Annotated in this window: 50 protein-coding genes and 4 pseudogenes; 31 read left to right on the top strand and 23 right to left on the bottom strand. The window is 60.9% G+C overall.

Going from position 1 to position 53,196, the window contains the following annotated elements:
* Nucleotides 1-269, top strand: a pseudogene (locus A3A9_RS43190) (IS3 family transposase); the annotation flags it as partial.
* Here A3A9_RS43190 and A3A9_RS43185 read toward each other — a convergent pair.
* Nucleotides 264-443: pseudogene (locus A3A9_RS43185) on the bottom strand (protease); the annotation flags it as partial. The pseudogenes A3A9_RS43190 and A3A9_RS43185 overlap by 6 nt on opposite strands.
* A 443-nt stretch (nt 444-886) precedes the next feature.
* Nucleotides 887-1,879, bottom strand: coding sequence for a dihydrodipicolinate synthase family protein (locus A3A9_RS0132590; protein WP_027062346.1), 993 nt, complete (start codon nt 1,877-1,879; stop codon nt 887-889).
* 174 nt (nt 1,880-2,053) lie between these two features.
* Here A3A9_RS0132590 and A3A9_RS0132585 point away from each other — a divergent pair, with 174 nt between their 5' ends.
* The 5 genes from A3A9_RS0132585 to A3A9_RS0132565 all read left to right on the top strand — a co-directional run bounded on the left by A3A9_RS0132585 (nt 2,054) and on the right by A3A9_RS0132565 (nt 7,508).
* A complete protein-coding gene (locus A3A9_RS0132585) occupies nt 2,054-3,079 on the top strand; it encodes a DctP family TRAP transporter solute-binding subunit (protein ID WP_027062345.1) in 1,026 nt (341 codons plus the stop codon).
* 9 nt (nt 3,080-3,088) lie between these two features.
* Nucleotides 3,089-3,568 carry a TRAP transporter small permease gene (locus A3A9_RS0132580; protein ID WP_033838950.1) on the top strand — a complete coding sequence of 160 codons (480 nt, stop codon included), beginning with the start codon at nt 3,089-3,091 and terminating at the stop codon, nt 3,566-3,568.
* A 9-nt stretch (nt 3,569-3,577) separates the two neighbouring features.
* Nucleotides 3,578-4,885, top strand: coding sequence for a TRAP transporter large permease (locus A3A9_RS0132575; protein ID WP_027062343.1), 1,308 nt, complete (start codon nt 3,578-3,580; stop codon nt 4,883-4,885).
* A 19-nt stretch (nt 4,886-4,904) separates the two neighbouring features.
* Nucleotides 4,905-6,374: an aldehyde dehydrogenase gene (gene aldA / locus A3A9_RS0132570; RefSeq protein ID WP_202596427.1), complete on the top strand. Its 1,470-nt coding sequence runs from the start codon at nt 4,905-4,907 to the stop codon at nt 6,372-6,374.
* 90 nt (nt 6,375-6,464) lie between these two features.
* Entirely contained in the window at nt 6,465-7,508 is a 1,044-nt protein-coding gene (locus A3A9_RS0132565) for a hypothetical protein (protein ID WP_152536223.1), read from the top strand.
* A gap of 29 nt (nt 7,509-7,537) precedes the next feature.
* Here the strand turns inward: A3A9_RS0132565 and A3A9_RS40040 are convergent, their stop codons facing one another.
* Nucleotides 7,538-8,239 (bottom strand): GntR family transcriptional regulator, encoded by a 702-nt coding sequence (locus A3A9_RS40040; protein ID WP_051371357.1) that lies wholly within the window; start codon nt 8,237-8,239, stop codon nt 7,538-7,540.
* Nucleotides 8,240-8,464: 225 nt separating this feature from the next.
* Between A3A9_RS40040 and A3A9_RS0132555 the strand changes: the two genes are divergently transcribed.
* From A3A9_RS0132555 to A3A9_RS0132535, 5 genes are read left to right on the top strand one after another with little or no spacing between them, the layout of a single operon-like run.
* The gene (locus A3A9_RS0132555; RefSeq protein WP_027062340.1) at nt 8,465-9,997 is read left to right on the top strand and encodes a UxaA family hydrolase; all 1,533 of its coding nucleotides are present in this window, start codon (nt 8,465-8,467) and stop codon (nt 9,995-9,997) included.
* A gap of 22 nt (nt 9,998-10,019) precedes the next feature.
* A complete protein-coding gene (locus tag A3A9_RS0132550) occupies nt 10,020-10,205 on the top strand; it encodes a 4-oxalocrotonate tautomerase (protein WP_023775024.1) in 186 nt (61 codons plus the stop codon).
* A gap of 7 nt (nt 10,206-10,212) precedes the next feature.
* Complete coding sequence (locus A3A9_RS0132545; protein WP_245279177.1) at nt 10,213-12,288, top strand: hydantoinase/oxoprolinase family protein; 2,076 nt, start codon at nt 10,213-10,215, stop codon at nt 12,286-12,288.
* Complete coding sequence (locus tag A3A9_RS40035; protein ID WP_051371353.1) at nt 12,288-13,979, top strand: hydantoinase B/oxoprolinase family protein; 1,692 nt, start codon at nt 12,288-12,290, stop codon at nt 13,977-13,979. Before A3A9_RS0132545 ends, A3A9_RS40035 begins: the two co-directional genes overlap by 1 nt.
* A 51-nt stretch (nt 13,980-14,030) precedes the next feature.
* Nucleotides 14,031-14,945 carry a dihydrodipicolinate synthase family protein gene (locus tag A3A9_RS0132535; protein WP_027062338.1) on the top strand — a complete coding sequence of 305 codons (915 nt, stop codon included), beginning with the start codon at nt 14,031-14,033 and terminating at the stop codon, nt 14,943-14,945.
* A gap of 834 nt (nt 14,946-15,779) precedes the next feature.
* Here the strand turns inward: A3A9_RS0132535 and A3A9_RS0132530 are convergent.
* Nucleotides 15,780-17,333 carry a winged helix-turn-helix domain-containing tetratricopeptide repeat protein gene (locus tag A3A9_RS0132530; RefSeq protein WP_027062337.1) on the bottom strand — a complete coding sequence of 518 codons (1,554 nt, stop codon included), beginning with the start codon at nt 17,331-17,333 and terminating at the stop codon, nt 15,780-15,782.
* Nucleotides 17,334-17,459: 126 nt separating this feature from the next.
* On the opposite strand from A3A9_RS0132530, the gene A3A9_RS0132525 reads away from it, so the two are divergent.
* From A3A9_RS0132525 to A3A9_RS0132510, 4 genes are all read left to right on the top strand, one after another.
* Nucleotides 17,460-17,921 carry a cupin domain-containing protein gene (locus A3A9_RS0132525; protein WP_027062336.1) on the top strand — a complete coding sequence of 154 codons (462 nt, stop codon included), beginning with the start codon at nt 17,460-17,462 and terminating at the stop codon, nt 17,919-17,921.
* A 337-nt stretch (nt 17,922-18,258) separates the two neighbouring features.
* Nucleotides 18,259-19,836 (top strand): HD domain-containing phosphohydrolase, encoded by a 1,578-nt coding sequence (locus A3A9_RS0132520; protein WP_027062335.1) that lies wholly within the window; start codon nt 18,259-18,261, stop codon nt 19,834-19,836.
* 90 nt (nt 19,837-19,926) lie between these two features.
* Nucleotides 19,927-20,199 (top strand): hypothetical protein, encoded by a 273-nt coding sequence (locus A3A9_RS0132515; RefSeq protein WP_027062334.1) that lies wholly within the window; start codon nt 19,927-19,929, stop codon nt 20,197-20,199.
* Nucleotides 20,200-20,267: 68 nt separating this feature from the next.
* On the top strand, nt 20,268-21,401 hold the full coding sequence (locus A3A9_RS0132510; RefSeq protein WP_027062333.1) for a substrate-binding protein: 1,134 nt from the start codon (nt 20,268-20,270) through the stop codon (nt 21,399-21,401).
* 434 nt (nt 21,402-21,835) lie between these two features.
* On the opposite strand, the gene A3A9_RS0132505 is transcribed toward A3A9_RS0132510, so the two are convergent.
* Nucleotides 21,836-22,708, bottom strand: coding sequence for an NmrA family NAD(P)-binding protein (locus tag A3A9_RS0132505; RefSeq protein WP_027062332.1), 873 nt, complete (start codon nt 22,706-22,708; stop codon nt 21,836-21,838).
* Nucleotides 22,709-22,752: 44 nt separating this feature from the next.
* On the bottom strand, nt 22,753-23,175 hold the full coding sequence (locus tag A3A9_RS0132500; protein ID WP_027062331.1) for a DoxX family protein: 423 nt from the start codon (nt 23,173-23,175) through the stop codon (nt 22,753-22,755).
* Nucleotides 23,176-23,292: 117 nt separating this feature from the next.
* Between A3A9_RS0132500 and A3A9_RS0132495 the strand changes: the two genes are divergently transcribed.
* From A3A9_RS0132495 to A3A9_RS40015, 8 genes are all read left to right on the top strand, one after another.
* Nucleotides 23,293-24,198: a LysR family transcriptional regulator gene (locus tag A3A9_RS0132495; RefSeq protein ID WP_027062330.1), complete on the top strand. Its 906-nt coding sequence runs from the start codon at nt 23,293-23,295 to the stop codon at nt 24,196-24,198.
* 527 nt (nt 24,199-24,725) lie between these two features.
* A complete protein-coding gene (locus tag A3A9_RS41435; protein WP_245279176.1) occupies nt 24,726-25,403 on the top strand; it encodes a site-specific integrase in 678 nt (225 codons plus the stop codon).
* A 158-nt stretch (nt 25,404-25,561) separates the two neighbouring features.
* Nucleotides 25,562-25,948, top strand: coding sequence for a hypothetical protein (locus A3A9_RS0132485; RefSeq protein ID WP_027062329.1), 387 nt, complete (start codon nt 25,562-25,564; stop codon nt 25,946-25,948).
* Nucleotides 25,949-26,126: 178 nt separating this feature from the next.
* Nucleotides 26,127-27,050: a nucleotidyltransferase and HEPN domain-containing protein gene (locus tag A3A9_RS0132480; RefSeq protein WP_027062328.1), complete on the top strand. Its 924-nt coding sequence runs from the start codon at nt 26,127-26,129 to the stop codon at nt 27,048-27,050.
* A 426-nt stretch (nt 27,051-27,476) separates the two neighbouring features.
* Complete coding sequence (locus A3A9_RS0132470; protein WP_027062327.1) at nt 27,477-27,818, top strand: hypothetical protein; 342 nt, start codon at nt 27,477-27,479, stop codon at nt 27,816-27,818.
* A gap of 132 nt (nt 27,819-27,950) precedes the next feature.
* A complete protein-coding gene (locus A3A9_RS45935; protein ID WP_245279175.1) occupies nt 27,951-28,802 on the top strand; it encodes a UvrD-helicase domain-containing protein in 852 nt (283 codons plus the stop codon).
* Nucleotides 28,775-30,091, top strand: a complete 1,317-nt coding sequence (locus A3A9_RS40020; RefSeq protein WP_245279174.1) for a 3'-5' exonuclease — start codon at nt 28,775-28,777, stop codon at nt 30,089-30,091. Before A3A9_RS45935 ends, A3A9_RS40020 begins: the two co-directional genes overlap by 28 nt.
* 57 nt (nt 30,092-30,148) lie before the next feature.
* Nucleotides 30,149-31,417, top strand: coding sequence for a hypothetical protein (locus tag A3A9_RS40015; RefSeq protein WP_051371351.1), 1,269 nt, complete (start codon nt 30,149-30,151; stop codon nt 31,415-31,417).
* A gap of 218 nt (nt 31,418-31,635) precedes the next feature.
* Here the strand turns inward: A3A9_RS40015 and scpB are convergent, their stop codons facing one another.
* The 4 genes from scpB to A3A9_RS0132440 form a co-directional block, all read right to left on the bottom strand.
* A complete protein-coding gene (gene scpB, locus A3A9_RS0132455; RefSeq protein ID WP_027062326.1) occupies nt 31,636-32,334 on the bottom strand; it encodes an SMC-Scp complex subunit ScpB in 699 nt (232 codons plus the stop codon).
* Between the two features lie 2 nt (nt 32,335-32,336).
* On the bottom strand, nt 32,337-33,287 hold the full coding sequence (locus A3A9_RS0132450) for a DUF1403 family protein (RefSeq protein ID WP_027062325.1): 951 nt from the start codon (nt 33,285-33,287) through the stop codon (nt 32,337-32,339).
* A gap of 242 nt (nt 33,288-33,529) precedes the next feature.
* The gene (locus A3A9_RS0132445) at nt 33,530-34,123 is read right to left on the bottom strand and encodes a type II toxin-antitoxin system VapC family toxin (protein ID WP_027062324.1); all 594 of its coding nucleotides are present in this window, start codon (nt 34,121-34,123) and stop codon (nt 33,530-33,532) included.
* Entirely contained in the window at nt 34,113-34,409 is a 297-nt protein-coding gene (locus tag A3A9_RS0132440) for a hypothetical protein (protein WP_027062323.1), read from the bottom strand. The genes A3A9_RS0132445 and A3A9_RS0132440 overlap by 11 nt, the downstream gene beginning before the upstream one ends.
* Before the next feature lie 194 nt (nt 34,410-34,603).
* Between A3A9_RS0132440 and A3A9_RS0132435 the strand changes: the two genes are divergently transcribed.
* Nucleotides 34,604-35,731 carry a site-specific integrase gene (locus A3A9_RS0132435; protein WP_051371349.1) on the top strand — a complete coding sequence of 376 codons (1,128 nt, stop codon included), beginning with the start codon at nt 34,604-34,606 and terminating at the stop codon, nt 35,729-35,731.
* A 40-nt stretch (nt 35,732-35,771) separates the two neighbouring features.
* Here the strand turns inward: A3A9_RS0132435 and A3A9_RS41430 are convergent.
* The 5 genes and pseudogenes from A3A9_RS41430 to repA form a co-directional block, all read right to left on the bottom strand.
* Nucleotides 35,772-36,253, bottom strand: a pseudogene (locus A3A9_RS41430) (RES family NAD+ phosphorylase).
* A complete protein-coding gene (locus tag A3A9_RS0132425) occupies nt 36,250-36,681 on the bottom strand; it encodes an antitoxin Xre-like helix-turn-helix domain-containing protein (protein WP_027062321.1) in 432 nt (143 codons plus the stop codon). The pseudogene A3A9_RS41430 and the gene A3A9_RS0132425 overlap by 4 nt, the downstream one beginning before the upstream one ends.
* A gap of 138 nt (nt 36,682-36,819) precedes the next feature.
* Nucleotides 36,820-38,025 carry a plasmid replication protein RepC gene (repC, locus tag A3A9_RS0132420; RefSeq protein ID WP_027062320.1) on the bottom strand — a complete coding sequence of 402 codons (1,206 nt, stop codon included), beginning with the start codon at nt 38,023-38,025 and terminating at the stop codon, nt 36,820-36,822.
* A gap of 154 nt (nt 38,026-38,179) precedes the next feature.
* A complete protein-coding gene (gene repB / locus A3A9_RS0132415; RefSeq protein ID WP_027062319.1) occupies nt 38,180-39,145 on the bottom strand; it encodes a plasmid partitioning protein RepB in 966 nt (321 codons plus the stop codon).
* A 76-nt stretch (nt 39,146-39,221) separates the two neighbouring features.
* A complete protein-coding gene (gene repA, locus A3A9_RS0132410; RefSeq protein ID WP_027062318.1) occupies nt 39,222-40,424 on the bottom strand; it encodes a plasmid partitioning protein RepA in 1,203 nt (400 codons plus the stop codon).
* 518 nt (nt 40,425-40,942) lie between these two features.
* Here repA and A3A9_RS0132405 point away from each other — a divergent pair.
* Entirely contained in the window at nt 40,943-41,989 is a 1,047-nt protein-coding gene (locus A3A9_RS0132405) for a magnesium transporter CorA family protein (protein WP_245279173.1), read from the top strand.
* 424 nt (nt 41,990-42,413) lie between these two features.
* Here the strand turns inward: A3A9_RS0132405 and A3A9_RS40005 are convergent, their stop codons facing one another.
* The 3 genes from A3A9_RS40005 to A3A9_RS0132390 form a co-directional block, all read right to left on the bottom strand.
* Nucleotides 42,414-42,692, bottom strand: coding sequence for a hypothetical protein (locus tag A3A9_RS40005; protein WP_051371348.1), 279 nt, complete (start codon nt 42,690-42,692; stop codon nt 42,414-42,416).
* A gap of 244 nt (nt 42,693-42,936) precedes the next feature.
* Nucleotides 42,937-44,262, bottom strand: coding sequence for a type II toxin-antitoxin system HipA family toxin (locus A3A9_RS0132395; RefSeq protein ID WP_027062316.1), 1,326 nt, complete (start codon nt 44,260-44,262; stop codon nt 42,937-42,939).
* The gene (locus A3A9_RS0132390; RefSeq protein WP_027062315.1) at nt 44,262-44,516 is read right to left on the bottom strand and encodes a helix-turn-helix domain-containing protein; all 255 of its coding nucleotides are present in this window, start codon (nt 44,514-44,516) and stop codon (nt 44,262-44,264) included. Before A3A9_RS0132390 ends, A3A9_RS0132395 begins: the two co-directional genes overlap by 1 nt.
* A 207-nt stretch (nt 44,517-44,723) precedes the next feature.
* On the opposite strand from A3A9_RS0132390, the gene A3A9_RS44380 reads away from it, so the two are divergent.
* Nucleotides 44,724-44,921, top strand: a complete 198-nt coding sequence (locus tag A3A9_RS44380; RefSeq protein WP_027062314.1) for a hypothetical protein — start codon at nt 44,724-44,726, stop codon at nt 44,919-44,921.
* A 333-nt stretch (nt 44,922-45,254) separates the two neighbouring features.
* Here A3A9_RS44380 and A3A9_RS45415 read toward each other — a convergent pair whose 3' ends face one another.
* The gene (locus tag A3A9_RS45415) at nt 45,255-45,749 is read right to left on the bottom strand and encodes a hypothetical protein (RefSeq protein WP_202596426.1); all 495 of its coding nucleotides are present in this window, start codon (nt 45,747-45,749) and stop codon (nt 45,255-45,257) included.
* A 50-nt stretch (nt 45,750-45,799) separates the two neighbouring features.
* On the opposite strand from A3A9_RS45415, the pseudogene A3A9_RS46580 reads away from it, so the two are divergent.
* Nucleotides 45,800-46,171: pseudogene (locus A3A9_RS46580) on the top strand (CapA family protein); the annotation flags it as partial.
* Nucleotides 46,172-46,479: 308 nt separating this feature from the next.
* Nucleotides 46,480-47,016 carry a CapA family protein gene (locus tag A3A9_RS41975; RefSeq protein ID WP_051371344.1) on the top strand — a complete coding sequence of 179 codons (537 nt, stop codon included), beginning with the start codon at nt 46,480-46,482 and terminating at the stop codon, nt 47,014-47,016.
* Nucleotides 47,017-47,113: 97 nt separating this feature from the next.
* Here A3A9_RS41975 and A3A9_RS0132365 read toward each other — a convergent pair whose 3' ends face one another.
* Both A3A9_RS0132365 and A3A9_RS44945 read right to left on the bottom strand, forming a co-directional pair.
* Nucleotides 47,114-47,308 (bottom strand): hypothetical protein, encoded by a 195-nt coding sequence (locus A3A9_RS0132365; protein ID WP_027062312.1) that lies wholly within the window; start codon nt 47,306-47,308, stop codon nt 47,114-47,116.
* 82 nt (nt 47,309-47,390) lie between these two features.
* Nucleotides 47,391-47,657, bottom strand: a complete 267-nt coding sequence (locus tag A3A9_RS44945; protein WP_161634565.1) for a hypothetical protein — start codon at nt 47,655-47,657, stop codon at nt 47,391-47,393.
* A gap of 81 nt (nt 47,658-47,738) precedes the next feature.
* On the opposite strand from A3A9_RS44945, the gene A3A9_RS0132360 reads away from it, so the two are divergent.
* On the top strand, nt 47,739-48,104 hold the full coding sequence (locus A3A9_RS0132360; protein ID WP_027062311.1) for a hypothetical protein: 366 nt from the start codon (nt 47,739-47,741) through the stop codon (nt 48,102-48,104).
* A gap of 1,585 nt (nt 48,105-49,689) precedes the next feature.
* On the opposite strand, the gene A3A9_RS0132350 is transcribed toward A3A9_RS0132360, so the two are convergent.
* Nucleotides 49,690-50,145 carry a MucR family transcriptional regulator gene (locus A3A9_RS0132350; protein WP_027062309.1) on the bottom strand — a complete coding sequence of 152 codons (456 nt, stop codon included), beginning with the start codon at nt 50,143-50,145 and terminating at the stop codon, nt 49,690-49,692.
* 547 nt (nt 50,146-50,692) lie between these two features.
* A complete protein-coding gene (locus A3A9_RS39990) occupies nt 50,693-51,016 on the bottom strand; it encodes a DUF982 domain-containing protein (protein WP_063827810.1) in 324 nt (107 codons plus the stop codon).
* A gap of 1,706 nt (nt 51,017-52,722) precedes the next feature.
* On the opposite strand from A3A9_RS39990, the gene A3A9_RS44370 reads away from it, so the two are divergent.
* Together A3A9_RS44370 and A3A9_RS0132325 are read left to right on the top strand one after the other, a co-directional pair.
* A complete protein-coding gene (locus A3A9_RS44370; protein WP_152536222.1) occupies nt 52,723-52,950 on the top strand; it encodes a hypothetical protein in 228 nt (75 codons plus the stop codon).
* Between the two features lie 28 nt (nt 52,951-52,978).
* Nucleotides 52,979-53,196 (top strand): transposase (locus A3A9_RS0132325; protein ID WP_027058726.1); only part of this gene is annotated, 218 nt, incomplete at its 3' end.

Raw genomic sequence — 53,196 nt, 5'->3', positions numbered from 1 at the left:
CAGGACGTTATCCGCCGAAAAATCTAAGGCCTGCTTGGAAGCGCAAGCTGGTCGACGGGATGCTGGCGGATTGGGGGATATCGATCAGGCGGGCATGCAAGGCGCTAACGTTTGACACCTCGACCTACCATTACAAATCTCGCCGCACCGGGCAGGCCGCGCTCGAACGACGGATTCGGGAGATTTGCGAGACGCGGGTGCGCTACGGCTACCGTCGCGTCCATGTGTTGTTGCGCCGGGAGGGATGGATCGTCAACATGAAGAAGACATGTCCAACCCTTGGCCGATACCATAGTTCCATCGACATAGGCATCCTTCCGCGAGAGGTCGATATAAGTGCCGCCAGCGAGTGTCACCTCCGGTTCGCAAGCTCCAAGCGCGGCGACCTTCTTGCCTCGGACGACTCCATCGACCGCAATCAGGATCTGGACACCGTGGCAGAGGCGCAAGCAGACCCGCCCTTCTGCACGGCATTCTAGGCCAAACACTCTCGCTCTTCAGACCCACTTTACAACAATCCTGAAAGTTAGTGCAGATGGGACCTGTAGGCAGAGATGGAAGGACGCTAGATAAAGGAGAATGAGAAACGATCTGGGACGACAACTGCGGAGCGAGGAAAATCGCCGCCGGAATTATGCTATTGCCTCCGTTTTTACCCTCTCGTAATCGATTGTTTCAGAGACATACACCAATTGAAATCACTAGAAAATTCCTTTCGAGCAACTGTAAGTGCCGTCACCAGAACGGTCAAAAAGTTACGCTATTGATTTTAAGAGAAGAATCGTCGCGAATTTTTTTCGACGTTTTGACAAGTATCGAACACAATACGTCGGCTTTCTGCATCACATGTACCAACGCGGCTGCCAGCGGCAGCAAGAAGAACCGCTCAGGCACGCTTCATCTTGACAACTTGCGAGCGGTCTTCCTGTTCGCTAGGCTGAAAAGTCCGCCAAGCCGGCGGCAGGTTCTGCTCCCAACTGAAGAAATCCCGCAGCAACCAGTCTCTTTCGGGCATGGCTATTTCCGACATCGGCGGTAGAACCCGGTTCCAACCCGGCTCGCCACTGGCCGACGCGAGCACCGCCTTCACCGAGGCCGGGAACGGTTTCCTCGAAAGGATGGAGTCGCCGCCCAACAAGGCCGGCACGAGCTTGCGGCGATCGAAGGCGGTCGGCGCGTCGAACATCGCCCGCATCAGACGCGGCATGGCGTTGCCGAGGCCGCATATGGTGCCGCGCGCGCCCGCCGCGAGCGCTTGCGGTAGATGGGTCTCAGAGCCCGTGTAGATGGACAAGTGCGAGAAGCGGCGGATCAAGGCCTCGGTGAAATCCAGGTCCCCGCCGCTGTCCTTCACGCCACTGATGATCCCCGGATAGGCCTCGTCCAGCCGCCGGATGACGCGCGGCGTCAGTGGGACGCCGCAAATATCCGGGAAATGATAGAGGCACAGTTTCAGATCGACACGCGAGATACGGTCGATGACAGTCGCGTAGAAGCGGAAGGTGCCGTCCTCGGTGATGCCGCCGCGATAGACGCAAGGCGGCATCAGCAGCAGGCTGTCAACGCCACGGTCGAGCGCATGATGAGCCAGCCGTGCAATATCCGGGATCGACAGTGCGCCGACCGAGACAATGAGCCGACTTGGCGCGATACCGCCGGCAATGACGCCATCGAGTGCTTGTGTCCTGTCCTCCACCGAGAACTCGGTGCCCTCGCCCGTCGTGCCAAAGAGCGCGATGCCGTCGCAACCGGCACCGAACAGCATCTCGATGTGACGGACGAGCAGTTTGATGTCGGGGTGCAGGTCGGCCGTCAGCGGTGTCGCCGCCGCGACCATGAAGCAATCGATCCTCGGCAGGGCTGGCGTCTGGATCTTCATAGGTGGGCTCGCTCGTCTGTTTGAGAGCACTTTGTGCCCTCCGGTCCAACAAATGATGATTGATTGCCTATTGTCAACATTCAGCTTGACGATTTGTAGCTGTGGTGAAACCATCCGTTCGTCAGGTCGCGCGCCATCGAAGGCGCCCCAACAGCTACGCAGGAGGGGAAGAGCATGAGCAAACAGGAATCTTCATTTCTTAATCGTGCCGTTGGCCGCCGCACGGTAGTTGCCGGCGCCTTGGGCGTCCTGGCGGCGCCCTTCGTCTCGCGGCTCGCTTTCGCGGCAGGCAAGGTAATCCGTGCCTCGACGCCCGGTCCGGACACAGAATGGCAATCCAAGGCACTGCAAGCGTTCAAGGCGCAACTCGACAAGTCGATGCCGGGTGCTTTCGACGTACAGTTGCACTACAACGGCACGCTGTTCGCGCAGGGCACGGAAATCGAGGCGATGCAGCGCGGCAATCTCGAAATCGCTCTCACCTCGCCTTCGGATATTTCGGAACTGGTCCCGGAATTCTCGATCTTCACCACCGGCTATCTGTTCCGCGATGCCAAACACCTGGATGCGGTGTACGGCGGCGACGTCGGCAAGGAATTCAAGGACAAGGTGGCGAGCGATCTGAAATTGCAGATCCTTAGGAGCCAGTATCTCGGCACGCGGCATGTCATCCTGCGGACACCCCGCACCGTCAATGTGCCGGCGGATCTCAAGGGCGTGAAGCTGCGCATGCCGGGTTCGGCTGCCTGGCAATTCCTCGGCAACGCGCTTGGCGCCAGCGCCACGCCGCTGGCCTTCGAGGAAGTCTATCTTGCCATGCAGACCGGCACGATCGACGGCCTCGAAAACCCGCTGCCGGACGCCATCGCGTCAAAGTTCTACGAGGTGTCGAAACAGGTCGTGCTGACCGGCCACCAGGTTGCGAATGTCTTCTTCACAATGCCGACCGCGTTCTGGGACGGGCTCAGTGACGACGAGAAGAAGGCGATCCTCGCGGCCGAGGAAGTGGCCAAGAAGGTCAACGACGACGGCGTGATCGCCACCGAAAACGATGGCAAGGCGTTCCTTGAGGCACACGGCAACACGGTGACGACCCCCGACGTCGCGGCTTTCCAAAAACATGTGCTCGATGCTTTCGTCAATTCGGACTTTTCGAAGAACTGGCCCAAGGGCATGCTTGATCGTATCGGCGCTGCATAAGCTCGGTTGATGCAGTCCTTGGCCATCGTCTGGAAGCGACTGGCGGAGTCGGTGAGCGTCGTGGCTTTTGCCGTGATGTTCGCCGGCTTCGTCATAGGCATCGTCGCCCGCTACGTCTTCAACGCGCCGATATCGTGGACGAACGAGCTTTGCGTGGTCGCTTATGTGTGGATCGTGTTCTGGACGAGCGACATACTGATCAAAGAGCGGCAGCACATTGTCTTCGACGTTATCTACGGCCTGTTTCCACCCCGGTCGCGACGGGTCGTGGCGATCTTCGTGACTCTTTCCCTGGCGGTGGTGTTCCTTGCCGCCCTTCCCGGCACTTTCGACTACATCCTGTTCCTTCGCAATCGTCACTCGACCTTGCTGCATCTGCCCATGCAGTTCGTGTTCGGAAGTTTCCTGATCTTTCTCGTCGCCGTAATCGTCAGCGCGCTTCGGCGCCTCTGGCAATTGTTACGACCCGGTTGGGAACAGCATATCTAGGAATTTTTCATGTCCTTCGCCGTTGAGGTGATGTTCGTTCTGTTCTTCGTCTGGATGTTCGCAGGCATGCCGCTCGGCCACGCCATGCTGGCCTCCGGCATCGTGTACTTCGTCATCACCGGCCGCGACATGGGCCTGGTCGCCAGCCAGAGCCTCAATGGGATCTACGGCAACTTCGTCATGCTCGCGGTGCCATTGTTCATTTTTGCCGCGGAGTTGATGAATGCCGGCAAGATGACCGACAAGATGTTCGGCTTCGCCAACCTCCTCGTCGGCCGGTTTCGGGGCGGGCTCGCCCATGTCAACATCGTCGCTAGCGTGATCTTTGCCGGTATGAGCGGCAGTGCGCTGGCGGACGCGGCAGGCCCCGGCAAGATCTCCATCGACATGATGATCAAGGCCGGCTACCGCCCCGGTTTTGCAGCGGCGCTGACGTCGGCATCCTCGATCCTGGGGCCGATCATTCCACCCTCGATCCCGATGGTGCTCTACGGTGTCGTTTCCAACACGTCGATCGGCTATCTTTTCATGGGGGGCGTCGGCCCCGGCATCTTTCTGGCGCTGGTCATGATGGCCGTGGTGGCGGTACAGGCGCGGCTGCAGAATTTTCCGACACAGCCGAAGCCAACCCGGCAAGAAGCGATTGCCGTGACACGCGACGCGGCACCGACCCTGGTGTTGCCCGTCATCCTGCTCGGCGGCATCTACTCGGGCGCGGTCACTCCGACCGAAGCGGCGGCGGTGGCGGCTTTCTGTGCCTTGCTGCTGGCGCTGTTCTGGTACCGGACCCTGTCGCCAAAGGTCCTGTTCAACGTGTTGATGGAATCGTCGCGCTCGACCGCCATCGTGGCAATCACCATCGCCGGTGCCGTGCTGATGAACTACGTCGTCGCGGCGGAGCAGATACCGGATCAGCTCGGAAGCTGGATTGCCTCGCTGGATCTCAGCCCATTGATGTTCATGCTGCTGGTGACCGTTCTGTTCCTGATCCTCGGCGCGCTGCTCGACACGCTGCTGATGCTGCTGATCGTCATACCGATCCTGATGCCGACCGTACGGGAGCTTGGAATCGATCCCGTCTATTTCGGCGTCGTCTCCACGGTGAATATGATGATCGGGCTGATTACACCGCCGATGGGACAGCTGGTTTTCCTCATATCGGGCATTACCGGCATCAAGGTCGCGACAATTCTTGGCGAAGTCTGGTTGCTGCTTTTCATCTTGATCCTGGCGCTCTTCGTCCTCGTCTTCGTGCCCCAGATTACGCTCTGGCTGCCGGAGATGGCGGGCTACGTGCCGGTAGGAACATTCCACTGAAATACCTCGAGGACTTGACATGCCCGCAATGAAGGAACTGGTCAAAGGCACCGATCGCTACCGCCACTATATCAATGGCGAGTGGGTCGATTCCACCATCAAGGAATGGATCGAGGTCGAAAACCCGGCAACGCAGGCGGTGATCGCCTCGGTGCCGAAAGGCGGCGCGGACGACGCCGACCGGGCGCTGGTCGCCGCTCGCGCCGCCCAACCTGGTTGGGAAGCGCTACCGCCGGCGGCGCGTGGGCAATTGCTAAAGGATCTGGCGCGGCTGATTCTCGAAAACCGCGAGCGGCTGGCGCGCATCGTCGTTGCCGAACAAGGCAAGCCGATCCACGAGGCGCGCGGCGAGATCGAGGGGGCGGCGCTCTATCTCACCTACGCCGCCGAGGAAGCGCGCCGCATCACCGGTGACATCATCCCGTCCGATGTGCCGGACGAGCAGATCTGGATCCAGCGTGTCGCCCATGGCGTCGTCATCGCCCTAACGGCCTGGAACTATCCGGCGGCGCTAATGTGCCGCAAGATGGGGCCGGCGCTGCTCGCCGGAAACACCATCGTCATCAAGTCACATGAGGGCACGCCGATCTCGGCGCTGGAGATCGCGCAGCTCTCCTCGCAGCTCGACTTCCCGCCAGGCGTCATCAATGTCGTCAGCGGCACCGGTGAGGGCATCGGTGCCGCGCTGGTGCGCCATCCTATCCCGCGTCTCATCACGCTCACCGGCAGCGTGCGCGCCGGCAAGGAGATCTTCCGTGCCGCCGCCGAGGACCTCAAACTGCTGCGGCTCGAGCTCGGCGGCAAGGCGCCCTTCGTCGTCGCCGAGGATGCCGACATCGGTGCTGCGGTTCGCGCGGCCGTGCTGTCGCGGTTCGAGAATTGCGGCCAGATCTGCATCTGCAATGAGCGCATGTATGTGCATAGGCGCGTCGCCGACGAATTTCTGGAGAAGTTCACCCGCGCGGTGAAGGCACTAAAGGTCGGCGACCCCACCACATTGGTCGATGTCGGGCCGAAATTCAGCGGTATGGAGCTCGACAAGGTCGAGCGCATGGTCGAGACGGCACGCTCGGCGGGTGCTGAAGTGTTGACCGGCGGTCGCCGCCTGACGGAGGGCGAATTTGCGCGCGGACACTGGTACGAGCCGACGGTGATGACCGTCACCGACAACCAGATGCGCATCATGCAGGATGAGGTGTTCGGCCCGGTCGTGCCTGTGATGACAGTGGGCGATTTCGATGAAGGGCTGCGGCTTGCCAATGAATCGAACTACGGCCTGTCGGCCTACGTCTTCACCAAGGATATGCGCCGGGTGATGCGGCTGGTGCGAGAGCTGAAGTTCGGCGAGATCTATGTCAATCGGCCCGGCGGCGACGCCGTGCATGCCCACCACGCCGGCATCCGCGACAGCGGCATCGGAGGCGAGGACGGCAAGTACGGGCTCGACGCCTATTTCCAGAAGAAGACTATCTACGTCAATTACGCTTGAGTCGTTTCGTCGGGGCGCGATCCAATAGGCAAGGCATTGCGCCTTCGCCGCCGGGACCGTAAGGCTGGCCGCAACGGCACGGGCGGTGCGATGAGTTTTGCCGATCAACTACAGCGCTTCGGGCTGCTTCTGCCGCGAGGCCGCGCGACAGTGGTGCTGGCAGGCACGCCGGACGAGATCGGCCGGGTCTATGAGACGGCCGATGCAGCGCTCCGGCAGCGACCCGGCTATCGGCTTGTGCTGGCAGCGGCGGCCGAAGACCTCTCGGAACTGCGCCGGCGATATCCTCATGAACTGGTGCTGCCCTTGCCCTATCCAGCGGGCGCCGGGCTTTGGCGGCGTCGTCTGGAAGCGATCCTGGTCATCGGTCCGGCGAGACTGAACGCGGAATTTGGGAAGGCCGGCGTCCTCGACAGCAACGAGCCCATGACAGCCGGGACGGTCGCGACAATACTGCCGCCCCGCGACTTGCCGGCTCGTCCGGTTTCCACCAGCACATTCCTGATCGACCTGCTGGGTGGAAGTCGTATCGCTTCGCTGGCCGACCTCAAGACGCGGCTCGGCAATCCACGAACGATAGTCTGTCTTGGCAACGGTCCATCATCTGAGGATCCGAGACTTTCGCACCATCGCGATGCCGCGCTGTTTCGCGTCAACTGGAACTGGCGCGGGCGCGGCTGGATGACGGAGCCCGCTGTCGTCTTCACCGCCGATCCCGACCTTCCCGGTTCTGGCCGGCGGCCGATCATCACCTTTCCGACCGCTGCGATCGGCCGGCCAATCCTGATGCGCCATACGATGGCGATGCGTCCTCCTTCGGCTGGCTATATTTTACTTGATGCCTTCGATCCGACGCTCGCAGATCTTTCCGGACCAATGATCCCGACCAACGGTGCGCTGATGATTGCCGTTGCCGCGGCAGTTGGAGCCGAACGGATCGTGATAGCCGGAATGGACCTCTACCAGCACCCGGACGGACGCTATCCCGGCGATGCCACGGCGTTTGACGGCTACTCGCGCGAACACAGCGCCGAGATCGACCTGGCGTTGATGCGCACCGCTTTGGGCGGTTTCAAAGGCGAAAAGATTATCCTTAGCGACAATCTGCGCGCCGCGCTCCAAACGCCTGGATAGCCGGCCTTGTCATACTGCAGGTGGCGCCCTCAGGACGCCTTTTCGCGGATGGGCTTGGCGCTGCCGCCTTGCTTTAACAGTTTCGCCAGCAGCTTGACCTCGGCATCGTTATGATTGCGCGCCAGCTTCTCGGCCCGGTCAGCATCGCCGGCGATCACCGCCTCGATCAACGCCTTGTGCTCGGCAATCAGCTCTTCATAGTCGTTGGGCAGAAAGCCCGATTGCACCATGTGGAAGCGCACCTGCTGGACGATGAAGCGGTGTTGTTCGGCCAGGCGCTCATGCCTGGCCAGCTCTATAATCGCCGCATGCAGGTCGAAATCGATCCCTGTGGCATCCTGGAAGCGGCCCTCGCGAATGGCGTGCAGCAGGTCGTCGGCAATGGCACGCAGGCGCATTCCATCTGTTTCGCTAACGTTGGCCGCGGCAAGGCGCGCGCCCAACCCTTCCAGCGCGCCGCGCAGCGTGTAGATTTCCCAGGCATCGACGGTAGAGGTGCCCGAAACTTCCCAGCGGGTGAAGGCCACCTGCTGGACAAGACCTTCATTGGCCAGTTGCGCCAGTGCCGAACGCACTGTGCCGCGGCTGACTTCAAGTTCCTCGGACAGTTGGGTCTCAAGCAGCCGTTCGCCGGCCGGCAGCACGCCTTCGAGTATATGCGAGCGTATCTGGTCGGCAGCCCTGCGGTCGAGCAGACGCTTTTCAGACTTAAGACTTGTGAGCTTCGTCATCAATCGACTCATGGCCAACGGTGCCAACTACATATTCCGGCGCCTTGGCCCACGCAACCGGCATTGCTGACAATTAACGATAGCTCATCGCCATTGAGGAAATGCTGTTTGGCACCCAAAGCCGCCGGGGGATGAGAGAGCCCTGAAGGTGGCACACAGATTTATGTTTGCTGATTGCTGACAATCAAGCAAAACTATGTTTGAGTGCTTCCCTAGGAGTGGGCAATGGCCGAAGTGAAAAGCGTGGTTCTGCAGCTGAAGCCCGACGACGAGGTGGCCGTGGCGCTTCGCGACATCCATGCCGGCGAGACCCTGGTGCCGTTTGGCCTGCTTGCAACCACCGCTATCCCCTTCGGCCATAAGGTAGCGCTGCGACCGCTGGAACAGGGAGAGGTGATCCACCGCCTCGGCCAGCCGATCGGTCTGGCGACGGCCCCTATCCCCGCTGGGGCGCATGTCCACCTTCACAATATGGGTTTCGAGGCATCGATGGCAGGGCGTGCGATCGGCACACGGCTATCCAATGCGCCAGTCCGGTTGCCATCGGATATCCCGACCTTCGACGGCTATCTTCGCGCGGATGGCAAGGTTGGAACACGCAACTATGTCGGCGTCCTGACCTCGGTGAATTGCTCGGCGCTGGTCGCGCGCATGATCGCCGATCATTTCCGTGATCCGAGGCGGTTGCTGCGCTACCCGGGCGTCGACGGGGTGGTCGCGTTGACCCACAAGTCAGGTTGCAGCGTCGCCGATGGCTCTATGTCGATGAAGATGCTTCGGCGGACGCTCGCCGGCTACGCGCGGCACCCGAACTTTTCTGGCGCGCTGCTTATCGGGCTTGGCTGCGAGGACAATCAGATCGACCAGTTGATCGACGAAGAGCAACTCGAACTCGGTGATGACCTGGCCAAGCTGGTGATGCAGGAGACCGGCGGAACCCGTTCGAGCATTTCGCGCGGCATCGAGATGGTCGAAGCCATGCTGGAAAAGGCGGCAAAGAAGCAACGACAGAGGGTTCCTGCGAGCGAGATCATGGTCGGGTTGCAATGTGGCGGCTCCGACAGCTTCTCGGGAATTTCCGCCAATCCCGCACTCGGTGCCGCGGTGGACCGTCTCGTTGCCTGCGGCGGTACGGCGATCCTGGCGGAGACACCGGAAATTTACGGTGCTGAAAACCTCTTGCTCGAACGCGCCGTGAGCAGGGAAGTCGGCGAGCGGCTGATCGGGCTGCTCGAATGGTGGGACGACTACACCAGCCGCGAACCGCAAGGTTTCGACAATAACCCTTCGCCAGGCAACAAGGCAGGCGGATTGACCACCATCCTCGAGAAATCGCTGGGCGCGGTGGCCAAGGGCGGCACCAGCAACCTCGTCGAGGTCTACGGTTATGGACGTCCAATAGACAAGCGCGGCCTGGTGTTCATGGACTCGCCCGGTTTCGATCCGATGTCGGCGACCGGTCAGGTCGCGTGCGGCGCCAATTTGATCGCATTCACCACCGGGCGCGGCTCCTGCTTCGGCTGCCGGCCGGCACCCTCGATCAAGCTCGCGACCAACTCCGAAATGTATGCCCGCATGGAAGAGGACATGGACATCAATTGCGGATCGATCCTCGATGGGGACAGGTCGATCGACGAGATGGGCGAAGCGATCTTTCGCGAGATGATCGCCACCGCCTCGGGCAAAGCCACCAAGAGCGAACTGCTCGGCTACGGCGACGACGAGTTCGCGCCATGGCATGTCAACGCGTGGCTATAGGCCAGGAATTCGGAGGGACATCATGCCGACAATCAGCGTTAGGCTGCTCAAGGGACGCAGCATCGATCAGAAACGCGAATTCGTCGAGGTCGTGACGCGCGAAGCGGCGAGCATCCTCAAATGCGGACCTGACGTGATCGACATCATTTTCGAGGATGTCGAGAAGCATGATTGGGCGGTGGGCGGCAAGCTCGCGTCCGACAAATAGCGTGCCAATGATGCAGTCGGCACGGCTCAGCGTCGATATCGGTGGCACGTTCACCGATCTGGTGCTGCTCAGAAATGACGGCCTCACCTTCTCGGCCAAGGTCAGCTCAACGCCGGCTGCACCCGAGGACGCCGTCATATCGGGCATGGCCGAAGTGCTGGCTGCCGCCGACATCCCTGCCGCCGCCCTCACTGAGATTTTGCACGGGACGACGGTCGGTTCGAACACGCTGCTGCAGAAACTTGGCGCCCGCACGGGGCTGATCACGACCAAGGGGTTTCGCGACGTGCTGGAGATCGGCCGGCTGCGCACGCCCGGCATGTTCGACCTGACCTGGGACAAGCCGGAACCGCTGGTTGCCAGGCGATACCGGCTGGAAGTGGCCGAGAGGACGCTGGCGGACGGCACCATCCAAACACCGGTCGTCGCCGAGGACGTGCTCAGGGCAGGCGCCTTCTTTCGTGACGAAGGCATCCAGTCCGTCGCCATCTGCTTCCTCAATTCCTACAAGAACCCAGAGAATGAACGCAGCGCGGCGCAAATCTTCTCGCAGGCTTTCGCCGAGATCGCGGTGACGGCCTCCGTCGACGTGCTGCCCGAAGCGGGCGAATACGAACGTACCTCGACGGTGGCTGTGAATGCCTACGTGCTGCCGCCGCTTAAGGGGTATCTGGAGCGTCTCGAGCATAAATTGCGGTCGGCGGGTGTCACCGCGCCGCTGTTGATCGGCAATTCCAATGGCGGCCTGTCTGCGTCCACCACTGCGCAGAGCAAGCCGGTTTTCTTCATATCGTCGGGCCGTTCTTCAGGCGCCGTCGGTGCCGCACGCCTCGGCGCGGCTCTGGGCGAACCCAATCTCGTTGCCTTCGACATGGGCGGAACGACGGCATCGGCGGCACTCATCCACCGGGGCGTGCTGAGCCGCACGCATGAATACGAGTTCCGCGCCGGAATGTCGGTGCCATCGCGCTTCATCAAGGCCGGCGGCTACATGATGCGGGTGCCGACGGTGGATGTGGCCGAGGTCGGCAACGGCGCCGGTTCCATCGCCGCGATCGACGCCGCCGGCCTGCTCACTGTCGGTCCAATTTCGGCGGGCGCCGATCCCGGTCCCGTCTGCTATGGGCTGGGTGGCGCACGGCCGACGGTAACGGATGCCAATGTCGTGCTTGGCTACCTGCCGCCGCGACTGGCTGGCGGCACGCTGAGGCTGGACGTCGAGGCAGCGCGCATGGCGATCGACAAGACGCTGGGAAGCCCACTCGGGCTCTCCGCGGCAGCGGCGGCCTGCGGGATCCGGGAGATCGCCAACGCCAACATGGTTCGCGCCATCCGTGCCGTGACGGTAGAGCGGGGTCTCGATCCGCGCGACCTCACGCTGCTTGCCTTCGGTGGCTCGGGTCCGGTGCATGCCTGCGATCTCGCCAGAACGCTCGGCATCACACGGGTTGTGTTTCCGCCGTCGCCAGGGGTGTTCACGGCAATGGGCATGCTGGCCGGCAGCATCGAACATCACGAGTTGCGGTCGGCGCAAGCGAGGCTCGATCTGCTGGGGTTTGAAGTGGTTGAAAGGTTGCGGCGCGAGATGCGCGCGGCCGCTACCATGGCGCTGACAAGACAGGGCTATGCGGCCGAGACGGTGGGCTTCAGCGAGGCGATCGATCTGCGCCTCGAGGGACAGGACGCGTCGCTGTCCATACCGTTCTCCGGTGCGTTCGACGCAGCTTCCCTGCGGCCGGCGTTCATCGCTGCCTATCGCGACACCTACGGCTACACGCCAAACGACGCGGTGGAAGCGGTGGCGCTGCGGCTGCATGCCCACGCGCGGATATCGGAGCCGCTCGATTTCACCGCGCTCAAGGCCGCACCGAACGATGTCGGTGCGCGCGAGGAGAGGCGCATGGTGCACTTCACCCGCGCCGCGGCGATCGAGACGACGATCGTACCACGTGCGTCAGTGGTATCGGCGCTCTCCGGACCGGTGATCATCGAGGGCGCGGACACCACTATTGTCATCCCGCCCGGAATGCGGGTCGAACCAAATGCGACCGGCAGCCTGATCGCGACGCTGGAGGCTGCTTGATGACCGCCATCGATCCCATCACGTTCGCGGTCATCAAGTCGGGGCTCGACACCATCGTCGACGACATGGCCTACGCGGTGATGCGCACCGCCCGCTCGCCGATCGTGCGCGATGTTCTCGATTATTCGGTGACGCTCTGCGATGCCAAGGGGCGGATCCTCAGCCAGGCAAAGACCGTCGCCCTGCACTTGGGCGCCGTCCCGGACGCGATAGACGTGATCGTCGAGCGCTTCCGCGACGACATGTTCCGGGGCGATGTGATCGTGCTCAACGATCCCTATGACGGCGGCATGCACCTGCCCGACATCTTCATGTTCAAGCCGATCTTTTCCAGCAAACGATTGCTCGGATTTTCCGTCGTGATCGCCCATCATTGCGATGTCGGTGGCCGGGTGCCGGGCTCGAATGCGTCGGATTCGACCGAGATTTTCCAGGAAGGCCTGCGCATCGCGCCGATGAAGCTCTATGAGCGCGGCCTGCCCAACAGGACGTTGTTCAAGATCATCGAGAAGAACGTGCGGCTGCCGGCCATGGTGCTCGGCGATCTCGATGCGCAATACGCCACCTGCAACATCGGCGAGCGCGAGATGTTGCGGCTGTTCGAGCGGTACGGCGAAGAGCTGGAAGCCTATTTCGACCGGCTGATCGACTACGGCGAGGAACTGACGCGCAAGGCGATCGCCGGCTGGCCGGATGGCGAGTACGCCTTCACCGATTACATCGACGGCGATGGCTTCTCGCCCGCGCCGATCCCGATCGTCTGTCGGATCACGGTGAAGGGCGACCATCTGTGGGTCGACTTCGCCGGCTCATCGCCACAGGTGAAGGGTGCGATCAATGCCACGCTCTCTTTCGTCAAGTCCTCGACCTATCTGACCATACGCTGCGCCCTCGACCACGACGTTCCCAACAATGCCGGCGTCTATCGCTGCATCACCGTGACGGCGCCGGAGGGATCGATCCTCAATCCGAACATGCCGGCTCCGGTGGCGGCGCGGGCGCTGACTGGCTACCGCGTCGTCGACACGGTGATGGGGGCTCTGGCACAGATCGCGCCGAAGCGGCTGATGGCGGCAGGCGAAGGCGGCAACACAGTAGTCGCCATCGGCGGCTATCACGGGCCTGAGTGCAAACCTTTTATCCTGGTGGATATGATCAACGGTGCCTGGGGCGGTCGGTCCGACAAGGACGGCATCGAAGGTATCACCAATCCCAGCCAGAACATGTCGAACCTGCCTATCGAGACGATCGAGGCGCGCTACCCCGTGATGATGGAGGAGTATGCGCTGCGAGAAGATTCCGGTGGCGCCGGGCAATTTCGTGGCGGGCTAGGACTGGTGCGGCAATATCGCCTGCAGGCGGACACCGCGGTCCTGCAATTGCGCGCCGACCGTCACGAGCATTCGCCCTATGGGCTGTTCGGCGGCCAGGCGGCGGCGAGTTCAAGGAATCTGCTGAAACAAGACGGCGAATGGCGCGTGCTGCCGGCAAAGGTGACGCTGGAGATCGGCAAGGACACCGTGATCCGCCATGAACAGGCTGGCGGCGGTGGTTGGGGCGACCCGGCAAGTCGCGGCCGAGACTCCATCGCGACCGACTTGGCCAACGGAAAGATCTCACCGGCGCGCGCCATGGCCGACTATGGTTTTGAGGCAGAGCCAAAGGCAGACGGCGACGACACTTCAACCTGACGTCCAACACACAATGCCGGCTAAGGTGCCTGCAAAAACTGGAGATCTGATATGACTTGGACAGGCGTATTTCCCGCTGTCACCACGAAGATGCAGGCATCTGGAGCGATCGATATCGAAGCTACCCAGAACAGCATCGATAGGCTCATTGAAAATGGCATCTCCGGCGTGATCGTGCTGCCGATGCTTGGCGAAAATGCCACGCTCACTCAGTCGGAACGCGACACTGTCGTTCGCGCCGCGAAAGAAGTCGTCGCGGGACGGGTGCCGCTGCTGTCGGGCCTTGCGGAGCTGTCCACCGACAATGCATCGGCTGCGGCTCGCAACTACCAGAAGCTTGGAGCCGAAGGCCTGATGACCTTCCCTAGCCTCGCCTATCGCACCGACCGCCAGGAGACCGTCGCCTGGTACAAAACGGTGGCCGAGGCGAGCGATCTGCCGGTCATGATCTACAACAACCCCATTGCCTACAAAGTTGACGTTGATGTCGAAACGCTGAAGGCACTGGTCGACGTACCCGGCATCGTTGCCGTCAAGGAAGAAACCGGTGACATCCGCAGGGTCACCGACCTGTTTAACGCCTTCGGCGATCGCTTCGATATCTTTTGCGGCGTGGACGATCTGATCCTTGAAAGCCTGGCGCTGGGTGCCATTGGCTGGGTCTCTGGCATGACGAATGCATGGCCAGCCGAGTGCGTATCCCTGTTCAAAACGGCACGCGGCGGTGACTTCGCGACGGCACTTCCTTTGTACCGGCTGCTGACGCCGGCGTTTCATCTCGATACCGACGTCAAGTTGGTCCAGTACATAAAACTTGCCGAGCATCTGGTGTACGGCGCCCCAGAGCATGTCCGAAAGCCACGCCTCCCGATCACTGGTGAGGAACGAGCGAACGTCGAGGAGATCATCATGCAGGCGATTTCAGATCTATCATGCTTGGCCGGTCGCAGAGTTGGAAAGGGCTGATGTGGCCGCCAGTGATGTCTGTGGCGAAGTGCAAAGCAAAAGCTAGCCGTTGAATGCCGGCAGTGAGAGGCCATTGACGCCAACGTCGAGCGCGAACAATCCACCGGAATTATTCTGTCCGACAAAGTGGCAGGCCGGACGTCTGAGTACGGCTGAGGTGACACACAGGATGGCCCTGCATTAATGCGGGCGTTTGCGGCACAAATGCAGGCGTTTATCGCCGGTACGGAAACCTCCCAGGAACCAAGGTGCGTGCGGCGCTAACGGTGATTAGAGATCGCGATTACGCGTTCGACAATGGTCAACTGGTCGCTGGCATTTCGGCGCTCGCGGTTCCCATTTTGCCTCGCGGAAGAGATGCAATCGCTGCTTTTGCAATTAACATGACGAGTGCGTGATTGGCTCCGGACCGTTTGGTATCGCTGGTTGGATTGCTGCATCGAGAGACCCGCCAAATTGAAGAGGCGCTAAATGCCCTCGAAGGTTCTCACATCGCCCCAACCAGCTAAATGCGACCAGGAGGCGTGAACTGCTTTGGACGCAGACAATACGCTTTGCGTACCAAATGTCTGCTCACCGACTAGACACCAAACAGCCCGGCCGCCGACTTGAGGCGCAAAGCTGCCATTTTCATAATGGCAGACGCAAGCCGGCTTCGAGTCAACGACCGTTATTGTTGAACCTGAGTCCTGCCCCGTCCTGTCGTTCGAGTCCTTAACCTGCGCGACGTGGTTTGACCTGCAAGCGGCCTTCTCCTAGGCGCCAAGGCCCCGCCTGCATCACGCACGGACCCTCTTAGATCCGTGTCGAACAGATTCATGAGGGCATCTCGCGCTACTCTGGCAGCCCGGCAGCATGAAGCGCATCACCAAGGCATTCCGCGAGCGCTGGAGCACAGTTCACGCCCGCAAACTGACGGCTGTAACGGAACGTTGGTTGCAGTTCGAGCACCCGCGCGGCAGCTGCCCTCGCTTCTTCCGACCGGCCGAGTTTGGCAAGGGCAGCGGCCAATTGCACATAAGTGATGCTGTGTGCGGGATTGGCCTGAACGGACTTGTAAGCGGCGCGACAGGCTTCGTTGTAGCGGCCGCGCAGTAAATGACTCATCGCCTGCGCATCGAAAGCGGCGAAGGCCCAAGGGTCAAATGGGCTTAGCCGCATGCCTCGTTCGCTCCACTCGATGGCTCGCTCTGCTTCTCCGCTCCATCCGAGGACGACGCTGCCGAGAATGTAGGTCAGCGCCGATGACGGACTAATGGCGAGCGCGGCTTCCAAAGCGGTGAAAGCAGCGCCGCGATCATGTCCATCCATGCCGATCGAAAATCCCGCGAGAGCCAATGCGGACGCATCGTCCTGGCCGTGGAGGATCGCGGAACGGGCATGGCGGATCGAAGCGGCGCGGTTGGCTTCCAGCATGCCGCTGCGGAGGAAGAGGCAATGGTGGCACATCGCCGCGTTGCCGTGCGCCAGCGCATAGGCCGGATCGAGTTCGATGGCACGTTCGAGCAGCACGAGCGCTCGCGTCACCCGATCAGGCATTCCGGAATCCACGTCGAGCTGGGCCCGAAGCACAAGGTCATAAGCATCCAGGTTATCGGGACGCCTGCGCTTCACCCTGTCGATTTCGGCACGCCGCAGGCTCGGTAAGATTGCGCCTACAGCCGATATGGCGATCTCATCCTGAAGCGCGAAGATATCGTCGGAGCTGCGGTCATACCGCTCGGCCCATATGTGAGCGCCGGTCGATGCGTCGATCATCTGCCCGGTCACGCGCACGTGGCCGCCGGCTCTTCGCACGCTGCCTTCGATTACGTACTGGACGCCAAGCTCGCGGCCGACCTGTTTCACGTCCACGGCGCGGCCCTTGTAGGTAAAGGTCGAATTTCGCGCGATGACGAGCAGCCAGTTGATGCGCGCCAGGCCGGTGATGATATCGTCCACCATCCCGTCCGCGAAGTAATCCTGCTCCGGATCGCCGCTTAGGTTCGAGAACGGCAAAACCGCGACGGAGGGTTTGTCCGGCAATGTCAGCGTTGCCCTTGGTTCACCCCCGGCTGACGGATCCCGGCCGCCGACTGTGACCGCCGGCCCGACATAGCGATAGCCGCGTCGCTGCAGCGTTTCGATCCAGCATGCGCCGCCCGCCAATTGCTCAAAGAGCCGCCGCACTGCCGCAATCTGGACCGTCAGGTTGCTGTCCTCAATGGCCTGTCTGGGCCACGCCGCCTCGATCAGCGTTTCCTTCGGAACCGGCGCGCCCGCCTGTTCCACAAGCAGCGCAAGCAGCGCGACCGCCCGCTGGCCGAGTGGCGTCGGCTCGGCGCCGTGGAATAGAATCCCGGTATCGGTGTCGAGGCGAAATGGGCCAAACGCAAGGCTTGTCGGCATTCCGGAAGAAGATACCGTTTGTGATCTTTTCGCAACGATTTCGGAACGGCTTCGCGACTCGCCGAAACGCGGAGCGCATCTTGCGCCTGTGCTTGCGGAAGTAGCACCGAGCCAATGGAGGATCAGATGAGCGTCGCTCCCGTCATTCGCATGCCCGACGAAAACAAGGGGGTCATGTTACGTGGCCATCCGATGGTGTTCCTTGTCACCGGCGAGGATACGAAACACACAAGCATGTTTGACTGGACGATCCCGGCCGGTTTCGCCACCGGCCTCCATGTTCATCGCGTGCAGGAGGAAACCTTCTACGTGCTTGACGGCGAATGCGTCTGGCAGGTTGGTGACAAGGCGATCCACGCGACACCAGGTACCTACCTGTTCATTCCACCGGGCCTGCCGCACAACATCACCAATGTGAGCGAGAAGCCGGCGCGGGTGCTGATGACCGTCTCTCCACCCGGGCATGAGCGCTATTTCGAAGAGCTTGCGAAGCTGGCTGCACACGGCTCTCCGGATCCGAAAGCGCTTGCCGACTTGCGGGACCGTTACGATACTGACCAGCTCTCGACCCTGACAACAAGGGTCTAAGGTCGATTTGCAATGTCGGGTTATGGCGCAACGCCGCTCATGGCGTTGGCACCAGCAATGTCCGCTTTTGGGGGCGTGCAGGGCCGCCGTGAACGACCGAAGTTAGGCGCAAACCTGCCAGACTGCATGGGCCGGAAGTCGTCGGTCCGATATCAGAATGCGTTTGGCGGATAGCTGCTGCTTCTCGGGGGTAATGCGCCGACAGTGAGCTGGAGCCACACCGAATATTGGGCCGGCGTGTAGTTTCGGCCTCCGCTTCGCGGCATAGAGCTTAGGACGTGAAATCCTCCCTAGGTATTTTCGTAACGCGGGACTAGCATGCGCTCGGGAGGGGGCGATGATCAATGTCTCGATCCGCCGGGCGGATTTCATGATGGTCCTCGCCTATGCGTCGGACCTTGCGACAGGCCATTCTCGCGACTTCGCGCTGAAATCATGTGTGCTTGCAATGCGGATCGCCCAGCTTGCCGGCCTTTCCGAACAGGTTCGGCGCAATGCGTATCATCAGTCGATGCTGCGCTATGTCGGCTGCAACGCCGACACGGACCTTCTGGCAGCCACCTTCGGTGACGAAATCGCGCTCCGCCAGGATCTTGTCGGCCTCGACATGGGCAACCGTGCGGAACTGGGCAGGGTCTTCGTGCAGGCCTTCAAGCGGTTATACTACGACCTTGAGCCTGACGTGCAGGCCAAGGCGATCGAGGCCGGGATGTCGCAAGCGCTGGCGGTGGCCCGCCCGGTCCTCACCGCGCATTGCGAAGTCGCGCAGCGAATCGGCGAGCGGCTCGGCCTGTCCGAGGAGATCCGGCGCAACCTTGGACAGATCTACGAACGTTGGGACGGCAAGGGTCTGCCGCGTGGGCTGAGCGGCGAGGATGTTTTGCCGGCCGTGCGCTTGATAACATTGGCGCAGGATGTAGTTGCGCTCAGCGATACCGTCGGTATCGACGCGATGGCCGAAACCATCGCCAGTCGCGGCGACGGCCCATACGAAGCGGATCTGGCCCGGCTCGTTGCCGCCAACGCGGCGGCGCTGATGGAAGGCATCGGCGCGACGGTCGACCGCGAGACGATTTTGGCGCTGGAGCCCGATCCGCCGGTGACGCTGGACGAGGCGGCTTGCGATGCGGCGTTCCTCGCCATCGCCGACATGATCGACATGCGCATGCCGTTTACACAGGGCCATTCGCGGATGGTGTCGGAACTTGCCACGGGCGCGGGGAGACGGAGCGGGCTGCCCGACGCCGACATCCGCGCGCTGCGCTGGTCGGGCTGCATCCATGACATCGGCGAACTCGTGGTGCCGGTGGCGACCTGGATCCGCAACGGTCCGCTGTCGGTGCGCGAGCGCGACGCGGCACAGCTGCACGCCTATTATGGCGAGCGGGCGCTGGCGTCCTTCGGTCGTGACGGCGATGCGATGGGCGCTCTAGTGCTGCGCCATCACGAGCGCCTGGACGGCTCGGGCTACCATCGCAAGGTCGGCGGCTCCGACCTGTCTCCGGCGTCGCGAATCCTGGCGGCAGCCGAAGCCTTCCAGACGTCGCGGGAGGAACGTCCGCACCGCAAGGCGCTGTCCAGCGAGGCGGCGGCGACTCAGCTGCGCGCTGCGGTCCGCGAGGGCTGTATCTGCGCCGATGCCGCCGAGGCGGTGTTGTCCTTCGCCGGGCAGGCCTCACGCCGAGCGCTGCCGCGGGCGCTGGCCGGCATGACGCCGCGCGAGATCGAGGTGTTGCGCCTGATTGCCGGCGGCCTCACCGCGAAGGAGACGGCGCGGAAGCTGGATATCTCACCCAAAACCGCGGATCATCATATCCAGAGCGTCTATTCCAAGATCGGCGTGACCACCCGCGCGGCCGCCGCGCTCTACGCGGTTGAGCACGGCCTTATCCGCCCTGGCGAAACGCAAGCATAGGGAATCCACCCCATGTGCGCCTGCCTCGAGGCGCGCATCCTAATCCTGTCGACGGACCGATGGTGGCCGCGACCGACAGGAGGAAATCAAATGCTTCTCGCAACGACCAAGGTGGCGGACATCGACCACTTCATCCGTATCTTCTCGACCAAGGGCGCCGACAAGCGCCGGCTGCACGGCTCGAACGGCGCGACCGTATTCCGCGACCCCAGCGAGCCTGACCGCGTCTGGGCGATCTTCGACTGGGACGCCGAGGGCTGGAAGAACTTCGTATCGGATCCGGAGGTGCCCGCGATCCTGCAGGAAGCGGGTCATGTCGGCAAACCGCAGGCGGCACTGCTGCTCGGCCATTGCGAGGCCTGACGTCCACATTGCGCGCCGCCTGCCTCGGCGGTGGCGCGCCCGACGAACCCCCGAATTGGAGAATCAAGATGGACCCGAAACCTATCAAGATCGGCCTTATCGCCGAACTCACCGGCCCGTTGTCCTTCATGGGCATCGCCAACGCCAACCTCACCAACATGCTCGTCGACGACATCAACGCCGGGGGCGGCCTCCTCGGTCGGCCGGTGAAGCTCGTCATCGAGGACGGCGAGACCACCGAAAGTGTCGCTAAGGCAAGGACCGCGAAACTGATCGACGTCGACAAGGTCGATTTGGTTGTCGGCGGCATCTACAGCTCGACCCGCCTGGCCATCAAGAGCGAAGCGGTCTCGCGCGGCACGACACTCTATATCTACACCGAGCAATATGAGGGGCAGGAAAACGATCCCCTGATCTTCTGCACCGGCCCTGTCCCGGCGCAGCAGGTCGAGCCATTGATCCCATGGCTGATGAATAGCACCGGGGCGAAGAAGTTCTACCTGCCATCCGCAGACTACATCTGGCCGCATTTGTTGAACAAAGCCGCGAGCCGGGTTGTGCGCGCCAACGGCGGCGAGATCGTCGGCGAGGAGTACTTCCCCCTCGATACCGTCGATTTCCGGCGGACCGTACAGCAAATCATGGCGAGCGGCGCCGACGTGGTTTTCAACACCATCGTTCCGCCGGGCCTGACGCCATTTTTCGACGAACTGCACAAGGCCGGTTTCGGCAAGCGGGGCGGCAAGATCGTCTGCACCTACTTCGACGAGAACTTCTTTAATCTCGTGCCACCCGAGCAGATCGAGGGCCTCTACAGCTGCCTCGACTACTACCAGGAACTCGACGATCCGTTTGGCCGTGCGCTCTTGCGCCGTTACGAGGACCGGTTCCCCGGCAGCGCGATGTTGACCGCGGGCAGCGGCTGCAGCGGCCACTACCGGGCGATCAGGATGTGGGAAGCGGCGGTGAGGGAAGCCGGCACGGTTGAGCGCGACGCGGTCATCCGGGCGCTCGATCATGCCCGCATCAGCGAGGGTCCGGGCGGCCCGGCGGAAATGGTTCCCGGCCAGCACCATGTTCGCATGAACATGTACATAGCGCAGGCTCATGGCGGTCGCTTCCGGGTCGTGAAGAACCTGGGTCCGATCAATCCCAATGAACGCGTGGTTGCCGACGAATTCCAATTGAGCAATGCGGGATGACCGCCGACGCCGATCACTGTTCCTTCAGGTGTCGCGGCGGCTTGATTGCCGCCTCTCCACCACCCTGCCGACAGTTGCCGTTTCGGCCACATACACAGCGATTGGTAAGGTCAAGAGGCGCCACGGTGGCCCCGGTCGAAAGTCGCTGACAGGCAACCATTCAACCTCAGCTCTTGTTACGACCTGTTGTCGCCGGCAATATCTGCTTTCAGGCAGAGACAAAGGTCACCGCAACGACTGCCGTGAGGCGCGTTGCCGACCTGCAGCTTGGGGGGCCGAGAACAGCAAGGCCGCAATGGAATGAATAGACGCGTACAGCGTTCAGGAAGTCAGGCGGGAGTAGAGGCGCTTCGCGTTGCTTTGAACTGTGAGCGCTTCCCCCGCTTCCGACGAGAAGCGGGGAGTATCCGTCTCATCCTTGAACCGTCCAGGACTTACGCTTTGGAGGCGTTCCGGGCAGCCTCGAATACGTCGCGTGCGGACGTCGTACCCGCTACGTGCTCAATACCCTGGACCCCGAGGGCCATCCATCCCGAGTTGACGGCCTCAAACATCGCTTCGGCCGGTCCTGTCTGGCCCTTCGGAATGCCGAACTGCTCGAATGCTGCCGGCCACTCAGCCCGCGGGACGGCAAAGGCTTTGACGTCGAGCTTCATGACTTCACCCAATTGCGCGGCGACCTCATCCGCGCTCACCATCGAACCGAGTTCGATGACCCGATGCCCCGACCACGCCGGCCCGCTCAGAAGCCTTGCAACCTCAGCGCCGATGTCGTTGGTCGCGACCATGGTAGATTTCCGATTTGTCGGGTTGTAGTAGACGGGCAGCGTGCCGCCCTGGGCGACGTGCAAGCCGTAGAGGAAGTTTTCGAAAAACCCGCCGGCTCGTACATATGCGATCGGCAGTGTCAGGTTGCGAAAGCCCTGCTCCAGAAGCGACAGGGCCGTGATCATCCCCAGCCCGCTGGTCCTGTTCGCACCCATCGACGACAGTGCGACCATCCGTGGTGGCGGTGTCTTGGTGAGCGCCTCGACATAGTTCGCGATGACGCCCCTGGCTTCCCTGAAATCCGGCGAGGGGGCCCAGACGGCCGGCAACATGATAAACGCGCCGTCGACGCCCTCGAGCGCTCGCTTGATGGCGGCCGCATCGTTCCAGTCGCCGTCGACCAGTTCGACACCCTGTTCCATCCAGCTTGCCGCCTTCGCGCGGTCACGGACCAGCGCGCGTACCTTCTTGCCTTGCGCCAGCAAATGCCTTGCGGTGGCACCGCCGACGTTTCCTGTAATTCCCGTCACTAAAAACATGTGTTTTCTCCTGATCTTGAGGGACAGAGGACTGCCCTATTGGTTCAACGGATGAGCGGTAGAATGGCCCGGATGCGGGGATGGCGCGCGTAGAGGCCGCCCCATGTCATCGCGCCGAGAAGTAGGGAGACTATTTCCGGCGGCGACCCCAACTCACCGATGCGGACATGGGCGCAGATGGCACCTCCCAAAAAGCCCGTCACCAGGATCGCGCCGAGCACTGTGGTAGCCGGGATGGCGTAAAGGATGGCGCAGGTGAGTATGATCGGGCCGAGGACACGGGTCAGGTCCATCGCGAAGCCGGTTTCCTGCAACACGCTCGCGATCTGTGCCGGCGCGAAAAGCTGAATGGACCCATCTGCCACCAGAGCGATAACGACAATCGCGCTCATTATCCGGCCGGTCCACAGGCTGGGATGCAAAGTCATAGCTTCAGGCACATGATAGAGGTTCATTGTTTTGGACACTTGTCATTCTCCGATACGTTATCTGATTTGGAGACTTACTGTGTCTCTTGGGCATGATAAACATCGGCAGACCGAACGCATTGTTACCTCTGTGATGAACAATACCGAGACGCGAAAATGCAGAATCTCGAGCCCATCCTCATTTTCATAACGGTAGCGGAAATGGGGAGCTTCACCCGCGCGGCCGATAGCCTGGGCATCCAAAAGGGGAGGGCCTCAACGGCGGTCCGGAGGCTGGAAGAAGATGTCGGTGTCAGGCTCCTTCACCGGACGACGCGCAGCGTACAGTTGACGGAGGACGGACGCGCATTTCATGCGCGTGCCCGCGATCTGCTTGCTGAAGTCGATGATCTGCACTCGATGTTCGCAGGCGATCGTGTAGCACTTCGCGGTCGTTTACGGGTCGATCTTCCGACCGAGGTGGCGCGCACAACGATCGTGCCGGCCTTGCCGGATTTCATGGCGATGCACCCCGGCTTGGAGTTGGAGGTGTCGAGCACGGATCGGCAGGTCGATCTGGTTCAAGAGGGGTTCGACTGTGTATTGCGGCTCGGTCCCATAAGGGACGAGACGCTGATTGCCCGGCCACTGGGCATGTTGCGCATGGTCAACGCTGCCAGTCCCGCCTATCTGGCGCGCCATGGCGTCCCTCGATCGCTAGAAGATCTCCAGCGTCAGGAACATCGGACAATTCATTTTTCGACGACGCTGGGCGCAAGACCCCATGGGTGGGAATATCCGGACGGCGACAGCTACGCGACGCTTCAGTTGCCGGGTGCGCTACACGTCAACAGCGCTCAGACCTACGAAGCCGCCGCCCTCGCCGGCCTTGGCCTGATACAAGCGCCCCTCCTGGGGATTGGTCGATACTTGGAGAGTGGCACGCTTGTGGAGATCCTACCCGATTTTCGGCGCCGGGCGCTCGCCGTATCCCTCGTGGTAGCGCATCGGAGCAATCTGTCGCGCCGAGTCCGCGCATTCATGAAATGGATCGAAGGTGTGTTGACACCGTATCTCGAATAGCGAGACGAGCATCTCCGTCCGGCACTCGAAATCAACAATCCGAAATTATGTCTGCCTGTCGGCAGCCCGGCGGTCCAACAGAATGCGACACTGAGATCGCCGACATTTGAAGTCCGACATGAGATATCCTCAAACTTTTCCCCCTTCTGTCTCCCCAACGCCGTGCCCATGCACAGAACCATTCCGTATCAAGTTCGGAGGTATTCGGTTGCTCGCAACCTTATCCGGAGCCGCCGTCGATTTCCATAGGTAGCAAAACGGGCAATCGAAACGAATGGCCGCTTTCAGGACGGCTCACTTTGCCCGGGAACGGCGAGGATGAGGCGCAAAGCTGCCATGCGCTGCAGCTTGATCAGACTGAATGTCAGAAATGCGCCTCGAAGCCGATATCAAGAGTCGGCGTACCGAATGTCCTGTTTGGGGCCGGAGAACGAACGCGCTGCGCGGGAGGGGGTGCCTGCGGTTGAGGTAGAGATCAAGAACCGGTCGTCGCGCTCACGTTGAGCGTCGTTCGGTAGGGGCAGAGCATGACGACCTTCTTCAACAAGGAGCCTGACCATGCACCATCCCATTCTCGAAGCTTCGATCAGCCCGCTGCGGCAGCGTCTGATCGACGACATGAACATGCGGCGCTTCTCACGCGAGACGCAGCGCAACTATCTCCGCTATATCGGACGCCTGCGACATTCCTCGGGCGTTCACCAGACACAGCGACCGCCGATGACCTGCGTCGGTTCCAGATCGAGCAGGAGGAAGACGGCGTTCCCGTGCCGACGATGAACAGCATCGTGTCGGCGCTACGCTTCTTCTTCACCCAAACGCTTGACCGCCCGGACCTGGCGCGCCGGCTTGTCCGGCTGTCGCATCCGCGCAACCTGCCCGTGGTGCTCAGCCGCGACGAGGTCGCTCGGCTGCTCAACGCCACCACGTGTCTCAAGCACCAGGCCGCACTGTCGGTTGCCTATGGCGCGGGCCTGGGTGTCGCCGAGGTGTCGATACTGAAGGTCACCGATGTCGACAGCGAGCGCATGCTGCTGCGCTTCGAACGCGGCAAGGGCGGGGGGTATCGCAACGCCATGCTCACGCAGCAGCTTCCCTTGCCGGCGGCGGCGCGCAAGCGGAAGGCGCTCTGGCGTCAGCCCCTACGCCGCTCGTCTCGGCTGCGACGGCACGCACAGCAAGGTGCTTACTCCCCCACAAGCTAGGTGAGCGTGACGTATGCGCGGATGCCTTTCGAATTCAGCTTGGAAGGCTGGTTGCCATGGCGGCCAATGTCTGCAATTACCGAACCGCTAGGCCTCTGTTCGCTTGCTATGCGTTTGGATGTGCATATCTTGTGCGTATGAGAGGTCGGAAATTTGCCATGACCCAGGCACAGCTCGCGCAGTCCAGAGCCATTTCAGGTTTCGTCGGTAGCCTGCAGGAACCGCGTACTCCTTATATCTCGCCGAAGCGCTTGTCACAGGCGCTCGGCGTGAAGGTGGCTAACCTGGCGAAGTTGTCCGGTGTCCACCGCAACACGCTGCGCAATCCCTCGTCGGAGCGCTTGCAGGGTCGGATGCGGGAGATGGTCAAGGTGATCTCGGCCGTGACGGAACTTGCCGGCGACGTCGACAAGGCCATTTATTGGTATCGCAACGAGCCGATTGCCGACCATGGCCACCGCACCGCGGCCGAACTGGTCGCCGACGGCCAGGTCGAGGCAGTTCTGGCCTTCATCCGGGGTCTGGAGAACGAGGCGCGCGTATGAAAGTCGCCCAAGCCGGAAGGACGAATTCGTTCATTGCAAAGAATTTGCGCCCAGGCGACACAAATCATCACAATACAAGAATGACATTTGCGTTGCTTCACCTGATCCGACGGATCATTTTGGGGTTTCGTGGCCCTTTCCCGGCTATGCAAATCTAGTAGGCAGTCGACCTTTGTTTATGAAATCCAGCATCGATCATCTTCCACCGCCAAAGCAGCGTGCGCTGACCAGGACTGTGGAGGTGCTGCTTGAGGAATTCGACGATGCGCTAAAGGGCGCAACGGCCGATTTCAAGAAGCGCGGGCGCATTCTGAAGATCATCCTTTTCGGATCCTATGCCCGCGGTGGCTGGGTCGACGAGGCGCATACCAAGAAGGGATACCGCTCCGATTTCGATCTCCTGATTGTCGTCAACAATCGAAAGCTGACCGATTTCGCTGAGTACTGGCAGGTAGCAGCCGACCGGTTGATGCGAGAGATCGACACTCCGGTGAGTTTTATCGTCCACTCACGCCGCGAGGTGAACACCGCCTTGCGAGAGGGGCAGTATTTCTTTGTCGATATCCGCCGCGATGGCGTTGTCCTCTATGAGCTCGACGAGGAGCCCCTTGCTGTACCGATCATCGCAAGACCTGCCGACGTCGCGAAGGTGGCGCGGGAGCACTTCGAGGATAGGCTGCCGCACGCACGGGTGTTTGCGAAGACGGTTAAATTTCTCATTGGGGAAGCGAACCATAAGGAGGCAGCTTTCCTACTTCACCAAGCCATTGAGCAGGCCTATGCAGCATTGCTGCTGATTTTGACAAACTACAGTCCTCCATCTCACAACATCAAATTCCTACGTAGCCTCGCTGAGGATCAGGCTCAGCAACTCGCTGAGGTATGGCCCCGCGATCACCAGCGCTTCGTTGCATGGTTCAACGTTATCAACGAAGCCTATGTGAAAGCCCGCTACTCTCGGCATTTCGAAATCACACCGGAAGCGCTTCAGTGGCTTACAGAGCGCGTCTCCGACCTCATCGATCGAATTGAAACAATCTGCCGAGCGCGCCTTGAAAAGTTGAAGCTCGAGGCGAATGCCGCAGATGAGCGCTCGCGTTGAAGCAATCCAGAGGCCACTTCCACACTGCCCTTTTATGCGACTTTCGAAGTGCAAAAAACAAACATGTAGTGGCGGCCTATGTGTTTTCGACGTCAACAGCACTGGCTCACTTGGGCTATCGGCCGGCTTGTGAATGACCGGAAGTGGCCGACTGCGGTCCGTCAGGTCGCAGCCAGGCTTCGCAACAAGCGGTCGTTCAGCTTCCGACCCCATTTTGGTCTTTCAGCTACCAACTGTCACTGCCCAAAACCTTCAGCTGACACTTCGATCAATGTCCTGATTTGAGGCCGTCTGGATCACTAGCATCTTCCGCATCATCGTCGACAACTGCGGCCGGCCACCGTGGGACCTTGCTCATATCGAGCGCGAAGGCTTCCAGCCGTTCGCGGGGTGTGAGATGCTTGAGCATGGGGGCGGAGGTGCCTGATGCTCAAACTTGCTCTGATTGTCGCGGGAGTAATTTCACTGACCGCGTCAGCGTACGCCAAATCGGGAGCGGAACTGCTTCAAGACAACGAAATGTTCGGGACTGGTTTTGTTTGGGGCGCCATCAGCTATATGCTGGACGATTACGAACTCAACGATGACCTAGGCAACCGGCTTACCAAGCATCGCAACGAATGCTTGTCGAAAGCGGGTGCCACGCCGAAAACGATGTACGACTCCGTTTTAGGTGAGATTCGTAGCGATCCCGGCACCTTGTCTCGTTCTGCTACCACTGCAATTGACACAGTCGTCTACAAAATGTGCGGCCCGCCGCCCGATTAACCCACACACCACGCCTTCCAAGCCACCACGGTCCCTGCCGGCGGAATACGCGACAGGCAGGTATGGGGCCGGAAGGCGTCAGTCCCTTTTCGAAACACAATTTGTAAAGTCGGACATTCAGCGGTATCCCTCATGAGGCGATCATCTTCGGCTTCGATCCGGAATTCAAGGCCTATCCCGATCAAGCTGAAGACGAAGGTACTTGCGAAGCAACTGACGAGCCTGCTCCGTGGGCAGGCGGGGCAAACCAAGCACCCATGTCCGCGTCCTGAGCAATCAGGATTCTGCCGTTCTTGCCGCAGGCGCACCACCGGAAATCCGAACTCTCCTGACCTCGATCGTCGCCCGCCTCACGCCTGCGGCTCCGGCAGTTGCCTGATCATGCCTCTTGTTCGTCCCGACGACTGGCGCCCGCGTGGCATCGACGATCTCGAACCCGCAGCGTGGAATGCGCTCCGGCACGGCGGTTCGGCATGCGTGGTGGCTGGGCCTGGCGCCGGCAAGACCGAATTGCTGGCCCAACGCGCGGTCTATCTCCTCGAAACCGGGATCTGCCATGCGCCGCATCGCGTACTGGCGATCTCATTCAAGACTGACGCCGCCAGCAATCTTGCTGCGCGCGTTCGCCAGCGCTGCCCTCCCGAGCTCGCCAACCGCTTCGCGTCGCTCACCTTCGATTCGTTCTGCAAGAGCCTGGTCGACCGGTTTCTCAACGCCGTCCCGGCCGATTGCCGCCCCACCCGACCCTATGACATCGCCTTTCCCAAGCGGTGGCAGGTCGATCAGTTCCTGACGCTGGCGCGCCTCAACGCGCCGCAGGAATGGCAGGCCGACATCGCTGCCTTCAGTGCAACGGATTTCGAAGCGCGGGTGGTCGGCGGCTATCGACTTCCGCTCGCGCCTCAGGCACGCAAAGCGCAGCAGAGTTCACCATCGCCCGATGGTGGGCGACGCAGTTGCGGCCTGGCCATCCCTCCTCGCTGACTTTTGTCAGCGTCAACCGTCTCGCCGAGCTCCTTCTCCGCGCCAATCCGCATATCCGCAACGCGCTGGTCGCCACCTACACCTTCGTCTTCGTCGACGAATTCCAGGACACGACTTTCGCGCAATACGACTTCCTGCTCTCGGCCTTCTCCGGTGGACAAACCATCGTCACAGGTGTCGGCGACGACAAGCAGCGGATCATGATATTCGCCGGCGCACGAAGGGATGCGTTTCAGCGGCTTGAAGCCGATTTCGGTGCAGCCCGTTTCTCTCTGCTTTTCAATTTCCGATCGTCGCCCGATCTCGTTGCCATCCAGCATGTCGTCGCGCGCGCGCTCGATCCGAATGCCGCTCAGACAGTTGCCCGTGCGGCGCGCCAGGTCGATGGCGCCGTGGCGCAAGTCTGGCGCAGCCAGACCGAAGCCGCCGAAGCCGCCGAAGCCGCGCATCTCGCCCGATGGCTCGCCAATGACATTGGGACCCGTGGACGATCGCCGCGAGACTATGCGCTCCTCGTCAAGCAAAAATCCGATGATTACGAGCACGAGCTCGCATCACCGTTCGCCGCCCATGGCCTGCGCATCCGCAACGAGAGCCACGCTCTTGGGAAAACCTCGCTTCAGGATCTCCTGTCCGACGACCTCTGTCGCCTCGCGATCGCAATGTTTCGCCTCGGAGCGACACGCCGCGCGCCTGCGGCCTGGCAGTTGGTCTCGTCCGAAGTTCTGGCGCTCCGGGCGGTCGTAGCCGACGACGACATCGGCGCGGCGAAGGTCGAGGCAGACCTGACCGCCTTCCTTGCCGCGCTTCGCGCCGATATGGCGGCGACAGCTCCATCCCGGAATAGCGCCGCTGACTTCGCGACGCGAGTCTTTGAATATCTCGACCTGGCAGCCATCGCCCGAACCTATACCGAATACGGTGTCGGTGACCTCCTCCAAATCATCCTTGAGGCCTTCTGCCTGCATTTCTTCGCGTCGGCCGATGGCGCCGCCGACTGGACCGCCTGTCTGGACGCCTTCGAGGGCGTCAACCAGATCCCGATGATGACCGTGCACAAAAGCAAGGGATTGGAATATGACACGATCGTCTTCGCTGGGCTTGATGACCAAGCCTGGTGGGCGCATGTTCCCGGAGATCCCGAGCGAGTAGCCGCCTTCTTCGTCGCCCTCTCGCGCGCCAAGCAGCGCGCCATCTTCGCGTTCTGCCAGGAGCGCGGTGCGCGCAACAATGTCGCCGAGCTCTACCAGCTCCTCACCGACGCCGGCGTGCCGGAGATCGCTATATGAGCGCGGAACCCAATCTCGGCGAGCGCCTAGCTGAATACCTCAAGACGCGCTCCACTCATGAGCAGATGCCGATCGTCGCGGCCGTCGCCGGCATCACGGTCCCGCCGCAGGAGGACAATATCAGCAAGCGCGATCGGGCGCGGATCGGCCTTCGAGTACGAGCTCGGCGAGATCGCGCGCAAGATCGGGGCGCATTTCGGGGATTTCGGCCTGGAAGAGGCGGGCTGGGCCGTTCTGGAAAGGGATTGCCCCCGGATCACGGAGATCACCCGGCGCGATGTCGCCAAATGCTTCGGTGACGACCTGTCCGGCGAGCAGAGCGTTGTCGAGCTTGTCAAGCGTCTGTTCCCCATGGGCCTCGTCGGCACCAGCTTTTTCTCGGCCCGACCCCTCGCGGACGAGATCGACCAGCACATGGTCCGCAACTTCGGTGACTGGAGCGTCGAATTTCTCTTCGAGCAGATCGGCGCCCTCACATGCTCCCGCGACCGCTTCGCCCGCCTGATCGAGGCCGCGCTTCATCCCCTCGGGCGACGTGGACCCGGACAGGTCGATCTCGTCACCTCGATCAACGCCGTACTGCGGCGCGACGGATATGAGCTGATGGTCGACGGCGAGGAATCCGGCTATCCGCTCTATCGTCTCGCGCCGATCGCCGGTGGCGTGGTCGGCGCCCCCAAAAATCTGATCTTCGCCTCCAATGGCCCAAAGCCCGAGATCGGCTTCTCCGACGCCATCAACAACGACATCGTCATCCTCTCCAATGCCGCGAGCTGCCGGGTCTATGATCGCCCCATACGGCGCGACGGCCTCCTTTGGAGCGAACTGGTTGATTGGTGGCGGTCGCAGGATCCGGCATCCGACGAACCCGCCCGCGCGCTCGGCGAGCGATTGCACGCCTCGCTCGCCTCGGATGCCGAACGCACCCTGTTCAGTACCTATTTGAAGATCTACCGGCCACGCCTCGGCGACGCGCTGCCGGCGCTCATCCCGCAGGTCTATCTTCACTACGATCCCGCCGTGGTAAAGCTTCTCCGGCATCGCTCCGGGCTTCGCCCGCAGCGCATGGATTTCCTGTTGCTGCTCCCCGGCCATCAGCGTGTCGTCATCGAAGTGGATGGATCGCAGCATTTCAGCGCCGAATTGAAACCCTCGCTCACCCTTTATGCGGACATGGTCTCGGCCGATCGCGATCTTCGTCTGGCTGGCTACGAGATCTATCGCTTTGGATCCAACGAACTCGCCGGCGCCAATGCGCCGGCCGAAATCGAAGGCTTCTTCGATCGTCTCTGGGCACTCCACAAACCAATGCCACACAAATCCTGAGCCGACCGCAGGCGCGGTTCGAACGGATGTCATGGACGAAACGAGCCCCTTCGGCTTGGCCGTGAAAGAACTCCAGAAGCCCCGCGTTCGGGTTCTTGTCGGAACCGATGCGAAGTCAGGCAAGGCGACAGGAGCAATCCTGCGGACGCACCGTCGATATTGATCGCCTGCGATAAGATCCGACTATAGAGTGGCTAAACAGGCGATTCAGCCGACGTTTACATTTCACTCGTGTCCGAAGTCTTCGCGCCATTATCGTCCGTCGCGTCTTCTCCGTCGCGATCAAATTGGGATCCTGGAAAATCGCCGGCCAACAGCCTTTCCTTGCTGAGCAACCCGGCATCCTCGAGCTGCTCCATGTCTGGCAGATCGCGCAAGGTCTCGAACCCGAACTGCGACAGGAACGCCGGCGTGGTGACGAAGGTGTAAGGCGCGCCGGGCGTCGGGCTGCGCGGACCCGAGGCGATGAAGCCGAGAGAGCGGAGCGTTCCGATCAAATCGCGGCTGACCTCCTTACCGAAGAACTGGCCGAGTTCGCCGCGGGTGATCGGCTGAAAGTAGCCGATGCAAATCAGCACCAGGCTCTCCGTCGAAGACAGAGGTCGGACATTGTCGCCGAGCCCGGTGGCCGTGCGGATCGCGTTGGCGAAGCCCTTTTTGGTGCGGTGCTGCCAACCGCCGGCGACGGAGACGAGTTCGTAGGGCCGGCCGCGCAGTTCGTCGCGGATGTCGTCGATGATCAGCTCAATGTTGCAATCGCGGCCGACGACGCGGGTCAGCGCTTCCCGGCCGACCGGCTCCGGCGACGCGAAGATCACCGCTTCGATCCGGCCCATCCACTCGCGCCAGCGCAGCTCGGGCGGAAGGTCCGCAAGTTCGGTATCAAGCCCTTCGCTGGATCTAGCCCGTCGCGCCATCCTCAAAGCCCGTAGAGCCGGAAGGTCGGCCGCCCGCTGAGCTCGCGCACGGCGTCGAGGTCGGTCAGCCGCTCGAACAGCCGCCGCGCCGCGAAGCGCGACAGCTTTGGCGTCACCAACAAGCCCGACACAGCGTCCTCGGACAACAGAAGACTGATCGCCTCCCCCGCCCCCTTGGCCCGGAGTTTTGGCGTCACCACTGCCAACCGCTCGGCCCGCCGCCCAATCTCCGTGGCCAGCCGGCAGGCATCGACCACAGCTTGCACAAGCGCCAGGCAGACGGCGCGCTCAAACCCCTCTTCTCCCGGACGAATGCGGCCGCGGCCGCCCTCGGCGCGGAACGCGGCGGTGTGGACCTGCGTCACCAGCAGCGGCACGGGCCGCTCCCAGCGCAAACGCTGTGCTAGCGTCAGGTCCGCCAGCCACCAGGCCAGCACGATGCCGTCCGGCCGGAGAGCCTGCAGCTGGGCGGCGATCGCAGCGGCGGCGAAGGGCGCCGGCGACCCGGAGCGGACGAGGTCGTCGATGCGATCCGGAAAGGTGGCAAGCTCGGCGCTCCAGTGCAGGCCGAGCAGTTCGGCGATGCCGCACAGACTTTCGCCGTCGACATGCGACGAGCGGGAGGCGAGGCGCTTCCACGCGGCCAGGATAGTGCCTGCGGGGCCTGGATCGTCGCCGGGCTGGCGCAGATACCAAGCATCGCGCAGCGCCGCCTCGTCTTCCGTCCGGCCGGCGAGGCGCACGGCAGCGGCGGCGGCTTTGAGCGCCTGACGCTGGCGCCAGGCACCGGCCCACCGCAGGTCGGCGCGGACGAGATTGTCCAGTGAAGTCAAGGCCGAACCGGCGAGGAAGGCGGCCTCGGCGTCGCCCGTGACGGGCCGGCGCGGCAGTGCCCAGGCGGGCACGGCCGGGGGCTGGTATGGGGAAAGTGGCGGCGCGGCGGTCGGAATCATGTCTGGGAGCGTAACAGAGGCGTGCGCTTATTGCCACCATTCTCACTTCAAAGCGCACAGCCTGTCGTAGAGCCAAGACAAACGATAATCTTGCATTATCGTTCGTTTTGCGCTTTGTAAGTGAAATGGCCGTTTTCGTCGAGCAGAAGCCCAAAAAAGACGCCCAGCGACCTTCCGGACCATCCCACAGCGCGACAGTCTTCCCTGTAAGGCTATGGCGGAGCATATTTCCACTGACGCTTTCAACCCTGCGGGCGCAGTCCTGGCGCCGCGCGATAGAAGATCACCTGCAACGACGGAACCAACTGGTTGAGATAATCGAAGTCACGAACATTGCCGGTCAAGACCGTCGCCCCGAGCACACCGGCAAGGTGAACGATCAGCGCATCGTTGAGGAAGCGGCGTTCATGCCCCTCCCCTTTCGGCAGATAGCTCAGCCGGAACAACAGGCCGGCAAGCATGCCAGCGCGTCCCCAAGCGGTGGCGTCTGGTGCATGAAGCCGGTGCGCCGGAATATCGCCGATCGTGTCCGAGACGGCTTCCAGGACCGACTTCGTCGTGTGGTGCGCCGGGTCGAGCCGGCCGAAGACGTGGCTGAGTTCCGCAAGGCAGACGGCCGAGTGGTGACAGAGCCGGGAGGTCAGGAGGTTATCGACCGCCTCGGGCGTTCGTCCCTGCAGGACATCCAAATAGACGCTGGTGTCGAGGAGCAATGCACCGCCGACAGGCGGCTGGTCAACTGCCCAGGACAGAGTGGAGTCTGGTCGCCGTTCCGGCCCCGCGCTGCGCCGCTGTGGTTTTAGGGAACGCAGTGCGCTTCCTAGATCAAACGCCAAGATCGATGTCCGCGGAGATGCTGCCCTTGCGTCCGACTAGCCGGGCGCCAAAATCATCCTCGAGGGCCAGCCGCGACAAGGCGAGCTCCAAAAGCTCGGTGTCGGAGGTCACGTGCGCGCGCTTCTTTGCCGCCTCGATCAATTCCGAAGGGACCCTGCCGGAAAGGCGTGTGTTCTTGGCCGCGCCAAGCAGGCCGACCGCCCTCGCCTGGTCAAGCACCAGACGGTTGCGCGTGTGGGCGATTCGCTCCTCGCTTTCGGCTGTCGCTGCGCCCCGTGTGGTCATCTTGAGATCTCCATCTGTTGAACCAAATATAAAAGATGTTGAACACAAAGACAAGGAGTCCGCCCCGGTGGCGATAATCGGACCGGGCGCAACCGCGATACCGTCACACAGCTCGCGATGGACAATTCCGCACTTTGGCCGCACCTTCGCTCCGAAGAATCGCAGTGCTGCGACATTAAAATGGACGATGCTGGATGGGCGAAGCCCGTAATTTGATGATGTCCACCGACGCAATCGGCGCCGATGACCTGCCGGACATTGTCGACGTCGTCATGGAGATGGGGCGGCCGGATGAAGGCCCCTCCCCTCCCCCGCCGGTCCTTGACCCGCGAGAGACATCGTTGCCTACGCATCTCGAAAAGCTCGCTGACCGGGCGCGCGATTATGTCGAGGCAGCAAGTTCGGCGAACACCCGTCGCGCCTACGCAGCCGACTGGAAGCATTTTTGCGCTTGGTGCAGGCGCCAGTCTTTTGATCCATCGCCGCCGGACCCGCAGACCGTCGGTCTCTATATCACCGCGCAGGCTTCGGGCAGTGGAAGGGACAAAAAGGCGGTGGCGACGATCGAGCGCCGCCTGTCATCCCTGACATGGAACTACACGCAGCGCGGCCAATCGCTTGACCGGAAGGACCGTCATATCGCCACGGTGCTCGCCGGCATCCGCAACACGCACGCCACCCCGCCCCGTCAGAAAGAAGCCGTGCTGCGCGACGATCTTATTGCCATGCTGGAGACGCTCGACCGTGGCACGCTGCGCGGCCTGCGTGACCGCGCCATGCTCCTTTTGGGCTTTACAGGCGGCTTGCGCCGCTCCGAAATCGTCGGCCTCGATCTTGGCCGCGATCAAACCGAGGATGGCCGCGGCTGGGTCGAGGTGCTCGACAAAGGTGTTCTTGTTACGCTGCGAGGCAAAAGCGGCTGGCGCGAGGTAGAGATCGGCCGCGGTTCGTCCGACGCCACCTGCCCGATTGTCGCGCTCGAGACCTGGGTGAGCTTTGCCCGCATCGCGCATGGCCCCTTGTTCCGCCGTGTTACTGGTCAGGGTAAAACGGTCGGCGTCGATCGGCTCAACGATCAGGAGGTGGCCAGGTTGGTCAAGCGCACGGCCTTGGCTGCCGGCGTGCGCGCCGATCTCTCCGAAAGCGAGCGGGGACAGAGGTTTTCCGGCCATTCGCTGCGCGCTGGCCTGGCTTCCTCGGCCGAGGTCGATGAGCGGTATGTGCAAAAGCAACTCGGCCATGCCTCCGCTGAGATGACCCGACGCTATCAGCGCCGTCGCGACCGTTTTCGCGTCAACCTCACCAAGGCGTCAGGGCTGTAAACCGCCCCTCCCCTGCCCCCGAATCCACTCCGCCCAAAGATCATCCTGCGCCGAACAGTCGTCGATCCCAATAGATCGGTTGATGCAGGCTGGCACGCAGCAACGGAAACTCTGGATGAGCGGGATTGATAAGTACATTGGTGGTCGTGCCACGATGCTGGGCACCAGGAGAATCACGCTGCGCCGCTCGAGGCACCATAACTCGCCAAACGCCTTGCTGACCGACGCAGGTATGGTGTCCCAGCCAGGCAGTGAGGGTGGGGAGAAAACCTCGTAGCTCAGCCCTTGCTGCAGCGCGACCCTGATGTAGTGCTGGTTGGGCGGCAAGCGCCCACTACCGTGCACCAACTTTTCGAGCAACGCGGTCGAATAGCGCTGGCCCGTGTAGATGATCGGGGTTCCTGCTGTGTTCCATCTTCCGGGCGCTATCGTTGATCCTGTCGCGTCAAAGATCCGATAGGCGCCATTGGGATCCCCTATGCGAAAGCACGACAGTACGCGATCGAGGATTTGCCCTGTCACGCAGCACTGCCGTACTTCAGGCTTCCCAGAATATCGAGGACCAGTTCGGCCCCAATCTCATTTTGAATGACAACGTCAATGGGGCGCTTGTCCTCGAGCATGGGGTGAGACCTAAACAGGAAATGGCGTGCGTCGTTCTCCGTTCGCCAGACATCGAGTGCAAGGCTCCATACCCGCGCCACGCGGGCGAGCCGGATGCCCTCGTCCGACGACAGGCGCAAGGCGATTTTGCGACGCTCATATGTCGCCTTGGGAATAAGCCGATACTTGAACTGCGTGTCGTTGGGAGCCAACAGATGCGCCATGCGATCGAGCGTGCCAAAAGGCAGCCCGTCTTCAATCCGCGAGATCAGTCCAAAGGGCGACCTTTCCGTTGCTCCCTTGGAATCCAGGCCCAGCACATCCGCAACATCCCCAAATCCCAGCATCGACTTTCTCCAAACCATGCGAGACCATATCTCGCCTCACATGGTGCTACCAGCAAGGGCAGTAATCTAACCGCTATACGCCAAAGACGACCGCGTCGCGGCTGCCAACCTCGCGAAAGCGTACGGATGCCCCCTTTTTCATCCTGTCCTCTTCGCAACTACGCCATTGGCCTTCAGCGCCGCCATCAGCATCGGTCCGACAGAAAACTCCCCTGCCCTAGCCTTTTCGGTCAGCACACGCAGGTAGCCGCCAGCCGAGTTGATGTTTTGGGCGCGCTGGAGAATGCAGGCAATGACGATTGCTGCCACCTCCTGCCCCATCACGTGGCAGGCCTCCTCATAGGCCGAGGGTGAAACGCCCAGATAGCCGCGGACCTGGGCGGCGGTGATCATCAACTCGCGCCAATTGCCGATCCCATTGGCGGCATAGTCCGCAATTTCGGGGCAAGCCCTCAGCACAAGCCCGATTGGATACCCTTTCGGCTGCGCGGCCATGGTTGATTGTGGCTCGACCTCGGCCCTGCTTCTCTCGAAAGCCGGTTCAAATACAAAAGTGGAGTCTGTGTTTGAATCAGATTGCTGCCGCTCGTTTTGGGACTCATTGCCACTCGGATTCTTGGTATTCGTGAAACTTTCCAGCAGCTTGTCCACCGCATCGCGCAGATCGACCAATTCGCGTACGATCCCCTCGAGCTCCGACAACCCTGCGCGGCGCGGAATTGCGTCCACAATCGCCCGGAAACGCCTCCAGATGGCGCCCCAATCGCCGGGCACATCCTCCTCGACGCCAGCGTCGATCAGCTTGTGAATATCGCGGCGATGCAGCGTGATGCGCTCACGCATCAGCCTGAGCGCCCGGGCGTCTGCACGGACCTGGTCAGCCGCCTGCTGGAACTCCGCGGCCCTGGTCAGCAACGGAGCCAGCGAGAACCCGAAGGCCTCCACGACAGCCCCGCCCTGCCCTTTGCGGGCAAATCGTTTGCCGTTGGCGCTGTCGCGGCGGATGATGAGGCCGCAACTCACGAGCTCGGCCAGGTTCCTGCGCAGTGTGGAATCAGCCATGCCGTGCGCCCGCAGCGACAGCTGAGCGTTCGACGGGAAGACCATTAACCCGTTTTCCTCACTGATCTGATCGTCAGGATAAAACGTCAGCAGCCCGCTTAGCACCGCCAGGGCGCGATCCCCGACGCCGACGATCGACTTGCCCTCGCATAGCCATCTGTAGACCTGCCATTTCTCAACGACTGCCCCTTCCGGAACCTGTCGTGAAGCCTTGTTGGCCTTGACCAAGGCAAGCGTCATCGGCCGCCGCCCAAAGGGCGTCGTCGCAAACCCACTCTCCATTTCCCTCACCTTTCAAGAAGGCAAAAGAAATCTGCTCGCCGAAACGGCGCCATGACTCTTGACAGTGATTCGGGGAAGTGCGATTCTCAGCTTGCTACAGACCGAGAAGGGCTTCCGCGACGGCGACGTTCGGGGGCCTTTTTCTTTTGCGGTTTCAGTCTCCCGTTTTCTTGGACATTTCCGATTGCCGGAAGGCCTCGAAGAGCTCGTCCAGCCGCTCGGTGATGAACGCACCGAATAGCGAGGCTTCCTTGGCCTTCAGGGCAAGCGTGAATACTTTCCCGGTGTCGGTGATCTTGGCGCGCACCGACCTGTCCTGCGGCGCCCAGTCCTTTTCCAGTGTCTTCGATACTGCCGGTGACCGTTTCGCCGGCGCGCTCAGGAAGTTGAAGAGACGGGCAAATCGTGCATCGCTGCCTGGCTCTGCAAACTCCGCACTCGTCACATAGGCCGCCGCCCTGCCCGCGCTGCCAGGATGCTCCATGAGCTTGGCCAGCTGCCACCATCTGTCGCGGCCGACGGCCTTGGCGGCGCCGACCGCCACAATCACCTGTTCGGGAACATTGCCAGTCACGGAGCGCATCTTCGAAAAGGTCGTGTCATCGAGCGCCAAAGCCGACTTCACCGTGTCTGCCGTATGACCCCGCTTGAGAATGCGGTCGGCAAACAGCGTCTTTTCGATGAAGGACAGGTTGGCCCTGGCGGCATTCTCCTGGCCTTGGGCGATGACATGGGCCTCGTCGCCCATCTTCTTGACGACGGCACGAACCGGCCTGCCTAACTGGCGCGCAACCTTGACGCGGCGATGGCCGAAGACAGTCTGGAAGCGCCCTGAGACCTCCGGATGAGGCCTGACCAGGATCGGAGAATCCTGTCCCCTCTCCCGGATGGCTGCCAGCAATTCCTGAAACGCCTCATCGTCTTCGTCCAGGCGGTCCGAAACGAATGAGGTGTCCACCAATTCGGGATCGAGATCGACAACCGAGCTCTTGGAGAGCTCCTCGAACGATTGCATGATAGAGCGCGACGCACCACGAACCGCATACCCAGACACATCCTGGGCATCAGCCCCTGGGGCAACGGAGTTCAAAACACTTCCAAAGACGTCCCTGCGCGCCATCAATCGCCTCCGATCGCCACTAGCGATCTGATTTCACATGGAAAATTGCCGATTTTTACTGCCGTAAAGTCCGCGATCATGACCGACCCCACGAACGATGGATGAGGGTGACTATCTCGGCGTTCACCGCGTCGAGCGATTCCAGCGCGCGGTCATAGGTCGAACGGGTGAAAGACGACTTTTCGACCTCGTAGAGCGTCTGCTTGGTCAGGCCGGCATCCGAAATGGCGGTCGACTTCAGCATCGGGTTTTCCAGGATCTGGCCGGCAAGCATGGACTGCATGAAGCCGACCATCTGCGCCTGCGGAATGTCAGTCGGTTCGTAACGCGTGATCAGGTAGCGAAACCAATCGAGCTCGATCGCCGCACCGGCAGCCTTGATCGTTTTCAATATGCCGCCCAGCATCAACAGAAACTGGCTCATCGACATCAGGTCGAGCATCTGCGGATGAACGGTGATCAGCACTGATGTCGCCGCCGACATTGCCGTTAAGGTCAGATAGCCAAGCTGAGGCGGACAATCGACCACGACAACATCGTAGCGGTCATCGACTTCCGCCAGTGCCCTGGCCATGCGTGTAAAGAACTGGCGGCCAGCATTCGACGTCTTGTCCTGCATGGCGAGCGGCGTGTCGTACTCGTATTCCTGCAGCTCGAGATTGGCGGGAACAATATCCAGGCCGGGGAAATTCGTCGGTATGATCACATCCGCGATCGATCTGCGTTCGTCGTCATACCGGATCGCTTCATAAAGGGAGAGGTTGCGATCGAGTTCTGGCTGGAAACCATGCAGCGCAGAAAGCGAAGCCTGCGGGTCAAGATCGATTGCCAGCACCCGATGCCCCGTCAGCGCCAGATGCTGAGCGAGATGCGCTGCCGTGGTGGTCTTGCCGCTGCCGCCCTTGAAGTTAACGACCGCAACGACCTGGAGCTTGTCGCCAAGCTTGCGGTGCGGGACATATTTCTTGACCTCGGTCCTGCCATGTTGATCCAGGAACTGGCGAAGCTCGAGCATCTGGCCGGCCGTGTAGGAGCGCCGGCCGGAAGGACTTTGGTCGGGCAGGGGCCCCTTGCCTTCCAGGTGCAGACGCTTCAGGTTGTTTTGCGACACACCAAGGTAGTGAGCGACCTCGGCCATAGAGAATGTGCGCAGCGTCTTGGTCGCATTCGGCGGGAATTTCTCCATCCGAAGCTGGTTCAGTCGTCGCGAAATCTCGGCGCCCTGTTCGAGGATTTTGTCATCAAACTCGAAACGTGGCAGCCGCATAGAGATATTCATTCTCGTCGAAACCTGAATTGGCGCTTTTTGTGGGCAATGCCGCCGACAACCGCTATTAAGCTCCGATTCGCAGCCACCGGCAAGAAATTTTGAGTTAACAAAAGGTTAACAGCCTTGCCCGAGCGCTGCCGCCGTAGCCGCGCCCACCACACAAGAAACGCCGACAGCGACGCAAGCTGCCCAAGGGTGTGCTCGGCTAAAGGTCTGTTTTCACTGGCATAAGTATCAACATTTACCGCAGTAATTCTGCCAGGAGCGCCTGCCAAGTCGCACGAGGGCAGGGACCAGCACGATCAATCATGCGCCAACGTTTGGCATGTTCACCTGCGTACTCGAGGCTAGACTGTCTCAACAGGCCTCAACTTGAGTGTGCGCCGACGGTCAGCATGACGATCGGAACAAAAATCCGGGGGTAAGCAACTTGCCAGCAAGAGCTCTGTGGTTTCGGCTGACGAACCCTCTGTCGCTCCGCAATGGAAGGTCGTTCCCGCTTGCCGCCAAACTGGAATTGTCCTGCGGTGGCTGGCAGGGAGCTCGTTGCCTCGCCCGGGCTTTGGCGGCATGCTAAGACGCCTCGTTACACCCTCAGGAGGCCGCACCGTCCGATGTTGAGCCGATATCCCCATAGCGACAGTCGAAAGGCACGGGGCAAAGTTATCTGGTGGGACCTTCACGATCCAGAACCAGCGGAAATCGCCGAGGTCAAGGCGTCAACCGGCGTCGATGTTCCAAGCCGCGAAACCCTGAGCGAGATTGAAAGATCAAGTCGGCTGAAGGCCCGTGACGGCGTGCTTTCCATGAGCGTTCCCATCGTGACGCATGCCGACGGGGGCGGTCCGCAGAGCGCGCCGCTCGGCTTCGTCCTGTCGCGCAAGCATCTCGTGACGGTGCGGTTCACCGCGTTGGCGGCTTTCGACGCCGTTGCCGCACGTTTCGATGGTTCCGCGGAGCAACCCGGCTCAAGCCTCGAGGTTTTCGTCGCTCTTTGCGACGAGCTCATCGATCGCCTGGCCGACGGTCTGGAAGAAGCGGCAACGGAATTGCGCGCTTTATCAACCATTGCTTTTCATGTTCCGGAAGGCCAAGGCCGCAAGGCGGTCCGCTCCAACAAGCTTGTCCGCGCCCGGCTACGCCAGGTCGGGCGCCTTGGAGACATTCTCTCGGAAAAACGTGACGCTTTGCTGGCCTTGGGCCGCGCCATAGATTTTGCTTGCGAAATGACCGCGGACTGGGATGACGAGGGGCAAACCAAGGCGCGCATGAGCGACTTGAAGCAGGACACCGCGTCTTTGAAAGACTATGAAGTCCGCCTGTCCGACAAGGTGCAGCTCCTGCTTGACGCCATGGTCGGGCTGATCGGGATTGCCCAAAATGACATATTCAAAATCCTGACGATCGTTTCGATCGTCGGCATTCCACCAACGCTGATCGCTGGAATCTACGGCATGAATTTCAAGTTCATGCCTGAATACGACTGGATATACGGCTACCCCTACGGCCTGGCATTGATTGCGGTGAGCGCGATCCTGCCGCTTATATGGTTCAAATGGAGAGGGTGGTTCTGATGAGCCAAAGCTGCAGGCGCGCGTCCCGCGCCAGCGTCGGCGTCCGTCCCCCCGTGATGAACCAGAACTCCCGATCGCTTCGTTTGTCTGCTGGGAGAAAAGCAAAGTGATTCTGACGTTCTTTACCGCTCAATGATCGCAGCGCCGGTCCGTGGCGCGTTACTTTCGGCGAGCTTGCGAGGAAAAGCCGACAGCCCACTCTGGAAGACATACCGACACGCACGTCTCTAAGGAGGAGACCGATGCGTGCGTCCCATGGAGATGTTCAGCCATGGCTGCGCCACGTTGAATGCGCCGATGAGAAAGCATGCCTAACAGCGACATGACCCTCTCAAACCGACAGTATGGGGGCAGGTCACGTCCCCTTGGATGAACCTTTGAGCGATTTCAAGCCGGCCGATATGGACTCCGGTTTTTCCTCGGCTCAATGAGCCACTTTCCTCGCATTCCCAGCCTTGGTCCGGCTAGAGCTCGCCTTGGATGCGGCGTCCTTTGAGCGGGTTGCCATATCGGGAGCGGCACCCGTCCTTTTTGCAGCAGACGCCTTGCCAGGCGCGGCATTTTTCGCAGCCGCCTTGGGAACTGACTTTGAAGAAACCGGTTTTGACGACGCCGCCATCTTGGCAGGCGCCTTCTTCGCGGGAGCCTTCTTGGGCTCTTCTTTCGACGAGAAAATCCCCGCAATGGTGTCGATGATAGACATGGCTGACCCTCGGTTGAAACCGACTATCAATGCACGGCATGGCCAATCGGTTCCGTGGGGCCATATAGGTCGCCAATGGATGCGCCGATCGTCAGGAAGACCGCCGCTCGGTGGATTACCGGCGGCGCGAGGCCGTGATCGCACAAGGGCACATGCCTCGGTGCTCAAAGGGAAGCTGACCAGATCGATGAGAGCAGACCGCAGCCGTCGCAAATTGCTTCGGCACCGGTTCCTCGTATGGAGGTCAAGGAGAAGCGTCGGCCTTGCTGTCGAGAAGCAGAGCGGCACGCTTGCCCACGGCCGACCTGACCGACTGCGCAAGCTGCTCGGGAAAGCCGGCCGGCAATAAATTCAGCACGCTGTCGGCTTTCTTCAGCGCATTGCCGGCGATGTCTTCGAATATTCTTCGCATGACAGGTGTGCCTACGCCAGCAATGTCGGTCGTTTGCAAGAAGTGACGTGGCATGATGTCAGCTACCGAATAATGCCGGTTCTTTCCGACCGACATTGCCAGTTTGAATTTTTTGCGGGGGATCTGCCCGGTATCGAGGCTGGGCTGCGCGGTCAGCACGTCGTAAAGGGGCGTCATGCGAAATCGTCCGCCGGGGCCTAGAAAGATACTGAAATTCTTGGCATGGCCGTCTGTGGCGCCAATCATCCAAAACAAGACGCAGGCGCGCAGGAAGATGGCAATGTCTTCCTCAGGCCTATCGCTTCCTTTCAAAAGCTCGACAATCTCGCGCATGCCGGGACCGCCTTCGGACTGGTACTTGCGCGTGGGCGACACCGAAAGCGCCTGACAGATATCCTCTTGAGGCAGGCGCAGGAGGCGACCGTCACGAGCCCACAGCCGATCGAAGCGCTCAACGATCAGCGTCCGTCGCCTCCCGAAATCGGCGATCTCCGCATGGGCGGCTGGAACGCCAAACGACTGCAGCAGCTTAAGACACAGATACTCGTTTTCGACGCTGTTGGAGAGATCGATGCCATTCGGCAGCCGGCCAATCTGCGGCTTTAGGATATGGGTGGTCGCCGTCGTGCCGACCGGCTTGAACCAGCTCCCCTCCTTGCGCGACAGAGCGGTCTTTTCCTGCGCGCCGGCGATCGAGATGCGGAAATCTGCGTCCTCGCTGAGGCCCAGCGGCGTCGCGGCAAGGTCCCCGATCATTGCGGCGACGTCCTCGTCAATGACCATCTTGCCTTCGACACTGCCGGTATCGCCTGGGTCCACGCCTTCGGGCAGGAATTGCAACGCGCCGACGCAGTCATGACCTATCGCGGCGAGCATGCTGTAGGCGTCCGTGCCGGCCGCGCCGACGCGTTCGGCGACACGCCGGCGTATGGCGTCGCTGTCAGGAAGCAAATTATCGAAGACATTGACCACTGGCGTGCCGATATAGCGGTCTTCGCGTAAGGGAAGCGAAAGGGAAATCTGGAAAGTGCCGCGCCAGTCGAGCCAGTCGCGCGCATATTGGAAGTCAACGGCGCCGGTCGCTTCCCTGCGCAGGACCCCCACCAGGCGACCGTTCAGGAAAACATTCAACGGGATGTGAGCTGGTCGCCGTGACATCAAAACAGGGTCTCGATATCAGCAGCGCTGCTTTTGCTGCGCGGTCGAAGGACGAGTTCGAGATTGAGGGCGGTGAGAACGGCCATCAAGGTGTGGAGTTGCACGGCGGGCTCGCCAGCCTCAAGCCTGGACACCGTACCCTGGCGCAGGTGGATCGCAGCTCCAAGCGACCCCTGTGTCAAGCCAGCCTGCTTGCGGGTCCGGCGCAGTATCGCGCCGAGTTGTTTTTCGCTGCGAGCGATCTGGTCGTTCAAGATCCGGTCTCCGATAGGGACTATACGGGATCGCGCATAAATTGGCAATATACGAGTCAGCGTATAAATAGGCAGTATACGCGACCTCGTATAAAAAGTAGATATACGCGAACACGTATGTCATCCAGCCATGGGAGTGATTGCCGTCCATTAGCAGTTCCTTTCCTACTCGGCTTTGAGTAAAACATCGCCGCCGGGAGGAGGCGGATGAAGACATACAAAGTCGATGCGATGCTTGGCAGGAAGGTGACTAGTAGCACTTCAGTGGAAGCGCAGAGCCATGTCCATGACCTGGTCAAAACGATTTCGCGACCGTTGATGCCTGGCACTACGCCGGGCAAACCATGGATCCGGGTTACCGATGTATCGACACGCAAGGTTCACAAGTTCCAGTTCGCCCACTGACGCGGTGGTTGACATCGAATTCGATGACCGTGATCGCGCGGGGAGAGAACACGACCAAGTCGGGACAAACCTGGCTTAAACTCACCAAACCGTCTCGCGACAGTTCCGACATCGGCGCCAGGAGACGGTTCCAGGCGGGCGTTGCTGGGGGAGGGGGTTTTAACAGAATGCCAAGGCTGAAAAAAAGACGCCTCCGTTTGTCGGCGAAAACAGGTATCCTGGCGGTCTTCGTGTTCATGCGGCCGACGTAGCCTGCACCGCTGCGTAATTTCTAGATTGCTCCTTCGCTCTGCACGAATTGTGAGGAAGCGGTAGCTTCGATATTGACCGCTGTCAGGCAGTGATGCCGCTGACCCCATGCCCGATATCAGGCGCATTGCTGACCGGCAGACCAAGGTCGGCAAGCAGTTTCGTAGCCGCCTCAACGTGGCTGACTTTTATCTGCTCGGCCATTGGCAATGTCCACCAGGCGCTCAGTTCCGCAATCAGCGCGTCGCTACGTCCATCCACAGGGACCGAAACCAGCGTTCCGTGGCCGTCCATAACGATCGCGACGACGCCATCCGCGCCATAGCCGATCGCGGCGATCCTTTGAATGCCTGGATCGCCGTCGACACGAACATCGAACAACACGGAGCCAGCCGTTTTATGCGCGATGTCGTCAACACGATCGGGAAACGGACGGTTCATGCCGCCAGTTTCGGCCAGCGATTGTTCAAGCAAAACCAAATCGACGTACTGCGCCCCCATACCGTGACTATGGACGTGCCCGCGCGATCGGCAATCCCGTAATCGTCCTTCGCACAGGAACATATGCGGGTCAGCCAATCGCGTGGCTGACCCGATCGACGCCGCGAGCTGCGGCACGTTGCGCAGGGTTGGATATCGGACTCGTCGACGCCGGCCTGCGCAAGGACGGCGCGGAGCTGCTCGCTAAATTCGACGCGGCCATCGACGCGGCCACCAACGATGGAACCCTCAAGGCGCTGAGCCTGAATTGGTTCAAGACCGACATTGCGGCAAGCACGGCGGTTGGCCGACCAAGGGCATGTATTTCGGCTACTCCAGGCCGGAGGTTCTCGACGCGTTGCAGGCAATTGGCTTCAAATGCGCTTGCCCTTGCAAACAACCACGCCTTCGATCTCGGCTCGCAGGGCATCCTCGCCACGCTGGAGGAGGTCGGAGCACGCCGCTTCCTGCATGCCGGGATCGGCGTCGACGAGGAGCACGCGACGAAACCGGGTCGCCATCAGTTGGGCACGCGCCAGGTCTCGCTGCTTGCGCTCGATGCCGGCCCGGGCCCAGCAAACATGTATGCGCAGAGTGAAACAGTTTTCCGGCCCGCTCGCCCCGGCCTCAGCCAGCTGAAGACCCTTCGAAAGATCGGGCTGCCGGACTGGCATCTGCGCAAGCTGGCAAGTCTTTGCGACCATCTGCAATGTTCTTCTTTTGAACTGGCCAACTATGCCCAACCAGAGGACCCGCCGGATCTGGCGAGCGACAGAGAGTTCAATTTCTACGGCACGGCGTTTACCCAAGCGGCCGACTTTGGTCGCCTGTGGTCGATCCGCAGAGCGCCAGCGTTCACTTGTCGGCGATCCGGCATGCGGCAGCGCAAGACGATTTCGTTGTCGCCTACGTGCATCACCACCATTGGGAGCCTGGTTGGCAGGACGTGCCGCACTGGGTGCAGACGTTTGCCCGCTCGTGCATCTACGCCGGCGCCGACCTCTTCGTCAGCCATGGCGCCCCCGTGCTCCAGCCAGTGGAGATCTACAACGGCTCGCCGATATTCTACGGCCTTGGAAATTTCTTCTTCCACGTCCATTCCGACGAAACGGAATGGAGCCCACCGGAGGTGTGGCAAAGCATAATCGCAGCGCGCCGCTACGACATCAGTGGACGCCTCGAGGGTATAGACCTTCTGCCCGTCGTGATCGGCGCGGAAGCCCCCTCGATCGGATCGGAAACGGCGAGATTGGTGCCCGTACCTGCCACCGGAAGTTTGCGCGAGACTCAGGCGGCCTTCAAAGGCGTGGTCGCATCGACGATGTGCGTCGCCGTAACCGTATCCCCGTTCATTTCCTCGACATGATATGTCGGCACGCTAGCGGCCAAGTGGTCAGTTCGACGCGCAACGTGCCGCATGCAGCTTTGTTGCAGCGATGCTTCAATCAACTGTGAGCACAGGCTTAATTCTGTCGCGCTGTCACCGCGGCCAGGAGTTGCTGCTCGTCATGAATGCCGCTCTGAAACAAGGCCAGAATTCGAGACGCGAGCAGTTGATTTTCAAGCGAGGAACCGTCCAGGCCCAATTCGCGACAGGAATGGTCGAACACTCTTTTGCACATGTTCAAATCCTCAGGTTCGAGCGCGCCGATTGGCATCGCATATCCTCATTCTCCATCGTTCGAAACGCGATTTCCCCAAGACCGGGCGGTCGCGCACCGCTCAATAACAAATGATGTTTCAGCCCGAAAATTTCGCCGAGAACAATTCCTCAAGTGAAGACTTTTTTGGCCCGTCAGACCAAAGGAGGCTGTCTTGAAACGTCGTCGGGTTGATCGCGAAAAGATTGAGAGGGCTGATCGGGAAAGCAGGATCGTGCGTGATGCCGAGCGGCAAGCCAGGGAGGCCAAGACTGCACGTTGAAGGAGCAGCGATTGCGCCTGGGAAATTCGAATGAGGCGCAGCCGTCAGAGACGACGAGGGATCGTTGATCTCGTCAATCCACATTGCGCTTGCCTGATTGTCGGTTTCATACGATGACTCGCTTATCCATCGGTATCGCTAGACATACCTGCGTGCGGGGGCAGGGTGCGTTTTGTCGGCGTCGAACAAGACAGTTTGGTGCTTGAAGATGAGACGCTGGTCGGTCTCGATCTAGAGTCCTCGCTCGTGGAAGCGGGCTATCTCGTCACGCTGACCCGTTCCTGCGCAGAGGCAGATGTTTTCCTGGCTAACAACCATCCCGATTTGGCTATCCTTGACGTGCGCCTGAGCGATGGAGAATGCGTGGCTGCGGCGAGAGGGCTTGTTGAGCGAGGCGTTGCATTTATCGTCCACACTGGCTTGCTCAGCGCCAGTCACGACCCCGTTTTTGATCTGGGAATGATAGTCAACAAGCCTGCTTCGACAGACGCGATCATAAGACTGGCAGCCTCACTCCCCGCGAAGGCCTGATCGTCGCAATCGTTTCGTGGCGCCAAGCCCGGATGTTGAGGCAATGCGGACGTGAGCACTCGCCGCCTCACGGGCACAACTGGTGTTACGTTTGCCGAAAGGAAGTTGGTGGCAATGCCGGCCTTTAGTTTACCTTGGTGACTATTCCTTGACGTGGGCCGATCGGCGACGCGGTGCAACCAATCCCCTCCACGTCAGAGGGCGGACTTTTTTAGCCCCGGCATCCAATCAAAGTTCGAGGATCAGCGGTCACACCCGGCCCATAACCCGCACGACCTCCCAGCAGGCGCCGAAGGGGTGGCAACCCGTCCTGCCGGCCCGGCTCTTGATCGTGCTGAGGCGCTGACGGCGCGGCGCCGGTATCGCTTACGCCTATTGGGTCGACATCTGGCGCTTGCGGGCGCCGGTGAAGGAACCGAATTCTTCCGGCGTTGTTTCGCGTTTGGACACACCGAAAAGGGAACGCAGCTGATGGCACCTAAATCATCGCGCGACGTGGCAGGACCAGAGCCTCGAAAGGACGAAGATAGGGATACGAGGGAGGCGGTTGTAAAGACGCCGGACAAGACGAACGACTGGGATCGTGATGCGGTCCATGGTGACGGCGACACGATCGGCATAGAGGCTGACGCAGGCGTTGAATCAAAATAGTTATCATCGGACCTGATATTCCGCGGCAGGTTGGGGTGGGCAGCAACCCCTCCGCTGCGGCCCGAGGAATTCGCATCGGGTCGGCCCCGCATCATCCCTCCAGGTGGTGCGCTTGTCGACGGAAACCTTTTTACATCACGCAAGTTCTTCAAGCGCGGTTGTCCCTCGACCATGCAGACAAACAAGGCCCGCGACAGCTTCCTCGATGGCGGGCTTTTGCTATTTGCCTGTGGCAATCGGCGGGGGCATGGCATGCGACTTTTTCTGGTTGTAATGGTGGCTCGGCTTCTCATGGCAAGCGGCTTCTGGGTGGCGCCAGGGCTGTGTGCGAAGATTCACGCGCAACGGCGGCAAGATACCGCAAGTTTGTTGGAGCCGCGAAACGGCCCGGCGTAGAGAGCGGCGAGATCGTCGTTCTAAATGAGGGCGACCTCTCCGGATTTGCTGCGATGCGCAAGGCGATAACACGACGGGAGCAAGCTCTCTCTCCCTAACGCCTTGGACCTCTCGCACCTGAACGGGCGCGACCTGCGCGACATGGCGCTAGAGGATCACCGCGACATCATGGATGCATCATCGAACAAAATCCTCAACGCAACTCTCGCATGATGAACTTGAACGCTTTCCGAGTCGGCCGAAGCGCTGCACAGCAGCATCGTCAAGCCTCTGAAATCGCTGCATGTGATCATTACCGCTCAACGCGACCTTGGACGAGGCCCTGTTGAATACGGTACGGAAGCGACGGGCAAGGAAGTGGAGTTCATCCAGTGGCATACCACAGGATCGGGCGGCGCTACTGCTGGGTGGTGCAGGGTAGAGAAGGCCGACGCCCTCGCTGGGAGGTTGCCCGAATGACGCCGGCCTGACGGTCCTTTTCAGGTCCGCCGCTCTCCAGACATAGCTGATTCTTGCCCTTACGTCATGCCGTCGCGAACTATGGTTTGGCCTTCCGCTTAGCTGGCACCTTCTCGGCTGACGGGACGTGCGTGGCCTTCCGTCCGAGCCCGATCGACTTCGCCAAGGCTGAACGATGTGCGGCATAACTCGGCGCCACCATTGGGTAGTCGCCAGGCAGGTTCCACTTGATGCGATACTGATCTGGCGTCATTCCAAGCTTTGCGAGGTGTCGCTTCAGCGATTTGAACTTCTTGCCGTCGTCGAGGCAGATAATGAAGTCAGGCTGTATGGACCGTTTCGGATTTACCGCAGGCAGAGGCTCCTCTGCTGGCGCGACTACGGGCTGGCTGAGGCCCGACAGTGACTGATGAATTGAGGCAATCAGGCCGGGCAACTCGCCGACTGGCACGGGATTGTTGCTGACATATGCAGCGACGACATCGGCGGTCAGTTCTGCAAGCACTGTTGTGCGAAGTTCGACTTCGTTGGCCATTTTTTGTCCTCATGCCGCAAGCAACATATTAGGACAAGCTTAAATGTTCAAGCGCTGACACGCTGCCTGCACACAGGCTTCATCGACTTACGTCATCGCGGAGGCATCAAGACGCTGGCGAGTTGCGAAATCCGGCAGCCAACAAACCTCCGACGAAGCCAAGGCAAAAAGCGTCGTGCTGAAGCCTTCGAGCGAATTTTGACTGTGACCCATATTGGGTCACATTTTGCTGGCACGGAAATTGCAAACTCAGGCACGTTGAGGGGGGTGAGGGTCCGCCGCTTAATAGCGAAGCAATTGTGGCGAGGTAATAAATGCGAATGCAGGTGGGGCCAGCTAGGCGTGAAGGAAGTTCTCGGACCATTTTTCATCGACCGTTGATCCCTGGAAATATTGACTCCAGAACGAACAGCACGGTGACTTTGACGATTGATGCAGAAGGCATGTATGCTGACAGGTCGACATATCGATACTTGATCGAATTCACGCTTGACGAACTTGAGGCACTGGTCGCACCTCATGCCGATGATCGACCTTCGCGCTCGACCTAACGGTCAGCGAGAACCCCGGACCGCATATCATATGCCGTCATCCACTCTTCTGCCGCGCGCGCAACCGCGAGTTCGATTGCTTCAGGCGCGAGAATTCCGTGGGCCTGGGCAAAGGCTTCAAAGGCAATGCGAGCCGCCTCCACGTCGTCCTTGCGGGCAAGTGCGGATTGGCAAAGGGCAAGGGTCGCTGCGTATTTCGGGCTGTGCCGACCCGTCCATTCATCAAGGACTTGACGGGCTTCCTGCACAGACGACACCGCATGGGGAAAGCCAAGTCCCACGAACACGTGAACAGGGCGGCTGAAGAGGTGAGCGGACACGGTTTGCAGCTCCGTTGGATTGGGGACGGTGGCCCGACTGCCAAGTCTAGCCTCTTTGAGGGCGCATCTGGGCAGCCGGGCCGGGGACCATTGCTGGCACTCGAATAGTCTCGCGCGCTCAGCAACAAGGCAAGTAAGTCTTACGGCGAGCACCCACCCTCCGAATGTAGAATTGCAGCGACGCCAGCGCCGTTGCGGTCAGGAAAGCGTGAGCAAAAAGCGTCGTCCGCCATTATCGCCATCTTACGTTAACTCATATATTGCTGGCTGCCGCGGAGCGATTTAGGCTGCCGCGGAGCGATTTAGGCTGCCGCGAAGCCCTTGGCGCCGTGCGTGTTATACGCGGTAAGCGCAGGTCCGTTGCGCCAGCGTCGAAGTGCACTGACGGCGGCAATAGGTACGAATAAACTACGCGAGACACGGCGGTAACGAAGTCCGGCAAACGAAAGTCGATTGCCAGGCCGACGCATCGGGAAGGGTTGCCGCGACCGCGGTATCATCTTGATCGCCGGAGGCCGTCGTCAGATACAGAAATTGAACGCTCGTGGGAGCAGCGAAAGCGCTGTACAAAAGGGTAGTGAAGCCGCTTACCTCACCCCACTGCAACCAACACCAACCTACGCCTGCCCTGCGGGAGGTTCTGTACAAGGCAATGCGCGCATAACCGGAAAGGAAGTCGCCTTCATCCATTGGAACGCCACGGGCCGGTGCGCTGGGCTGTTCAGCGATTTCGAACCTCGAAGCCCCAGCGCTGGATGAGAGGCGCCGGGGCTTTGGTCATGTACGAGCTACATTCCATGTCCGCATATGATGGTGCGCTAATCTGGTCAACAAAGGGTAACTTTAGATCGCAACCTAAAGCTTTGGTGCGGCGACCCCCTTCAATAGAGGTCGCAAGGCCTTCGTCGCCTAACAGTATTTGACGAAGCGGCCCGGCAGTCCGTCGTTGGGGTACGATTTTGCCGGCCGCCGGGCCTAGCCGACTCGGGAAAGCCGGCTGGCGCGACCCTAATATTAGCAAGTCTGCAATAACACCCAGCGGGCCCGGTTTTCCCCCGGTATTGTACCATTTCAAGACGGGAGTGCTGGCATCGCTTTTGCATCGGATGAGAGCCGGGTGATACCGGCCCTGATCGCGTTCCTGATCAGGTAGTAGGCTCGCCGGGCTTGAGGTGGTTGGGGTCTTCGCCCGGCGAGTTGAACAAATCTGCGGTGGCCCGGCGCCCTAGCTGGGGACACTGTGAGGACACCCGGCCTACCCAACGGGTGGTTTATGACAACGGCACCGTGGCTGGGGACCATATGCGTCCGTGCTGTTTCTCGAAAGTCAAACCAACGAGGTACAAGAACAGCAATTCGGGGGTGGCGCGACCAGCGGACGCAGCCTTCAGCGCGCGCTTTGAACAGCTGCCGGGGGTTAGATCGATCCTGGTAGGCCGGAGGCAAGCCGCCTGCCGCCTTGAGCTGTAGCAGAATATCCAGCGCGGCCTGGTAGTGCGCGCGGCGGTTCTCGCCTGCATCACCTAGCTTCTTGTGGTAGAGCCCCGCCGCATCAGCATCGGATCTGGCGATGCTGCGGCGAGCCAGCAGATCTCGCAAGACACAGAACGCGCGCGCAAAACCGCGTGATCATCGTGTCTATTCACCCATAAAACTGCGGTCCGCCTCCCGGTTCCGGCCTGAGGCCCAGATTGCGGAGATCGGAGATGAACACTCGTTATCGGACACCGACACATTCCTCGTCAAAACTTGGCAAGCTTGAAGCCGTTCTCTGCCTGCTCGATGATCTCGCTAAGCTGGTCGACCATCCACGTCTCAGCCATGCCGAGAAGCGGGGCATTGCTCGCCTCGTGGCGCCAACGCTCTGGGGTTATGGGTCCACCGACCTAGGGTCAGGACCTATTAAAGTTCTTGCGGAGACAGCAAACGGCTGATTCATTGGCGGTGCGAGGAGGCGCTGCAATGAGTGATTTGATCTGGCTGTCGGAGGCGCAGATGCGCCGGATTGAGCGGCATTTCCCGCTGTCTCACGGAGTGCCCAGGGTCGATGATCGGCGGATCGTCAGTGGCATCATCTTCGTGATCAGGAACGGCCTTCGGTGGCGCGACGCGCCCAGCGAGTATGGTCCCCACAAGACGATCTACAACCGCTTCATCCGCTGGAGCCGGCTCGGCGTATT

It is taken from the genome of Mesorhizobium loti CJ3sym (genome assembly GCF_000472785.1).
In the GTDB taxonomy this organism is placed as follows: domain Bacteria; phylum Pseudomonadota; class Alphaproteobacteria; order Rhizobiales; family Rhizobiaceae; genus Mesorhizobium; species Mesorhizobium loti_E.
The sequence above is the reverse complement of the archived record's forward strand: the minus strand, read 5'-3'. Positions and strand labels throughout refer to the sequence as shown.

What these genes read in the sequence shown, in the direction of transcription:
- A3A9_RS0132590 (WP_027062346.1), bottom strand. Translation starts at nt 1,879, where the DNA reads ATGAAGATCCAGACGCCAGCCCTGCCGAGGATCGATTGCTTCATGGTC.
- A3A9_RS0132585 (WP_027062345.1), top strand. Translation starts at nt 2,054, where the DNA reads ATGAGCAAACAGGAATCTTCATTTCTTAATCGTGCCGTTGGCCGCCGC.
- A3A9_RS0132580 (WP_033838950.1), top strand. Translation starts at nt 3,089, where the DNA reads ATGCAGTCCTTGGCCATCGTCTGGAAGCGACTGGCGGAGTCGGTGAGC.
- A3A9_RS0132575 (WP_027062343.1), top strand. Translation starts at nt 3,578, where the DNA reads ATGTCCTTCGCCGTTGAGGTGATGTTCGTTCTGTTCTTCGTCTGGATG.
- aldA (WP_202596427.1), top strand. Translation starts at nt 4,905, where the DNA reads ATGCCCGCAATGAAGGAACTGGTCAAAGGCACCGATCGCTACCGCCAC.
- A3A9_RS0132565 (WP_152536223.1), top strand. Translation starts at nt 6,465, where the DNA reads ATGAGTTTTGCCGATCAACTACAGCGCTTCGGGCTGCTTCTGCCGCGA.
- A3A9_RS40040 (WP_051371357.1), bottom strand. Translation starts at nt 8,239, where the DNA reads ATGACGAAGCTCACAAGTCTTAAGTCTGAAAAGCGTCTGCTCGACCGC.
- A3A9_RS0132555 (WP_027062340.1), top strand. Translation starts at nt 8,465, where the DNA reads ATGGCCGAAGTGAAAAGCGTGGTTCTGCAGCTGAAGCCCGACGACGAG.
- A3A9_RS0132550 (WP_023775024.1), top strand. Translation starts at nt 10,020, where the DNA reads ATGCCGACAATCAGCGTTAGGCTGCTCAAGGGACGCAGCATCGATCAG.
- A3A9_RS0132545 (WP_245279177.1), top strand. Translation starts at nt 10,213, where the DNA reads ATGATGCAGTCGGCACGGCTCAGCGTCGATATCGGTGGCACGTTCACC.
- A3A9_RS40035 (WP_051371353.1), top strand. Translation starts at nt 12,288, where the DNA reads ATGACCGCCATCGATCCCATCACGTTCGCGGTCATCAAGTCGGGGCTC.
- A3A9_RS0132535 (WP_027062338.1), top strand. Translation starts at nt 14,031, where the DNA reads ATGACTTGGACAGGCGTATTTCCCGCTGTCACCACGAAGATGCAGGCA.
- A3A9_RS0132530 (WP_027062337.1), bottom strand. Translation starts at nt 17,333, where the DNA reads ATGCCGACAAGCCTTGCGTTTGGCCCATTTCGCCTCGACACCGATACC.
- A3A9_RS0132525 (WP_027062336.1), top strand. Translation starts at nt 17,460, where the DNA reads ATGAGCGTCGCTCCCGTCATTCGCATGCCCGACGAAAACAAGGGGGTC.
- A3A9_RS0132520 (WP_027062335.1), top strand. Translation starts at nt 18,259, where the DNA reads ATGATCAATGTCTCGATCCGCCGGGCGGATTTCATGATGGTCCTCGCC.
- A3A9_RS0132515 (WP_027062334.1), top strand. Translation starts at nt 19,927, where the DNA reads ATGCTTCTCGCAACGACCAAGGTGGCGGACATCGACCACTTCATCCGT.
- A3A9_RS0132510 (WP_027062333.1), top strand. Translation starts at nt 20,268, where the DNA reads ATGGACCCGAAACCTATCAAGATCGGCCTTATCGCCGAACTCACCGGC.
- A3A9_RS0132505 (WP_027062332.1), bottom strand. Translation starts at nt 22,708, where the DNA reads ATGTTTTTAGTGACGGGAATTACAGGAAACGTCGGCGGTGCCACCGCA.
- A3A9_RS0132495 (WP_027062330.1), top strand. Translation starts at nt 23,293, where the DNA reads ATGCAGAATCTCGAGCCCATCCTCATTTTCATAACGGTAGCGGAAATG.
- A3A9_RS41435 (WP_245279176.1), top strand. Translation starts at nt 24,726, where the DNA reads ATGACGACCTTCTTCAACAAGGAGCCTGACCATGCACCATCCCATTCT.
- A3A9_RS0132485 (WP_027062329.1), top strand. Translation starts at nt 25,562, where the DNA reads ATGACCCAGGCACAGCTCGCGCAGTCCAGAGCCATTTCAGGTTTCGTC.
- A3A9_RS0132480 (WP_027062328.1), top strand. Translation starts at nt 26,127, where the DNA reads ATGAAATCCAGCATCGATCATCTTCCACCGCCAAAGCAGCGTGCGCTG.
- A3A9_RS0132470 (WP_027062327.1), top strand. Translation starts at nt 27,477, where the DNA reads ATGCTCAAACTTGCTCTGATTGTCGCGGGAGTAATTTCACTGACCGCG.
- A3A9_RS45935 (WP_245279175.1), top strand. Translation starts at nt 27,951, where the DNA reads ATGAGGCGATCATCTTCGGCTTCGATCCGGAATTCAAGGCCTATCCCG.
- A3A9_RS40015 (WP_051371351.1), top strand. Translation starts at nt 30,149, where the DNA reads ATGAGCAGATGCCGATCGTCGCGGCCGTCGCCGGCATCACGGTCCCGC.
- scpB (WP_027062326.1), bottom strand. Translation starts at nt 32,334, where the DNA reads ATGGCGCGACGGGCTAGATCCAGCGAAGGGCTTGATACCGAACTTGCG.
- A3A9_RS0132450 (WP_027062325.1), bottom strand. Translation starts at nt 33,287, where the DNA reads ATGATTCCGACCGCCGCGCCGCCACTTTCCCCATACCAGCCCCCGGCC.
- A3A9_RS0132440 (WP_027062323.1), bottom strand. Translation starts at nt 34,409, where the DNA reads ATGACCACACGGGGCGCAGCGACAGCCGAAAGCGAGGAGCGAATCGCC.
- A3A9_RS0132435 (WP_051371349.1), top strand. Translation starts at nt 34,604, where the DNA reads ATGGGCGAAGCCCGTAATTTGATGATGTCCACCGACGCAATCGGCGCC.
- A3A9_RS0132425 (WP_027062321.1), bottom strand. Translation starts at nt 36,681, where the DNA reads ATGCTGGGATTTGGGGATGTTGCGGATGTGCTGGGCCTGGATTCCAAG.
- repC (WP_027062320.1), bottom strand. Translation starts at nt 38,025, where the DNA reads ATGGAGAGTGGGTTTGCGACGACGCCCTTTGGGCGGCGGCCGATGACG.
- repB (WP_027062319.1), bottom strand. Translation starts at nt 39,145, where the DNA reads ATGGCGCGCAGGGACGTCTTTGGAAGTGTTTTGAACTCCGTTGCCCCA.
- repA (WP_027062318.1), bottom strand. Translation starts at nt 40,424, where the DNA reads ATGAATATCTCTATGCGGCTGCCACGTTTCGAGTTTGATGACAAAATC.
- A3A9_RS40005 (WP_051371348.1), bottom strand. Translation starts at nt 42,692, where the DNA reads ATGTCTATCATCGACACCATTGCGGGGATTTTCTCGTCGAAAGAAGAG.
- A3A9_RS0132395 (WP_027062316.1), bottom strand. Translation starts at nt 44,262, where the DNA reads ATGTCACGGCGACCAGCTCACATCCCGTTGAATGTTTTCCTGAACGGT.
- A3A9_RS44380 (WP_027062314.1), top strand. Translation starts at nt 44,724, where the DNA reads ATGAAGACATACAAAGTCGATGCGATGCTTGGCAGGAAGGTGACTAGT.
- A3A9_RS0132365 (WP_027062312.1), bottom strand. Translation starts at nt 47,308, where the DNA reads ATGCCAATCGGCGCGCTCGAACCTGAGGATTTGAACATGTGCAAAAGA.
- A3A9_RS44945 (WP_161634565.1), bottom strand. Translation starts at nt 47,657, where the DNA reads ATGTGGATTGACGAGATCAACGATCCCTCGTCGTCTCTGACGGCTGCG.
- A3A9_RS0132350 (WP_027062309.1), bottom strand. Translation starts at nt 50,145, where the DNA reads ATGGCCAACGAAGTCGAACTTCGCACAACAGTGCTTGCAGAACTGACC.
- A3A9_RS44370 (WP_152536222.1), top strand. Translation starts at nt 52,723, where the DNA reads ATGAACACTCGTTATCGGACACCGACACATTCCTCGTCAAAACTTGGC.